The organism is Halalkalibaculum sp. DA3122, from assembly GCF_043951865.1.
Lineage (GTDB): Bacteria > Bacteroidota > Rhodothermia > Balneolales > Balneolaceae > JAMQKA01.
In genome coordinates this window covers 1-57,671 of the sequence record NZ_JBINJF010000014.1, presented here as the reverse complement: position 1 = coordinate 57,671, position 57,671 = coordinate 1, and the positions used below count along the sequence as shown (strand labels likewise).

The 57,671-nt window shown below is 51.7% G+C and carries 39 protein-coding genes (1 of these 39 running past the window's edge); 21 read left to right on the top strand and 18 right to left on the bottom strand.

Annotated elements, in window-relative coordinates:
* The 4 genes from ACG2F4_RS10895 to ACG2F4_RS10880 all read right to left on the bottom strand — a co-directional run.
* Positions 1-475: the beginning of an SLC13 family permease gene (locus ACG2F4_RS10895; RefSeq protein WP_395260656.1), read on the bottom strand. 1,343 nt of this gene lie to the left of the window's left edge; 475 of the gene's 1,818 nt are visible here — the first part of the coding sequence; the start codon lies at positions 473-475; its stop codon lies off the left edge, out of view.
* A gap of 45 nt (positions 476-520) precedes the next feature.
* Positions 521-751, bottom strand: coding sequence for a LapA family protein (locus tag ACG2F4_RS10890; RefSeq protein ID WP_395260655.1), 231 nt, complete (start codon positions 749-751; stop codon positions 521-523).
* A gap of 549 nt (positions 752-1,300) precedes the next feature.
* A complete protein-coding gene (locus ACG2F4_RS10885; protein WP_395260654.1) occupies positions 1,301-2,122 on the bottom strand; it encodes an arsenite methyltransferase in 822 nt (273 codons plus the stop codon).
* A gap of 4 nt (positions 2,123-2,126) precedes the next feature.
* Positions 2,127-2,462 (bottom strand): ArsR/SmtB family transcription factor, encoded by a 336-nt coding sequence (locus ACG2F4_RS10880; protein ID WP_395260652.1) that lies wholly within the window; start codon positions 2,460-2,462, stop codon positions 2,127-2,129.
* Between the two features lie 440 nt (positions 2,463-2,902).
* On the opposite strand from ACG2F4_RS10880, the gene ACG2F4_RS10875 reads away from it, so the two are divergent.
* The 10 genes from ACG2F4_RS10875 (at position 2,903) to ACG2F4_RS10830 (ending at position 19,527) form a co-directional block, all read left to right on the top strand.
* Positions 2,903-3,955: a porin gene (locus tag ACG2F4_RS10875; protein ID WP_395260651.1), complete on the top strand. Its 1,053-nt coding sequence runs from the start codon at positions 2,903-2,905 to the stop codon at positions 3,953-3,955.
* A 264-nt stretch (positions 3,956-4,219) separates the two neighbouring features.
* Complete coding sequence (locus ACG2F4_RS10870; RefSeq protein ID WP_395260650.1) at positions 4,220-5,206, top strand: 2-hydroxyacid dehydrogenase; 987 nt, start codon at positions 4,220-4,222, stop codon at positions 5,204-5,206.
* Positions 5,207-5,502: 296 nt separating this feature from the next.
* On the top strand, positions 5,503-6,549 hold the full coding sequence (locus ACG2F4_RS10865) for a LacI family DNA-binding transcriptional regulator (protein WP_395260648.1): 1,047 nt from the start codon (positions 5,503-5,505) through the stop codon (positions 6,547-6,549).
* Positions 6,550-7,023: 474 nt separating this feature from the next.
* A complete protein-coding gene (locus ACG2F4_RS10860) occupies positions 7,024-10,203 on the top strand; it encodes a SusC/RagA family TonB-linked outer membrane protein (protein ID WP_395260646.1) in 3,180 nt (1,059 codons plus the stop codon).
* Positions 10,204-10,245: 42 nt separating this feature from the next.
* A complete protein-coding gene (locus ACG2F4_RS10855; RefSeq protein WP_395260644.1) occupies positions 10,246-12,000 on the top strand; it encodes a RagB/SusD family nutrient uptake outer membrane protein in 1,755 nt (584 codons plus the stop codon).
* A gap of 392 nt (positions 12,001-12,392) precedes the next feature.
* Positions 12,393-14,075 (top strand): GH32 C-terminal domain-containing protein, encoded by a 1,683-nt coding sequence (locus ACG2F4_RS10850; RefSeq protein ID WP_395260643.1) that lies wholly within the window; start codon positions 12,393-12,395, stop codon positions 14,073-14,075.
* A 104-nt stretch (positions 14,076-14,179) separates the two neighbouring features.
* The gene (locus ACG2F4_RS10845) at positions 14,180-15,763 is read left to right on the top strand and encodes a glycoside hydrolase family 32 protein (RefSeq protein ID WP_395260641.1); all 1,584 of its coding nucleotides are present in this window, start codon (positions 14,180-14,182) and stop codon (positions 15,761-15,763) included.
* 27 nt (positions 15,764-15,790) lie between these two features.
* On the top strand, positions 15,791-17,146 hold the full coding sequence (locus tag ACG2F4_RS10840; protein WP_395260640.1) for a sugar porter family MFS transporter: 1,356 nt from the start codon (positions 15,791-15,793) through the stop codon (positions 17,144-17,146).
* Between the two features lie 21 nt (positions 17,147-17,167).
* Positions 17,168-18,523, top strand: coding sequence for a sugar porter family MFS transporter (locus ACG2F4_RS10835; protein WP_395260638.1), 1,356 nt, complete (start codon positions 17,168-17,170; stop codon positions 18,521-18,523).
* 104 nt (positions 18,524-18,627) lie between these two features.
* A complete protein-coding gene (locus ACG2F4_RS10830) occupies positions 18,628-19,527 on the top strand; it encodes a carbohydrate kinase (protein WP_395260636.1) in 900 nt (299 codons plus the stop codon).
* 60 nt (positions 19,528-19,587) lie between these two features.
* Here the strand turns inward: ACG2F4_RS10830 and argS are convergent, their stop codons facing one another.
* From argS to ACG2F4_RS10810, 4 genes are all read right to left on the bottom strand, one after another.
* Complete coding sequence (argS, locus tag ACG2F4_RS10825) at positions 19,588-21,225, bottom strand: arginine--tRNA ligase (RefSeq protein WP_395260634.1); 1,638 nt, start codon at positions 21,223-21,225, stop codon at positions 19,588-19,590.
* 88 nt (positions 21,226-21,313) lie between these two features.
* The gene (locus ACG2F4_RS10820; RefSeq protein WP_395260632.1) at positions 21,314-21,694 is read right to left on the bottom strand and encodes a four helix bundle protein; all 381 of its coding nucleotides are present in this window, start codon (positions 21,692-21,694) and stop codon (positions 21,314-21,316) included.
* 30 nt (positions 21,695-21,724) lie between these two features.
* Entirely contained in the window at positions 21,725-22,474 is a 750-nt protein-coding gene (gene radC / locus ACG2F4_RS10815; RefSeq protein WP_395260630.1) for a DNA repair protein RadC, read from the bottom strand.
* Positions 22,475-22,686: 212 nt separating this feature from the next.
* Positions 22,687-23,877, bottom strand: coding sequence for an AMP nucleosidase (locus ACG2F4_RS10810; protein ID WP_395260628.1), 1,191 nt, complete (start codon positions 23,875-23,877; stop codon positions 22,687-22,689).
* Between the two features lie 10 nt (positions 23,878-23,887).
* On the opposite strand from ACG2F4_RS10810, the gene ACG2F4_RS10805 reads away from it, so the two are divergent.
* The 4 genes from ACG2F4_RS10805 to ACG2F4_RS10790 all read left to right on the top strand — a co-directional run bounded on the left by ACG2F4_RS10805 (position 23,888) and on the right by ACG2F4_RS10790 (position 28,319).
* Entirely contained in the window at positions 23,888-24,472 is a 585-nt protein-coding gene (locus tag ACG2F4_RS10805) for an NUDIX hydrolase (protein ID WP_395260626.1), read from the top strand.
* A gap of 137 nt (positions 24,473-24,609) precedes the next feature.
* Positions 24,610-25,083: a peroxiredoxin gene (locus ACG2F4_RS10800; protein ID WP_395260624.1), complete on the top strand. Its 474-nt coding sequence runs from the start codon at positions 24,610-24,612 to the stop codon at positions 25,081-25,083.
* Positions 25,084-25,097: 14 nt separating this feature from the next.
* On the top strand, positions 25,098-27,641 hold the full coding sequence (gene topA, locus ACG2F4_RS10795; protein WP_395260622.1) for a type I DNA topoisomerase: 2,544 nt from the start codon (positions 25,098-25,100) through the stop codon (positions 27,639-27,641).
* A 105-nt stretch (positions 27,642-27,746) separates the two neighbouring features.
* The gene (locus tag ACG2F4_RS10790) at positions 27,747-28,319 is read left to right on the top strand and encodes a hypothetical protein (protein ID WP_395260618.1); all 573 of its coding nucleotides are present in this window, start codon (positions 27,747-27,749) and stop codon (positions 28,317-28,319) included.
* Positions 28,320-28,647: 328 nt separating this feature from the next.
* On the opposite strand, the gene ACG2F4_RS10785 is transcribed toward ACG2F4_RS10790, so the two are convergent.
* The 4 genes from ACG2F4_RS10785 to ACG2F4_RS10770 all read right to left on the bottom strand — a co-directional run bounded on the left by ACG2F4_RS10785 (position 28,648) and on the right by ACG2F4_RS10770 (position 36,310).
* Positions 28,648-29,292, bottom strand: coding sequence for a Pycsar system effector family protein (locus ACG2F4_RS10785; protein ID WP_395260617.1), 645 nt, complete (start codon positions 29,290-29,292; stop codon positions 28,648-28,650).
* A gap of 146 nt (positions 29,293-29,438) precedes the next feature.
* Complete coding sequence (locus tag ACG2F4_RS10780) at positions 29,439-31,406, bottom strand: tetratricopeptide repeat protein (RefSeq protein WP_395260614.1); 1,968 nt, start codon at positions 31,404-31,406, stop codon at positions 29,439-29,441.
* Positions 31,407-31,849: 443 nt separating this feature from the next.
* Positions 31,850-35,644, bottom strand: coding sequence for a metallophosphoesterase (locus ACG2F4_RS10775; protein ID WP_395260611.1), 3,795 nt, complete (start codon positions 35,642-35,644; stop codon positions 31,850-31,852).
* Between the two features lie 45 nt (positions 35,645-35,689).
* Complete coding sequence (locus ACG2F4_RS10770) at positions 35,690-36,310, bottom strand: TetR/AcrR family transcriptional regulator (RefSeq protein WP_395260609.1); 621 nt, start codon at positions 36,308-36,310, stop codon at positions 35,690-35,692.
* A 353-nt stretch (positions 36,311-36,663) separates the two neighbouring features.
* Between ACG2F4_RS10770 and ACG2F4_RS10765 the strand changes: the two genes are divergently transcribed.
* Both ACG2F4_RS10765 and ACG2F4_RS10760 read left to right on the top strand, forming a co-directional pair.
* Complete coding sequence (locus ACG2F4_RS10765; protein WP_395260607.1) at positions 36,664-37,983, top strand: nodulation protein NfeD; 1,320 nt, start codon at positions 36,664-36,666, stop codon at positions 37,981-37,983.
* A gap of 195 nt (positions 37,984-38,178) precedes the next feature.
* Entirely contained in the window at positions 38,179-39,036 is an 858-nt protein-coding gene (locus ACG2F4_RS10760) for an SPFH domain-containing protein (protein WP_395260604.1), read from the top strand.
* Positions 39,037-39,235: 199 nt separating this feature from the next.
* Here the strand turns inward: ACG2F4_RS10760 and ACG2F4_RS10755 are convergent, their stop codons facing one another.
* Positions 39,236-40,618 carry an alkaline phosphatase PhoX gene (locus ACG2F4_RS10755; RefSeq protein ID WP_395260602.1) on the bottom strand — a complete coding sequence of 461 codons (1,383 nt, stop codon included), beginning with the start codon at positions 40,616-40,618 and terminating at the stop codon, positions 39,236-39,238.
* A gap of 355 nt (positions 40,619-40,973) precedes the next feature.
* Here ACG2F4_RS10755 and ACG2F4_RS10750 point away from each other — a divergent pair, with 355 nt between their 5' ends.
* Positions 40,974-41,645, top strand: coding sequence for a hypothetical protein (locus ACG2F4_RS10750; RefSeq protein ID WP_395260600.1), 672 nt, complete (start codon positions 40,974-40,976; stop codon positions 41,643-41,645).
* 469 nt (positions 41,646-42,114) lie between these two features.
* Here the strand turns inward: ACG2F4_RS10750 and ACG2F4_RS10745 are convergent, their stop codons facing one another.
* Both ACG2F4_RS10745 and ACG2F4_RS10740 read right to left on the bottom strand, forming a co-directional pair.
* Positions 42,115-45,237, bottom strand: a complete 3,123-nt coding sequence (locus ACG2F4_RS10745) for an efflux RND transporter permease subunit (RefSeq protein ID WP_395260597.1) — start codon at positions 45,235-45,237, stop codon at positions 42,115-42,117.
* Between the two features lie 18 nt (positions 45,238-45,255).
* Complete coding sequence (locus ACG2F4_RS10740; RefSeq protein ID WP_395260595.1) at positions 45,256-46,584, bottom strand: efflux RND transporter periplasmic adaptor subunit; 1,329 nt, start codon at positions 46,582-46,584, stop codon at positions 45,256-45,258.
* A gap of 212 nt (positions 46,585-46,796) precedes the next feature.
* On the opposite strand from ACG2F4_RS10740, the gene ACG2F4_RS10735 reads away from it, so the two are divergent.
* A complete protein-coding gene (locus ACG2F4_RS10735) occupies positions 46,797-47,825 on the top strand; it encodes a metal-dependent hydrolase (protein WP_395260592.1) in 1,029 nt (342 codons plus the stop codon).
* 58 nt (positions 47,826-47,883) lie between these two features.
* On the opposite strand, the gene ACG2F4_RS10730 is transcribed toward ACG2F4_RS10735, so the two are convergent.
* Positions 47,884-48,594, bottom strand: coding sequence for an SIMPL domain-containing protein (locus tag ACG2F4_RS10730; protein ID WP_395260590.1), 711 nt, complete (start codon positions 48,592-48,594; stop codon positions 47,884-47,886).
* A gap of 296 nt (positions 48,595-48,890) precedes the next feature.
* Here ACG2F4_RS10730 and ACG2F4_RS10725 point away from each other — a divergent pair, with 296 nt between their 5' ends.
* Positions 48,891-50,327 carry an alkaline phosphatase gene (locus ACG2F4_RS10725; RefSeq protein WP_395260588.1) on the top strand — a complete coding sequence of 479 codons (1,437 nt, stop codon included), beginning with the start codon at positions 48,891-48,893 and terminating at the stop codon, positions 50,325-50,327.
* Between the two features lie 9 nt (positions 50,328-50,336).
* A complete protein-coding gene (locus ACG2F4_RS10720; protein ID WP_395260586.1) occupies positions 50,337-51,362 on the top strand; it encodes a medium chain dehydrogenase/reductase family protein in 1,026 nt (341 codons plus the stop codon).
* Positions 51,363-51,652: 290 nt separating this feature from the next.
* Here the strand turns inward: ACG2F4_RS10720 and ACG2F4_RS10715 are convergent, their stop codons facing one another.
* Positions 51,653-52,759: an alkene reductase gene (locus tag ACG2F4_RS10715; protein WP_395260584.1), complete on the bottom strand. Its 1,107-nt coding sequence runs from the start codon at positions 52,757-52,759 to the stop codon at positions 51,653-51,655.
* Positions 52,760-53,237: 478 nt separating this feature from the next.
* On the opposite strand from ACG2F4_RS10715, the gene ACG2F4_RS10710 reads away from it, so the two are divergent.
* Positions 53,238-55,463, top strand: coding sequence for an amino acid permease (locus ACG2F4_RS10710; protein ID WP_395260583.1), 2,226 nt, complete (start codon positions 53,238-53,240; stop codon positions 55,461-55,463).
* Positions 55,464-55,677: 214 nt separating this feature from the next.
* Here ACG2F4_RS10710 and ACG2F4_RS10705 read toward each other — a convergent pair whose 3' ends face one another.
* Positions 55,678-56,829, bottom strand: a complete 1,152-nt coding sequence (locus ACG2F4_RS10705) for a Fic family protein (protein ID WP_395260581.1) — start codon at positions 56,827-56,829, stop codon at positions 55,678-55,680.
* Positions 56,830-57,671 lie beyond the last annotated feature (842 nt).

Here is a 57,671-nt window from a genome sequence, read left to right as displayed (position 1 = left end):
GGTTGGTACTGGTCCCGATTAAGGTGCAGAGCCCTCCCAAAATTGCGGCAAAAGAAAGGGGCATAAGCAGCTTTGAGACGACAATGTTATTTTTCAGGGCCCATCGCCGGATAGCGGGAATACCCATCGCTACAACGGGAGTGTTATTTAAGAAGGCGGAATAGATGGATACACTGGGGCACAACCGCAGCAATATTCGCTGGATACTCCGGGTCTCCCGTCCCAGGATAAAGGAACTGGCACGGTCGAGCGCGCCGCTTTCCCGCATCGCCGCCGACACCACGTACAGGCTGCCCAACGCAATTAATGTTGTATTTGCGAATCCCTGGAACGCCTGCTCAAGGCTTAGAACCCCGCTGATTGTGAGGATAGCCAGGGCCGTCAACAGGATAGCATCCGGGCTCCACAGGTCAATCACCAACCCGATAAAAGCACCTACCAATACTCCAATAATTAGCAGCTGTTCGAATCCCATGTGGAGTAAGACAAGATTATAATTTCCAGATGAATAGCCCCTTTATCACGCTTCTCGCTGCTGGTCGGGGGCCCGGGAGCGCCTGCTCTTCAATAGAAAACCGAGCACCAATCCTGATACAAAGCCTATACCCCCGGTCAGGAATAGCAGAACGACCAGCGACATTTCTGCAGTAAAGCCCAGAAAGTGGGCCTGAACGGAAGCGGTATTTTGTACCACAAGCAACACCAGGACCAGGGTCAGAATCACGAAAATTGCCACTTTTGTTTTTTTCATAGTGTACTTCCCATTTTCAGTACCAGGATTAATCGACCGGCGTCCACTCAATCAAAGGTATAAATTAAATTACCCACCTGGTAAGTGAATTTTGCTGCACCGGAGCCTTAGTTTAATTCATTTAACAAGCCGAACCCGACAGGTGCATACATTTGCTATTCATAAGAATTGGTGCTTTGGGCCGTACCTCATCCCGCATTATTCCCGAAGAGTTCCTAAATAATTGGATGGCTCAAATTTTGGAATTTACCGTTAAATATTTTTAAGCCACCTTTACAGAATCTGCTGTTTTGTTGGGAGGTGGTTGTATCACCGACATTAACATACGGGAGAATAACGCCTGCAACGAAGGGTCGAGGAGATTGCAAAGGTCTCCATAACTTGATCCTGAAAAACCGATTTTTCCGCTAACATCTTTCCCATTGCTTTCCGCTACTACATGAAGCCCTAATATTCTGGCTTCATTTAATACACATCAACATCTCGCACCGGCTTTATATTTCTGAGAACCACCAGGGTTGGCCAACCCTGGTGGTTAAACATTTATTACTACGGTTTTTCGGCATACACCGTAATGCTGTAGATGCCTACCCCGGAAGCGTTGAATTCCCCGATTTCATCAGCGGACATGTACGGGCTTAAAATATCATCCGGGAGCTGAATCTCTTTCTGTTTTTGGAGGGTGATATTTTCGAAGCCGCTTTCCCTTATGACCGACAGATACGCATCAAGGTCGATTGCACCGGCAACACAGCCCGCGTACATTTCGGCGTCCTCTTTGAGAGATTCAGGCAGATCGCCCTTGGTGACGACGTCGGAGATGCTGAAATGCCCCCCGCTTTTAAGGATCCGATATGTCTCCGAAAAAGCCTTTTTCTTGTCGGGCACCAGGTTCAGCACGCAATTGCTGACTACCACATCGGCCAGTTCCTCTCCGAGCGGCATATCTTCAATATCTCCGACCACAAATTCCACATTTTCATATCCCAGTTTCGCGGCATTTTTCCTAGCTTTCTCCACCATCTCCTCGGTCATGTCCAACCCGATGACGCGCCCGGTTTCGCCTGCGACCTGACGGGCCACAAAGCAGTCGTTGCCCGCCCCGGAGCCGAGGTCAACCACCGTATCTCCCTCACTGATCTTTGCAAATTCGGTGGGCAAACCGCATCCCAACCCCAGGTCCGCCTCTTCATTGTACCCTTCAACCGTCGAATAATCTTCGGCAAATACCGCGTAATCCACGGTATCGCAGCAGCCGGTTGCTCCGCAGCAGGAACTCGCATTTTGGTCGCGTGACTGCTTGCTTATTTGGGCATATTTTTCTTTCACTGTAGCTTTTAAATCTTCAGATGTTTGGTTTTTGGTATTCATGGTGTTAGCAGCATTCGTTGTTAATGGATTTGAGTAGTTTTCCGGCAAGTTCGCCGAGCAGGGCGTGAAGTTCCGGGACGACCTCCTCGTCAAGGCAGTAGCAGGTGCGAACTCCGTCGATTTCGCCCTTAATGATACCCGCTTTTTTCAGAGCCTTCAGATGTTGTGAGACCGTGGACTGCGCCAGCGGCAACTCTTCCGTGATATCGCCACAGATGCATCCCGGGCGGTCTGCCAGAATCTGGAGAATCGCCACTCGCGCGGGATGCCCCATCGCCTTGGCCAGCGCCGCCGTTCGCTTCTGTTTTTCTTCGAAAAGACCTTCCTTGGTTATCGCCATAGCTAAACTTTTAATCGTTTATCGTAATAAAACGATATAATATATGCATCCTTGTATTCTCCTCCAAATAATCGCGGATTTTTTATCTGGTTTCCGAACTAGTGTCATGTCAGCCATAAACAGTCGGGGTTACGGGATACTGCAACGCAGATGACACTGATACCGAGGATTAGCCACAGAATAGGTTTTCAAACAGCCCCTTCAAATGATCAATTTCGTAGATTAGCCTGATCGGTAGTATTCGCATTTTGCCAGTCGGCCGGTAACAGTCTCTTGCAGCACGGCTATTACGACTAGCCGGAAACAACAACCGGACGTTTCCTGTATAACCTCACGATTCCGGCCCTAAAACCTAACCGGGAAACCTGCGGTGAACGATGAATGGCCGGAATCAATTACAACATCACAGATTAAACAAAATTAAACAAAACTATTATTGTATGATGGCAAGCTACACGACAAAACTTAAATCTTTTTTCCTCTCTTTCTCAATTATTTTGCTCTGTTCTGCCGTAGCCGTTGCCCAGTCGGCCGACAGCCAGGAGCCCGACTTTAACGCATTTCAGCAGCAGTTAAAAAAGGATTATTTTTCGGTAGGCGCCCTGTTACAAACCATCGGGGACTACCAGCACGAACGCTCCGCGGGATACAACGGATTTTTGGTCGGCAATGCCCGTTTGCAGGTGTACGGCGAATTTGACCAGGGATTTGGCTATCAGCTGCAAACAAATTTTACCAGTTCAGCCGCCCTGCTGGATGCCGCGGCCTACTACCGGTTTTCGGATGGTTTCCAGGTCAAAACAGGGGTTTTTAAATCACCCTTCAGCTACGAGTACCTGACCGGGGCCGCCGCCATTGATTTTGTAAATCGATCAACCGCCGTCAGTCAACTGGCTCCAAAGCGCCAGATCGGGGTTCAGCTCTCCGGACAAACCACCGACGGTATCCTCCATTACAGCGTTGGCGCGTTCAATGGCAATGGATTTGGAATAAACCGAAATAACGACTCCCACCTACTCTATGTCGGACGACTGGAAGCCCGGTTTGACACCGACCGGCAACATTCCGACGACCAGATTACGTTCGGGGTCAACGCCTCCCGGGAAACCAAACGGCGCAGCGGGTTTATCGGCGGTATACGGGGAGACCAGACGCTGCTGGGCACGGATGTCCGAATCACTCAGAGCAACCTTTTCCTGGCCGGCGAATTTATCTATTCCTGGCTTGATGCGGATTCCCAGGCCGATCAATACAACCCGTTTGGATACCACGCTACCGCCGGCTACCATGTCACTCCAAAAACACAGCTGCTGGCCCGGTGGGACTATTTCACCAGTGATGAGTTGCCCGGGAGCGTCAATACCGAATCGATTCTGGCCGGGATCAACATCTTTCCCACCAGCGTCTCTGAAATTCAACTCAACTATATCATTCCGACCAAACAATCTATTGAATACTCCCAGGTGCTGGTTAACTTCCAAATAAGCATCTGATTCCGCTTTGGACCTGTAATACACTCCCGCGGGAATACGGCATTGCCGATCTAAACAGTCCGTTCACGGGTACTGTTTGAATATCATTCCGCGGTGATCTGCAGCATCGGTTTCATCTGCATTCCGGTAAACCTGACGATTCATAGTTGAGATGGCACCGGTCGTCCTTTTTATAATTTAAAAATAGGATTGAGCTTTCGATCCGAAACGAAGAAATTGGACCAACAGTTTAGCAGGAACAGTAACCCAACACTACCATCTATCATGCAACGCACGCAGCAAAAACCCGTGGTACTGATTGTGGATTCGGTCTACAACCGCGCACCGCAGCTTTTTTCATCCATATCAGATTTACATATTCTTGAAGCCCCGACAGGGGAGGAAGCCCTCGCACGCATGGTCAAGGAAAAACAGGCCGCAGCGGTGGTGCTCAATGTTGACTCCTACCGTGGACCTCTCTACCAATCTTTTGGCAACAAGGGTCTGCTCGCCCGGTTCGGAGTGGGTTGCGATGGCGTGGATTTTGACAAAGCTTCAAAACACGGGCTGGTCGTCACCAACACACCGGGCGTCCTTGATTCCACGGTCGCGGAATTCACGGTCTTTCTGGCGGGCGAAGTGCTGCGGATGGCGGGCCGCTGCAGCAACGAGATCAAGCAGGGCCGTTGGAACCCGGTTATGGGAAGAGAACTGCATGGAAAAACCTTTGCTATTCTTGGACTTGGCAACATCGGGAAGCGGGTCAGCCAAATTTTGTCATTTGGATTTGGGGTGGATGTACTGGCGCTAAAAAAACATGCAGGCGACCCGGATCGGCTGAAGGAAAAATACGGGGTTAATAAAATTTCGACAGAATTTTCTGAAATTGCTCCCCACGCGGATATTGTATCGCTGCATCTGCCCGCCAACAGCGAGACTCATCATTTTTTGGACCGGGACCGCCTGCATCAGCTGAAGAGGGGAGCTGTACTCATCAATACCGGACGCGGTGCACTTGTCGATGAAATTGCTCTTTACGAAGCCCTGAAAAGCGGTCAACTAGCCGGAGCCGGACTTGACGTGTTCGCCCGCGAACCCTACAAGCCCGCTGACCCGGATGCCGACCTGCGCACCCTCTCCAACGTGATTCTCACTCCTCATATCGGCAGCAGCACGAAGGAGTGCTCCCGAAGAATGGCCAAACGGGTGTTGCAAAATATTCGCTATTTTCTGGATAAAGAATATGACCAGATGGATGTCGTTACCAGGTAGCCCAATACCAGGAATGGTTGCAACGGAAATCTTGGGAAAATTTAAACTGACTGGTTGGCTGACACATCCCGGCCACGTTAACAAGTAAACAGGTTACACTCCTTTTGTGGCACCTGCTTATTTCTCTTCAGGGGAGGTTGTAATATTGGCACATGAAATAGTCATTTTTCGGGGATATCACGTTGACACTATGCAGGGGTGATCAAATTTTCGAAATAATTGGCAAAATTCGTATTGTAAATTCCTGCCATTGGATAACAATGTAAACCAGAGCAGATGGTATTTTTACTACATACATGAAAAAAAAGAACAGTTATACCGTTGAAGATGTTGCAGAAGAAGCGAATGTATCAACCGCGACGGTTTCCCGGGTCTTCAGCGGGTCGGCAAAAGTAAATACCAAAACCACTGAGCGGGTGATCAAGGCCGCCAAAAAACTGAATTACCGGCCGAGCCGGGTTGCCCGCCGCCTGCGGGTTAAGAGTACCCAGTCGATGGTGATCGGCCTGATCGTAACCGATCTGCAAAATCCCTTTTTTTCCGAAATTGCGCGCGGCGTGGAAGATGTGGCTTATGAAAACAAGAACGGTGTAATTGTCTGTAATTCTGACGAAAACCTGAAAAAAGAACACTTCTATCTCGACACGCTGCTGGATGAACAGGTCGCCGGACTGATCATGGCCCCGACAAGCGGTAACCACGAATATATTCAGGAAATTGTTGATCAAAACGTCCCCGTGGTGTTCGTGGACCGCCATATCCCTTCCCTGAATGTGGATACGGTGACCGTCGACAACGAGAACGGGGCCTACAAAGCGGTCAAGCGATTGATCGGGCTGGGACACCGGCGAATCGGTATTATTACCGGCATCAAAGGCATTTATACCACGGACCAGCGTTACAACGGGTATGTAAAAGCCCTGGATGAGCACAACATCCCGGTTGACGAGGAGCTGGTTGCCTATGGAAACTCCAAGGAACAGGGGGGCATTGAAGGCACCCGCAAGCTGTTATCTCTTGACACCCCGCCTACGGCTATCTTTTCGACGAACAACCTTATGACCCTCGGCTGTTTTGAGGAAATGTATCGGCAAAATGTGAACGTACCTGATGATATTTCAATTGTAGGCTTCGACGATATGTCCTGGGCCTCGGCTCTCAATCCCCCGCTTACCGCGGTTCGGCAGCCGGGATATGAGCTGGGTACTACGGCGGCGGAACTGCTGCTTAAAAGACTCAGGGATCCAGCCCGCACCATCTCCAACATTGAGCTGCACTCTGAGCTCATTATTCGAAAATCCTGTGGTACAAGCGTCGCACGATCAGCGGCCGACACGGTATAAAACCATCTTCCCTTCGCAACATCTATCCCTGCAACCAGACTTATGCAACGAGCAATTTGGTTATAGGCCAAGCCCAGGTGAAGCTGCTTCATAAACATTCAGCTGCATTTCGAATGGACAGTTTCAACTTTATCCCCGCCCAACCAAATTTTAAAAGTATTACGCCACAAACTCTCAGCAATCCATCCTAATTTGTAAAAAAATGTAAACAATATTGCCATTAATTATGTAAACGATTTCATTTAATAATCCACTCATTAGTAAAAATAAAAGGGTAAATCCTTATTTTTTTTATGTAAAATGTAAACGATTACATAAAAAGGGGATCGTTTTACATGTCAGTCGGGTGGAAATAAAAGGGAATATCAATAAAAGTCAGAAAGGAACAGGGATGGATATGATTCTACCATTGATGTAATTCGTGCATTTCCGGATCACCATATACAATACCAACTTCTAACTTTGGGATAAGTTATGAAAACGTTCAAAATACTACTTTTTCTGTGCCTGGCAGCATTAGCAGTCAACTCCCAGGCAATCGCAGCAGTGACCCTCCAGGACGCGCAGTCCAGCTCACAAACCGTAAGCGGAACGGTAACGGATCAAGCCGACGGCAGCACCCTGCCCGGTGTCAATATCCTTGTAAAAGGAACAACCATCGGCACCTCGACAGATAGTGAGGGCCAGTATGAATTAACGGTACCCTCTCTGCAGGATACACTGGTATTTTCCTTTATAGGGTATCAAACCCAGGAGGTGCCCATACAGGGAAGAGCACTCATAGATATTGCACTCGCACCTCAAACACTGATTGGGGAGGAGCTGGTCGTTACCGGCTATGGAGTTCAGCGCCGGGGGGAGCTGACGGGCTCCGTAACGAGTGTTGACCCGGAAGATGTGGCAGAAGTAGCCACGCATAATCCGCTGCAGGGCCTGCAGGGACGCGTGGCAGGCTTGCAGATCAACCGGGACGGAACGCCCGGCGGCGGCACCCAGCAGGTTCTTATACGGGGCATTAGTACGCTCGGGGATAACGAACCGCTCTATATCATTGATGATCAGCCGGTGGAACGAAGGCGCTTCGACCTGTTGTCTCCCAATGAAATTGAGTCTATCCAGGTGCTGAAAGATGCTTCCGCCGCCTCGATTTATGGATCGAGAGCTTCCAATGGAGTTATCATTGTCACTACCAAAAAGGGCCAGCCCGGTGAGTTGCGGCTGGAATTCAACTCCAGAACGACGTTTGAAAGCCAGTACCCCACGGTAGATGTCATGAATACCGAGCAGCGCGGAAGGGCGGCCTGGCGGGCATCCGTAAACAGCGGGGCGGACCCAAATGATCAGGTCCATTACGATTATGACTGGTCCATGCAGGATGGCCGGCCGGTGCTGAACAGTATCGAAACCGTTGAGTGGCTTGACCAAAATGTGCAGGGAGGTATCCGGGCTGCCGATACCGACTGGTTCGATGTTATTACCAGAAACGGGCTGAGTACGGAAAACAACCTCTCGCTCTCAAGTGGAGGCGACAATTACAGCCTGCTGGCATCTGTCGGTCACAATTTTCAGGAGGGAGTTGTCAAGTTTAATGACTTTGAGCGGTTTACGTTCCGGCTGAACTCCTCCATGGATCTGCTTGACGGCAGATTGACCATTGGGGAAAATATGCAGCTTGCCAGAAGCGAGCAAACGCCCTTTTCAGATTACGTGTTCGGCGGGAACCCGTTAAGTACAGCTACATTGCTGCATCCCATCATTCCCGTATACGCTGAAGATGGCAGCTTTGCCGGCCCGATCGGAGGTGGACTCTCCGACCGGCTGAATCCACTGGCTACATCCACATTTCAACGAGACGACAACAACGAGGTACGGTCGGTATATGGAAATTTCTATATGGATTTAAGCATCATGGAGAACCTGGAATTCAGCTCCAATTTTGCAATCGATTATGACCAGGAGGTCCAGTCCGTGACCCTGGAGGAGTTTAACATTGGATTTCTTTCCCGCGAGCCCAACAGGCTGGTTGAAGATAACCGCACTACCTCCAACTGGACATGGTATAACACGCTGAATTACTCCTTTGATCTTGGAGAGCACAGCACCGAAATACTGGCCGGAGTGGAAGCAACCCGCAGTAATACGGAATTTTTGTCGGCCGAACGGCAGGATTTTCTGCTGGAGACCGACGACTTCTGGCAATTTGACGCCGGAACCGGCCCGATGACCGTCTCCGGCACCGCCACCGGCTTCCGGCTGTTTTCATACTTTTCCAAAATAAATTATGACTATGCCAACCGGTACCTGGCTACCGCCACGTTCCGGTATGACGGCTCCTCCCGGTTTGGCGAAGACAAGCGCTTTGGGTTTTTCCCCGCGTTCTCTGCGGGATGGAGAATCTCAGGTGAAGAGTTCTTCCGAAACAGTGAAAGCCTTGATTTTATATCCGATCTCAAGATACGAGCCGGCGTTGGCAGAATGGGGAATCAACGCATCGACAACGAGGCCCCGTTTGCCTTTTTCACCCCGGCCTACGGCACCGCCGAATTCTTGTGCTGTGGGGCATTCGGCCGACCCACCGGCACCGCCTATGCCCTTTCAGGCCAGCAAACCGGGGAACTCCCCTCGGGTGTGAAACAAGTGCAGCGTGCCAATCCCAACCTGAACTGGGAAGAGACGGATGAACTCAATATGGGGTTGGATATCGGGCTGTTTGACCAGCGATTGACCGGATCATTTGATTATTTCTTCCGGGAAACCCGCGATATCCTGGTATTGCCTCCCCGGCTGGCGATACTTGGAGAAGGAGCCGACCGGTGGGAAAACGGGGCCACCATGGAAAACCGGGGCTGGGAAGTCGCCCTGGGCTATAACAACAGCTCGGGAGATATCGGCTACGGATTTAATGCCTCCTTTTCCTCATCCAGTAACAAGGTAACATTTGTGCCCGAATCCGTAGTCCGCGATTTTCCTGGCAATGTGGAAAAAACGATCATCGGTCAGTCGATTACCTCCAACTTCGGATATGTGGCCGACGGCATTTTCCAAAACCAGCAGGAGGTCGATAACCACGCCGATCAACCCGGTAAAGGAGTGGGACGGCTGCGCTTTAAAGACCTAAACGGGGATGGAGTGGTCAATACGCTGGACCAGGATTGGCTTGGCAATGAATCCCCCGACCTTGAATACGGATTCCAGGGCAATGTCAGCTACCGGCAATTCACCCTTTCATTCTACCTACAGGGCGTGTATGGGGTGGATCGGTTTAATCCCGTGAAATCCAGGGTATTCTACGGGGCCGGCACCCATTCGGGAGAAAACCTGCTCACCATGGCGCTCGATGCCTGGACCCCGCAAAACACCGACTCGGATATTCCAGCCCTCTCTCTGGATGATGCCAACAATGAGTCCAGGATGTCCACCTTTATGATTGAGGATATGTCGTATCTAAAACTCCGAAATATCCGGCTGGAATACACCCTGCCTGTGGAACTGCAAGACAGGATCGGCTTGAAAAATGCACGGGTCCACGTAACCGGGGGCGAGCTGTTTACGATCTCATCCAGTGATTTTTCCACCGGTGGAGACCCTGAGAACCCGGGGGCGTTCTATCCCCTGCCCCGCACATTCACATTCGGCTTCAACGTGGCGATATAACCAAGGAATTCGAGATTTTTAACGTAAAACGAGGTAACTAATATGTTTTCATTCAAATTTAGATCATATCTGCTGGTAGTGGCGGCCCCTGTATTGGCGATCATGCTTGCGGGCTGCGAAGGCTTTCTGGATTACAAGCCCAAAGGGGTCGTAAACGAAGAGGACATCAGCGGCGCAGACGGTATTGAGCGATTGACAACCGCGGCCTATGCATCGCTGGGTAACTCCGACTGGCTCTATTCCTACGAGTCGAACTGGCTATACGGCAGCGTCCGCTCGGATGATGCCTATAAAGGAGGCGGAGCACTGAGCGATCAGGGTGAAATGGACTGGTACGAGCGCTTTGTCTTTATCCGGGCAGACCAGGGATATCAACACCGCGCCTGGCAGGCTCTCTTCCAGGGAATTGAGCGGGCCAATTTGGCGCTGCGGAAAATCGGCGAGCTGGAGGTACAGGACCAGTCGTATCCCCTGCAGGAACGGGTGGCAGAAATGCGCTTCCTCAGAGCTCATTTTTATTTCCGCCTGGTCATCCTTTTCAAACAGGTCCCCTGGATTGATGAGACCGTCAGCTCTGAAGAAATGGCGGAAATTTCCAACGCAGAGTTTACGCGAGACCAGCTGCTGGATAAAATTGCGGCTGAATTTCAGTTTGCCAAAGATAACCTTCCCGACGAACAGCAGGAGGTCGGCAGGGCCAGTGCCGTAGCGGCCGCCGCCTACCTGGCCCGAACCCGGCTTTACCAGGCGTATGAGCAGGATGAAGATCACAATGTGGTCAACATCAACCAGGAACGGTTAAACCAGGTCGTGGTGGAAGCCGATTATGTGATCAATTCCGGCAAACATCAGCTGTTTGATGATTTCGGCAAAAATTTCATTACCGAATACGATAACGGTCCCGAGTCGGTGTTTGCGGTGCAGCATTCCTTTGACGACGGTACGTCCCAGGGAGGGCGGATGAATTATGAGCACGGGCTGAATTATAACATGGCCCCGGAATACGGCTGTTGCTGGTTCCATATACCAAGCCATAATTTGGTAAACGCGTTCAAGACGGATGAAAACACCGGCTTGCCGTTGTTTGACACCTTCAATGACCAGATGGTGAGCGACACCGACCCGAACGCCTACCTGCAACAGTCGTTTGATCCGCGCCTGAGCCACACCGTGGCCATTCCGGGTCACCCCTTCAAGTATGATTCAGACTGGCTGTACCAGGCAGGCTGGGCACGGCAACCGGAGCTCTATGGGCACCATTCAACCATGAAGGAAGTACAACATCCCGACCAGCAGGGAACCCAGTCCTGGGGTCCGTTCTGGGGAAGCGCCAAAAATGTGGACATAATCCGTTATGATGATGTGCTATTGATGAAAGCCGAAGCCCTTATCGAGTTGGGCCGCGAAGACGAGGCGCTGCCGCTGATCAACATGCTCAGAAACAGGGCCGCCAACAGTACCGACATGGTCCGGTATTCCGATGGCTCCGCCCCGGCCAACTACAATATCGAACCGTACCGGGATGGGGACAACATCAACTGGACACAGGAAAACGCCAGGGAGGCCCTGCGCTGGGAACGGCGACTGGAATTTGCCATGGAAAGCTGGCGCTTTTTCGATCTGGTCCGCTGGGGTATAGTGGAAGAGGTGCTTAACAATTACTTCGAAGTAGAACAGACGAGAAAAGGATACCTCAGGGAGGCTCACTTTGAAGCCAATAAAAACGAGTACCTTCCCATTCCGGAACAGGAAATTGTGTTGAGCGAAGGGCTCTACGAACAAAACCCGGGCTACTAGATCAATATCGAATAAGGAACAGGGAATAAAGAATATCGGAGGATATTGCTTCCAAAATATTCTGGGAGCGCCTTCGGTATTCAGCATTCCTTGTTCGCGATATTCGTAATGCAATTCCAGCAATTCTGCCTGAAGCCTGGCCACCTAAAATGTCTGGTTTACCCGGCTAATATAATGAAATTCACATTGCAGCAATTTCATTGCGCTCCCGGGGACAGCAGAGCCGGCTTCCCTCTTTTGATGCATGACAGATGAGACACCCTGGGATATAACGCTTGACGAATGGTATGATAAACCGGTCTGGCAATAATATAGATAAAGGCATTAACCAGTAAAGTAATTACCGTATGGACGTAGCATACTATGTCCCAACAGTTAAAATCATTAAAATTATGAAAACACTAATCACCAGTATTTTTCTCATATTTGCAACCATCTCGTCCATCGCCCAAACGCTCTCCCGGGAGATCAAGGTGGAAAACCAGGACCGATACCTGAACTTCCCAGTTGCGGGGTGGAGCAGCGATTTCGAGGGTGAGCAACAGATGATGCGTATCATCCACGACGGAACCGTGCTCGATGAGTTTTCCATCAGCCTGGCCGCCGGTGATGCCGACTGGTGGGCTTTTTTCCCGGTACAGCGCTACCAGGGTGAAACGCTCACGGTTGAATTGGATAATCCGGCGGGCGAAGAAGGACTAAACAACGTATTTGCGGACCAAATCTTCCCCGGACAGGAAAACCTTTATAATGAACGATACCGCCAGCAGGTACACTTTTCCTCGCGCCGCGGGTGGAACAACGATCCGAACGGGCTCATCTGGTACGACGGCGAATGGCACCTGTTCTACCAGCACAATCCCTATGGATGGGCGTGGGGAAATATGCACTGGGGTCACGCAGTAAGCACCGACCTGGTGCACTGGCGGGAACTCCCCGATGCGCTCTATTCTCCCGATCACGATCACATGGCCTTTTCCGGGGGGGCGGTGGTGGATCCCGAAAATACCGCTGGTTTCCGAAGAGATGGGGTGGATCCGCTTATCGCCACCTATACGCGAACGGGCTCCGGCGAACACCTGGCGCTGAGCTACGACAACGGCCGCACCTTTGAGGAATACGAAGGAAACCCGGTGGTAGAGCATCGCGGGCGCGATCCAAAAGTGTTCTGGTATGAGCCCGGCAACCACTGGGTGATGATTGTATATAGCGAATCGCATACGCGGGAACTGGCATCGGGAGAGGACGTCCGGCTGTACCAGCACTCCATTTATACGTCCCCCGACTTAAAAGAGTGGACCTACCGGTCGGGCGTGACTGATTTTTTTGAGTGCCCGGAGCTGTTTGAGCTACCGGTTCAGGGAGAGCCCGGCACCAGTAAGTGGGTGATGTACGACGCCGACGGCAAATACGTGATCGGGACGTTTGACGGTAAAAAATTCAATGTAGAACAGGGACTGCGGCAATTTGACTACGGCGGAGATTTCTACGCCTCCCAAACCTTTGCCAACGTACCTGAAGAGGATGGACGAAGAATCCAGATCGGCTGGTTCCAGACCGAAACTCCCTACATGCCCTTCAACCAGAGCATGACGTTTCCAACCGAACTGAATCTCAGGAAAACAGACGATGGGTACCTGCTGTATCCCAGGCCGATCCGGGAAATTGAAAAACTTCACGCCCGCAGTTACCGGCTGGAAAACAGGGTGATCAGTGATACCACAATTTCATCCCCCATACGGGGAGATCAACTGCATGTTATTGCGGAGTTTGACAAGGGGGAATCAACGCAGTTCGGCCTGAATGTGAATGGCTATGAGCTGACCTACAACCTGCTGCGGAGCACCCTGAACGATACCTTTTACCCGATCGAGGAAACCCTGAAGCTGGAGCTGATTGTAGACCGGATGGGCATCGAGGTGTTTGTCAATGATGGTGAATTGTATTATGTAGAGGAATATAATTCTGTGGATGCCGAGCACCTCGTGGAGATATTTTCCCGGGGCAGAAGCTCCTCCACACTCCAGATCAAGTCGTTCGAGGTACATGAACTTTCCTCCATATGGAATAAGTGAATTTTTTCCACATATTCTGCCAAAAGCATTCTTTTTTTCAGAAAGAGAGAAAAAATCGCAATCGGGATAACTTCAACCTTTATTATCACACAAAAACCAACGCTATGGATATTCTAACAAAATTTAGAACCCTCATATTTCTTGTACTGCCGGGAATTCTGCTCATCTCCTGTCAAAATGGGGACCCGCAACAGGAGGTGACTGAATTGGAAACACAAACGGCAAGCTATGACGAGCCCTATCGCCCCCAGTTCCACTTCACACCGGCTGAGAACTGGATGAACGATCCGAACGGACTGGTGTATCATGACGGGGAATACCACCTATTCTACCAGCACAATCCGTTTGGAGATACCTGGGGACATATGAGCTGGGGACACGCCGTGAGTCCCGACCTGGTGCACTGGGAACATCTTCCCGTCGCCCTGCCAGAGGAAAACAACATCATGATCTTCTCGGGGAGCGCGGTAGTGGACCACAACAATACGTCTGGTTTTGGGTCAGACGAAAATCCGCCGATGGTAGCGATCTATACCGGTCACCATACCGATCAAGACCGGCAGGACCAGCGCATCGCCTACAGTACCGACAACGGGCGCAGCTGGACCAAATATGAGGGCAACCCCGTCATCGACGAGGAGATGGAAAACTTCCGGGATCCCAAAGTAATATGGCACGAGGATACGGATCAATGGATTATGGTCGTGGCCCTGCCTACTGAGTACAAAGTTCGGTTTTATAGCTCCGATAACCTGAAAGACTGGAGCCTGCTCAGCGAATTTGGTCCCTCCGGCGCTACCGGCGGTATCTGGGAATGCCCGGACCTGTTTGAGCTCCCGGTAGACGGAGATAGCGACCGCACGAAATGGGTGCTGCAGGTGGACCTGAATCCCGGTGGACCTTTCGGCGGTTCGGGAGCACAGTATTTCGTGGGCCATTTTGACGGCGAAACATTTGTCCAGGACCCGGAGACCGAGGGACAAACCCGCTGGGTGGATTACGGCAAGGATTTTTACGCGGTGCAGTCCTATACCAATATTCCCCGGGACGACGGCCGCAGAATATGGCTGGCATGGATGAACAACTGGCAGTATGCCCAGGAGATTCCCACCAGCCCCTGGCGAAGCGCCATGACCATTCCGCGATCGCTGAGCCTGCAAACATTTGATGATGGCATCCACCTGATGCAGCAGCCGGCGGATGAGCTGACCCAACTGAGAGGCGAGCATCACCATTTTGAACAGCAGCAAATTGACGGCGATTCGAACCTGCTCAGCGAGGCGGGCATCAGGGGCAACCTGCTGGAAATCAAAGCCCGTTTCAATGTCGGTGAGGCCTCTGTAGTGGGATTCAGAGCGGCACAAGGCAACGGGGAAGAAACGCTGGCCGCTTATAATAACGATACGGGTCAACTGTTTGTAGACCGTACCAATTCCGGCAATACGGCCTTTAACGAGGAGTTTCCCGGCATTCACGAGGCTCCCCTAAAAACAGTTGAAGGTGAAGTTACGCTGCATATATTTATAGACCGTTCTTCAATCGAGTTGTTTGGCAACGGGGGGCGTGCTGTCATCACAGACCGCATCTTTCCATCGGAAGGGAGCGACGGGATATCGCTTTACACGGAAGGAGGCACAGCACAGCTCATCAGCATGGATGTATGGCAGCTTGAATCGGCCTGGAACTAACCACTTAATCAACAAGGATTACAGGGAATGATAAAAACAAAATCGATTCTTCTATCGGCTATTGTCGCCTCGCTGGCGGGTTTTCTTTTCGGATTTGATACAATCGTCATCTCCGGGGCGGAACAGCCCATTCAAAAATTGTGGAATACCAGCGACCTGTTTCACGGCACCTTTATCACCTCCATGGCCCTGTGGGGGACCGTCATCGGGGCCCTGTTTGGTGGCATTCCCTGCGATCGCATCGGGCGGCGCAGAACGCTGTTCTGGATCGGCATCTTTTACCTGCTCTCGGCACTGGGGTCGGCTTTTGCCCCCGGGCCCTATATTTTTTCCTTCTCCCGCTTTATCGGCGGACTCGGCGTCGGGGCCTCTTCGGTGGCCGCCCCGATCTATATCTCCGAGATCACCCCGGCCGGCGACCGCGGCCGGCTGGTGGCCTCCTACCAGTTCAATATCGTATTCGGTATCCTGGTCGCCTACCTATCCAATTACCTGATCGGGGAATATTTCGGCGTCAACGCATGGCGCTGGATGCTCGGAGTCGAGGCGATCCCTGCCGCCATCTACGCCCTGTTTGTGCTCGGCGTGCCCGAAAGTCCACGCTGGCTGGCGCTCCGAAAAGATGACCAGGCCGGCGCTCGAAAAATTTTGGAGCATCTCAATCCCACCGAAAATATCGACCTGCTGCTCGAAGAGATCACCAGCTCGGTAAAAAAAGCCTCCAGGTCGGTATTCTTTTCCAAAAAGTACAGCTTTCCCATCATGCTGGCGTTTCTGATCGCCTTTTTCAACCAGCTTTCCGGCATCAACTTCGTGCTGTATTACGCGCCCCGCATTTTTGAGCAGGCGGGACTGGCCGCATCGGAAGTGCTCGGGGCCTCGGTGCCGATAGGAATTGTCAACCTGCTGTTTACCCTGACGGGCATGGCCCTGATAGACCGGATGGGGCGTACAAAACTGATGTATATCGGCTCATTCGGATATATACTCTCACTGGCCGGGGTCTCCTGGGCGTTCTTCACGGGGGCGGAGGGCAGTCTCGTTGTCCTGTTTGTCAGCGCCTTTATCGCCTCGCATGCCATCGGGCAGGGAGCTGTAATCTGGGTGTTTATTTCTGAAATATTCCCAAATTCGGTTCGCGACTACGGGATGTCGCTGGGGGCCGGCACCCACTGGGTTTTTGCAGCCCTCATCACCCTGTTGACGCCCACGGTACTCAGTACATTTTCGGGCGGCACCATATTTGCCTTTTTTGCCTTTATGATGGTTCTGCAACTGCTGTTCGTCTGGAAACTGATGCCCGAAACCAAGAACAAGAGCCTCGAAGAGCTGGAAAAAGAGCTGCTGCCGGAGGATGCCGAGTTTGATGAAGAGCTGGGGTAATTAACAGAAAAGACAAACAAGATGATAAAAACAAAATCAGTTTTACTGTCTGTTATTGTCGCCTCGCTGGCGGGATTTCTCTTCGGGTTTGACACCATTGTCATCTCCGGGGCCGACCGCCCCATTCAACTGTTGTGGGACACCAGCGACCTGTTCCACGGCACTTTTATCATGTCGATAGCCCTTTGGGGAACGGTTATCGGGGCCCTGTTCGGCGGTATTCCCTCTGATAAATTTGGGCGACGGAAAACCCTTTTTGGCATCGGTATCCTGTACCTGCTGTCTGCGCTGGGCTCCGCGCTGGCGCCCGATCCATACATATTTTCCTTCTCCAGGTTTATCGGCGGACTCGGCGTGGGTGCCTCTGCCGTGGCTGCCCCGATCTATATCTCCGAGATCACCCCGGCCGGCGATCGCGGGCGCCTGGTGGCCACCTACCAGTTTAATATCGTATTCGGTATCCTGGTCGCCTACCTCTCCAATTACATGATCGGGGAATATTTCGGCGTCAACGCCTGGCGATGGATGCTCGGGGTGGAGGCGATACCCGCCGCGATTTACGCCCTGTTCGTGCTCGGCGTGCCCGAAAGTCCACGCTGGCTGGCGCTGCGAAAAAATGATGAAAAAACAGCCCGCGAAATATTGACACAGCTTAACCCTACAGAAAACATTGAGCGCCTGCTACAGGAGATAACAAAATCGGTTTCCACCGTTTCCCGCTCCGAGTTCTTCACAAAAAAATACAGCTTCCTGATACTCCTGGCCTTCCTGGTTGCTTTCTTCAATCAATTTTCCGGCATCAACTTCGTGTTGTATTACGCGCCCCGCATTTTTGAACAGGCTGGACTGGCGGAATCGGAAGTACTCGGGGCGTCGGTTCCCATAGGGATTGCGATGGTCGTCTTCACGATGGTGGGGATGTACCTGATCGACAAGCTGGGCCGAAAAAAATTGCTGTATTACGGGTCCATCGGATACATCCTGTCCCTGTCAGGCGTTTCCTGGGCCTTTTTTTCTGGTGCAGACGGCAGCCTGCTGGTACTGTTCATCGTGGCTTTTATTGCCGCTCACGGCATCGGGCAGGGGACCGTTATCTGGGTCTATATTTCTGAAATATTTCCAAATTCCGTTCGCGACTACGGGATGTCGCTGGGAGCCGGCACCCACTGGGTGTGCGCTGCTGTCATCACCCTGATTACCCCCACGGTATTGAATACCTTTTCGGGCGGCACCATATTCGCCTTTTTTGCCTTTATGATGGTTCTGCAACTGCTTTTTGTGATCTACATCATGCCGGAAACCAAAAATCGCTCGCTGGAGGAACTGGAACGAGAACTGCTCCCGGAAGAGGTGGAACTGCAGGGGGAATGGAAATAGGTTTTCCAGAGAATGCAACAATAATTCTCAGAGCATGAACGGTCGATTAGTTCAGACTAATACTGATCTGCTGGAATTCAAATGCTTCAATTTTAAAAGAAGTGATGAGTACGAAAACAGGAATACTTTGTATCGGTGAAATTTTATGGGATGCCCTCCCTTCGGCACTGTACCTGGGAGGCGCCCCGCTGAATGTATGTTACCATCTAAATCGCTTTGGGATAAACGCCTCCATTGCCAGCCGCGTGGGCCGGGATCGCCTCGGCAGCGAAGCGATCAACCGGATCAGGCGAAAAGGAATTCCGGTCGACCAGATCCAGGAAGACAATGACTACGAAACCGGGTTTGTATGTGTGGAGTTGAGCACAAGTGGAGATCCAACCTACAATATTATTGAACCGGTCGCGTGGGACTATATCCGGCTTACCCAGTCCCTCAAAAATAAGGCGCAACAGTGCTGGGGATTGGTTTTCGGATCACTTGCACAGCGCAATGATGTAAGCCGGCACACTATTCAACAACTCTGGGAGTTTGATATCAAGAAAATCCTGGATATGAATCTTCGAACGCCCTTTGTCGACAAATCCATTATTTATGATTCCCTTTCGGTCTCGGATATCGTCAAGATGAATGAGGACGAGCTCAACCAGCTTTCAGACTGGTACGGGTTTTCCGCTGACACGCCAAAAGCGGTGGAGCAGGTGGCCCGCAAGTTTGACTGCCGGCTGGTATGCGTTACCCGGGGAGCCGACGGGGCCATGCTATACCGGGAAGGGGAATGGTACGAGCACAAGGGATTCCCGGTTAAAGCCAAAGATGCAGTGGGAGCCGGAGATGCATTCCTCGCCGCCCTGCTTCACGGGATCAAAAACAACAAAAAAAGCAGCGAACTGCTCCCCTTTGCCAACGCCACAGGCGCCCTGGTAGCCCAAAAAGATGGAGCGACCCCGGCGTATTCTATACAGGATATTCTCGTTGAGCTGGAAGAAACCGGCAGGGAATAAGAGGACGTTACAGGGCTGTACGCCCATTTTGAGGTTTCACATATGCCCTGTATAACAATATCACATCTGGTCGGGCGCCGATATCCCCAGGATCCCCAATCCATTGGCCAGCACCTGCGCGGTGGCCCTGGCAAGTTCGGATCGTGCCAACACCAGTTCCTCGGCCTCTCCCAGGATACGGCAATCGTGATAAAAGCGGGTGAAATCCGACGCCAGGTCATTCAGGTAGTTGATCAGCCGGTGTGGTTCACGCGCTTCGGCCGCGCTCCGAATCACCTGCGGGAAACGGATCATCGTCTTGATGAGCTGAATCTCGGAGTCATGCGTCAGCACCTCCAGGTTGGAGTCCATTTCAAAGTCGTACTCCTCATCCACTTTGCGCAGGATGCTTTTGATCCTCGCATGCGCATATTGCAGGTAGAAGACCGGGTTCTTCTCTCCCGCCTCCTTTGCCTCGGCGATGTCAAACTCAAGGTGCGTATTGGGATCGCGCATCAGGAAGAAAAAGCGGGTCACATCCGATCCGACCTCGTCCATCAGTTCGTCAAGCGTCACGAAGTTGGCCTTGCGCGTACTCATTTTGAACGGTTTGCCCTCTTTAACAAGCGTGACAAACTGGTACACCACCACATCCACTTTCGAGGAATCGTATCCGAGTGCTTCGATGCCGGACATCACATCCGGGTAGGTGGCGATGTGATCGGCCCCGAAGATATCGATACACTGGTCATATCCCCGCTCCAGCTTGTTGGCGTGATAGGCGATGTCGGGCAGGCGATAGGTTGGCTCTCCCGTGCTTTTAACGAGCACGGTGTCTTTGTCTTTCCCGAACTTGGTGGTTCTGAACCAGGTGGCCCCGTCTTTGTCGTATGCAAGTTCCTTTTTTCGGAACGCCTCCACGGTCTGGTCTATTGAGCCATCCTCATAGAGCGTGTGCTCATTGAAAAAGGAGTCCATGTGAATATTCATACGGTCCAGGGTCTGCTGGATATCTTCAAAGATGAGCTCCTCGGCCTTTTCCTTGAAGGGAGTGACATCTTCAGCGTCGACCAGCGCCTCGCCGTGTTCATCAATCAGGGCCTGCGCAATCTTTTTGATATACTCTCCCTGGTACCCGTCTTCGGGAAATTCCACATCCCGGCCAAGTTCCTGCAGGTAGCGTGCCCGCACGCTTTCCCCGAGCACGCGCATCTGGCGGCCGGCGTCATTAAAATAATATTCGCGGTCGACCTCCGCGCCGGTCCATTCCAGCAGCCGGGCAATAGTGTCGCCGAGCACTGCATTCCGGCCGTGTCCCACAGTCAGCGGACCCGTGGGATTGGCACTCACAAATTCGACCAAAATTTTTTGTCCTTTACCGACATCGGTTTTCCCAAAATCGGTAGTGGTCGAGAGTATATCGTCCAGCTCGTCATACAGGTAGGCGTCGGCATAGCGAAAATTGATAAAGCCGGGTCCGGCGATCTCGACCTCCTTTATTCGCCTGGAATCGTAATCAAGGTTTGCGACGATTTGCTCAGCAATCTTTCGCGGATTATTGCGCAGGGGCCGGGCCAGCATCATGGCGATATTGGTGGCGGCATCACCGTGTTCGGGCTGGTTCGGTTTTTCAATCTCAATTTCATCCGGAAGATCTTCGTCGGAGAGGTCAAACTGTTTCAGTGACTCGCTGATTACAGAGCGCAGGTATTCTTTCATTCAACAAACTTTTTTAGGGCTTAGCGTGAAACGCCAAATATAAGACTTTTGAATATCGAATATCGAACAAGGAATTATAAATCCTGAATTAGGTACTCTTTCTTAGATTTGATCTTGCTGTCGCTATACTAGTTACAAAAATGGATATTAACTCATTATTCTCTTTAAGAGTTGTGTTTATCAGTTTAGACTTGTCTATTAACGGCTTTCTTTGAATAATTTTTAAGCATACTTGTGTTTCCCTTAATTCTTTCAAGCTAATTTTCATTTTATGGATAAAATCCCTTCTCGATTCTGCACTCTGGGCCTCTGCATATTGCAAAGCAGGTGCTGTACCTGATCTTATTAATTGATTAGCAAAATGTCTACCAACTGAAGTCTTGGGTAATATTTCTACAATCGTTATAACGGATAATGAAAATTCTATCAACCGCTCCTCAAGATCGAATTTGCCCTTATACTTCTTCATTCCAAATTCCCTGTTCAATATTCTTCAGTTCTATCCAATCAAGCCTTTGGCGCGGAAGCTGGTGTAGCTGTCGCCCGCGATGATGATATGGTCATTGACCGGTATGCCGAGCAGCTTTCCCGACTCAACAATACGTTCCGTAAGCCGGATATCCGCCTTTGACTCGCTTTTATTGCCACTGGGATGATTGTGGACAAGTAAAATGCTTTGAGCCTCGTTGAGAATAGCCTGGCGCATGACCTCGGCGGGATCGACAATCGTGGCGGTGGAACCGCCCGAGCTGATCTTGTGATAGCCGGAAAGGTATTTTGCATTATTCAGGAAGGCCACGATAAAGGTTTCCTTCGTCAAATCGCGCAGCTTGGGAGCAAAATAGGCAACCGCCTGCTGCGGAGACGTAATCTGCAGCTGTTCGCCCAGTGAAGCCACCTGGATACGGCGTGACAGCTCAAACACCGCTTCCAGCGTCAGGGCTTTGACCTTGGCGATGCCCGGAATCACTTTCATATCCTGCCAGCTTTTGCGGGCCAGGTGGCGCAGCCCGTCAAAATGATCGAGCAGCGCCTGCGACATCTGGATGACATTCATCTCCCGGCTGCCGGTACGCAACAAAATAGCCAGCAACTCTGCATCGGAAAGACTTTCCCCGCCATATTTCATCAGCTTTTCGCGCGGCTGCTCATCAGGGCGCATCTCCTTGACGGTTCGATTGCGAAACCGCTCAGCTTCAAACGTTTCCTTTTCTCTCCCGGATTCGGTAGCATTCCCAGAATTTGACATATGTACCCCTCTCTTTTGACTGTTATCAGATCAACTTTCTATCTATATAGAGCGGTTTTGGGAGCAATCCTTACAGAAAAAGGCAGACCGCAAACGGCAGATGTGAGACGTGAGACGTTGATGAAATTTAAATCAATATATCTGTCTCCCATCTCACATCTGCCGTCTGCCGTTTACCGTTTCACGTCTGCCGTCTCACGTCTGACCTCGCGCTAATCATCATCCGGTCCGCCCATGAGAGGCTCATTCGGGGCGCGTATGCTGGCGTTGGGAAGTCCCTCCGGGTAGTTCTGCTTGCACATCTCCAGCGCCTCGATCACCATCTCCAGATGCATTTGCTTGGATTCCTCGTAAAAATGCTGGGCTTCATCGCTGAGTTTCGGCTTGCCGTGCAGCGGGCGGTCGCTCACGCAGAGCAGCGTGGCATTGGGTATGCGGTAGCGGTAGCCGTTCGTCGCCACGGTAGCCGACTCCATGTCGATGGCGATGCTCCGGCTCATGTGAATCTCCTCGACCGTACGCCGCTTGATAAACTCCCAGTTGCGGTTGGCGGTGGTATATACCGTTCCCATCCGGTGGTTGCGGTCGTAAGTATCGAGCACCTCCTTAAGGTACACATTCAACAGGTAGTTGGGCGTAATCGGGATATTCAGCGGCAGGATATCATCCAGCACGCCGTCGGCCCGGAGAAATCCCGTAGCAAGTACAAAATCCCCGATACTCTGGTGGTTCCGCAACCCGCCGCAGTGCCCCACCATCACCATGGCGTCCGGTCGCAGTACGGCTACGTGATCGGTAATGGTCTTGGCATTCGAGGGCCCCACCCCGATGTTGATAAGCGTCACCCCCTTGTTGTCGGGCAAAACATGGTGATAGGCCGGCATCTGCACTCCATCACGATCCGGTTTAATGCAGTCCGGGTATTTTTGATTGAAGACCTCCACATGCATATCGTAGTTCGTAAAAAGAATATAACGCTGAAAGTGCTCCGGGCTGGTTCCTGTGTAATGATGCAGACGATTCAGGGAAATGTCGATCCGCTCGGGACTAAACAGGAACAGCTTTTTCTGTGTGATATCCCACTCGTCCTCATCGGTATTATCGAGCAGCAGGGGATCGTCCATCGGCACAATATTGCGGGAGGGACTTATCTTGATATAGGCCCCCTTTTCGGCAAGCTTGGTGAGTTCCCGCAGCAGGTACCAGCGATACGCCCGGGGCCGGGCCATCTCCCCGTCGATCACCGGGTTGTGCCGAGACCACGACCGGCGGATCAATACTTTGGGATATTCTCCATGATCATAGATATCTTCCATCAGGTTGCAGGCCTGCACCATTTTATCATGAATGGTCTCCTGTTTTCCCAGATCCTCTTTATGAAATTCAAACTTCTTATCAGTCATTACCTCACCCATGAGTAAAAAACCGTTCTCTTTTAGTGTCGAACCGTGGTCTATTGAACAAGAAAATAAGGAATATGACACACCAATATTCAGTCTTTTGAAACGGCGGCTTTGCCTTCGGTCCGAACAACATCAAGGGACATTCTATGTGATTGATGCCCCCCACTGGGTCAACGTCATCGCGTTGACGGAAGAGCGGGCGGTTGTGCTCGTCGAACAGTTTCGTTTTGGGATAGACAAGCCCTCACTGGAAATACCCGGCGGCGTGTGCGATGAAGGGGAAACACCCCTCGAGACGGCCCGACGAGAACTGCAGGAAGAAACCGGCTACACTTCTGCTTCATGGACCTCGCTCGGCAAGGTGAGTGCCAATCCCGCCATCATGAACAACTACAATCACTTTTTCCTGGCGGAAAATTGCAAACGAGATGGTTCCATGAACCTGGATCAACACGAACGGATCAAGGTGCACACCCTTCCCTATGCACAATTCCTGGAACGTGTGCGTGACGGCACCATCGATCACTCCATCGTGGTGGCCGCGGTGGCTAAACTGGTGTTGAGGGAGACGTCAGACGTTTCCAACAAAAAGTAATTGCAGTATCAACAAGAGGGCGTTATTATATACGGTCTTTAAAATGTTGGCTGGTACGGAAACGATAGAAGGCCAAATACAATTTATTATCCTTCCAAGAAGAACCAGGAAACAATCAAACCAAAAAGAAGGAACAAATGATATCGACCGGAGATCAAATTGATACCGACTTTTCGCTCACTGTCGTCCAGAATGGGGAACAAAAAGAGGTTGCGTTCGGCGATCTTCTTGACCGGCCAACGATTGTATCGGTTTATATGAGGAATAACACCTCCGGTTGCGACAGGCAGAACAAGAGCCTCGCAGAACATTCCGAATGGTTTGATGAAGAGGGCTTTAACCTGGTGGCGATCAGTAAAGACGGATGCCGGTCGCACAAAAATTATGCGGAGAAGCTGGATATCAATTACACGCTGGCCTCCGATCCCGATTACAAATTTGCGGAAGCCACCGATTCGATCGTAGAGAAAAACATGTTTGGCAATACATATGAGGCTCCTTCCCGTTCCGCTTATGTGATCGATACCGACGGAACCGTTTTGGGAATTATTGAAAAAGTTAATACGAAAGCTCATGCCGAGGAGTTAAAAGAGCTGATCGAGAACCTGTAGTACCGGATTACATTATGAAATCGTTAGTAATAGTAGAGTCACCCACAAAAATTAAAACCCTCAAGCAATACCTACCCAAGGATTACGTCATCGATTCCTCGATGGGGCATATCCGCGATCTTCCGGCCTCCGCCAAGGAGATACCCGCGAAATTCAAGAAAGAGGAATGGGCCAACCTGGGGGTTAATACGGATGAAGATTTTGAACCGCTTTATGTTATTCCCCGGGGCAAAAAGAAGGTCGTCAAAAAACTAAAAAAACTGCTCAAGGATGCCGACGAGCTGGTCCTGGCTACCGATGAAGACCGTGAGGGAGAAGCGATCTCCTGGCACCTGGTGGAACTGCTGAATCCCGATGTGCCGGTCAAACGGATGGTATTCCGCGAGATTACCAAGGAGGCGATCCAGGATGCCCTCAAGAATTTCCGCGATATCGACATGAACCTGGTTAACGCCCAGGAGACCCGCCGCATCATCGACCGGCTGGCGGGCTATACGATCTCTCCCCTGCTGTGGAAAAAGATCGCGCCGGGCCTTTCTGCCGGGCGCGTGCAGTCGGTGGCCGTGCGATTTCTGGTGGAACGGGAACGCGAGCGCATGAAATTCCGCTCGGCACGTTACTGGGACTTGAAAGCCCAGCTCAGCAAGCTGGAAGACAACGATATTTTTGAGGCCGACCTGACGCACCTGGACGGCAAGCGGCTCGCATCCGGCAAAGATTTTGATGAAAATACCGGGAAGCTGAAAAAGCCGAAGTCGGTTGTCCTGCTTGATGACAAAAAAGCTTCCCAGCTGCGGGATGATCTGGCGGAAGCGGAGTGGAAGGTGTCGGAGGTCAAGAAAAACCGGCAGAAACGCAATCCGTCACCGGCGTTTATAACCTCTACCCTTCAGCAGGAGGCCAACCGGAAGTTTGGCTATTCCGCAAAACGCACCATGCAGATTGCCCAGAAACTGTACGAAAACGGGCTTATCACCTACATGCGTACCGACTCGGCACGCCTTTCGGGACAGGCGATCAACGCCGCCCGTAATGCGGTTGAGGAGGAATACGGGGAGGAATACCTGTTTAAGCGTGCGCGAAACTACGGCGGAGGCTCAAAAGGGGCCCAGGAAGCCCACGAGGCGATTCGACCGGCGGGCAGCTATTTCAAGAAACCGGAAAAAGCCGGCCTCAGCGGTCCCGATTTCAAACTGTACGACCTGATCTGGAAGCGCACAATTGCCACCCAGATGGCGGAGGCCGAACTTGAATTCACCAACGTAGTCATTGAAGCGACAGCCAACGGCACGAAAGCGGAGTTCAAAACCAGCGGAAAAAAAATTCTGTTCCCGGGCTTTTTCCGGGCCTACGTGGAGGGTAGTGATGATCCTGAAGCGGCGCTTGAAAACCAGGAAAATTATCTGCCCGAGCTGACTGAAGGCGAAAAGATTGAGGAACACGGCATAGAACCGATCTCCCATGAAACCAAACCGCCTGCCCGGTTTACGGAGGCCACGCTGGTCAAGGAGCTCGAAAAACGGGGCATCGGTCGACCGAGTACCTATGCCAATATTATTAGTACGGTGCAAGATCGCGGCTATGTGGAAACCGACGGGAAGACCCTGATCCCCACCTTTACCGCCTTTGCCGTTACCGAACTGCTGGAGCGCAACTTTCCCGAACTGGTGGACAGCGATTTTACTTCCGAAATGGAGAACAAACTTGACAAGATTGCCCAGGGCAAAGGAGATCCCAAGGAATATCTCAGCAACTATTACAAAGGAGACGATGGGCTGAAAGCCAAGGTGGAATCTCGTGAAGACAACATCGATCCCCAGGAAGCGCGCCAGCTGCACCTGCCGCTGAAGGACCTCGATAACATTGATGTGCTCGTAGGCCGGTACGGACCGTATATCAAATCGAAACGAAATGGCGACGAGGTGACAACGTCGATCCCGAACCAGTGGTACCCGAGTGATATAACGGTAGAAAAGCTGGAGGAGCTGGTCAAAGCGGAAGAAGAAGGCCCCAAATCGATCGGCAAACACCCCGAAACCGGCGAATCTGTCTATGTTCGCAACGGCCGCTACGGTCCCTACGTACAGGTCGGGGAAGTAACCGACGACAATAAAAAGCCTCCCCGCGCTTCTCTCCTGAAAGGGATGAAGCCGGAAGAAGTGGACCTGGACCTGGCGTTGCAGCTGCTGGACCTCCCGCGTCTGCTGGGCAAGCATCCGGATACCGGCAAGGAGGTGCGCGCCGGGGTTGGACGCTACGGGCCGTTTGTCGTACATGACGGGACGTTCGCTTCGCTGCGAAAGAATGACAATGTACTGGATGTGACTCTTGACCGCGCGCTGGAGCTGCTGGCCAAGAAGAAAAAACCGAAACGCAGCTCTGAGATCAAAGAGCTTGGCGAACATCCCACCAACGGGAAAAAGATCCGGGTGATGAACGGGCGGTATGGTCCTTATATTAAGTATGGAAAGAAAAATATCAGCCTCCCGGATAATGTGGAGCCGGAAAAAGTATCGATGAAGCAGGCTGTCAAGCTAATTGAAGAGAAAGGAAAGTAGACGTGGCCCGAAAAATACAGGCTAATATTTCCACTCGGCGACGTTTTATCGCCGAAGTCACAGCCTCAAAAACCAACCGGGCATTCTTATTAATTTGAAAGGGCTATGGAAAAAAAATCCGACTTTCATTTTAGTTATCCTCCCAACCTGCATGAGTTGGATCTGGCTACACTCGTTTCAATGTATCGCGAACGGGGAATGCCCAAAAAAGCGAAAGCCGGCGATTATTTTGCATGTACCGTTACCCACCGTATGGTGAAGGATGCCAAGTGGTGGTTCGGCCTCTACTACAGCCAGAAAGCCTGGGACAAACTGCTGACCAAAGGTTCCGAGGGCTATCCGCTGACTGAAACGGAGCTGAATATTCTGGGTTTGGTTCTTGACGCGGGGGACGAAACCGTGAGCCGGGACTACGTTGAACAAAATTCCGGTACGATCTCCAAACTTACCTTCATGATTATCAATGATCTCAAGGAATTCGGGTTCCTGACAATCGAAGAAAATGAACGCCTGTTGATTACCCCCCGCGGGGAAAAAGCACTCCAGGGGATCGCGCGGCGGATTTATGACAAAAAATTCCACCCCGACATGCTGCTGATCAACCGGGAACGAGGCCCCGCCCCCAAAATGGAGCGCGCACAAAAGAAAGATGATGACGAACAAGCCAGTCTTTTTTAACAGGTTTCAGACGTTAAATGTGAGACGTCAGACGTGAGATGTTGTTCCGTGACTAGGTTCTTTTTTGGAAACAGTTTCTTTAGAGCGAACGACAGGTGAAGAGCAACGCTGCTTTTTACGCAATACGTAATATGTAGTGACCTTTGCAGAACCCACTATTTTGTTGGAGGTGGTTGTACCACCGACCTTATTGACCTTTAAGCGGGAGTACAGCTTCCTCAGAACGAGAAATTGAGGGGGTTGAAAAGACTTAATGTATTAATTTACAAAATAGTATCAGCCTTCAATTCTGTTGGCACCTGTTTTAAAAGGATTAAGTGGCAAACCCTCAGGCAACGGTCAAAAAAACGGTGATGAACAGAACCACGGCCAGCACAATACCCGCCATAAAGATTGTGTAGGAGACCTTCAGAAGGTCGTATTTTTTGAATAGCACTTGTCCCAGCCCGTAAAGATCGCGCGCCATCGAGTCATACAGGCGTTGTTCATCCTGCATTAACTCCTCGATGCCCTCTACAAATTCACTGCGCTCCATATTGTTATAGTTGCCAAAGAACAGGATATTTGCACGATTTTCGCGCACATCCTCCAGCGTTACCGGATTCTTATTAACCCTGGGACGAGCGGCCAGGATGGCAAACACCAGTGACGCCAGACAAAAAATAAGCAGGGCCGCGGTAGGCCACAGCAGCCAGGGATTGGCATCAATTTTTGGAGATATGGATGCAATGACGATGGAAATGATAATCCCGTTGATGCTGATCATGATATTTGACTTGTTGTCGGCAATGGCACTCAGTTCCACATGCGTCCGGTAGGCCGTTCGGAACATATCTGACACGCCCCGTTTTCGTGAACCAAACTTTTTCTCCTCCTCGGCCTCCTTTTCCTGCTCTCCATTCTTCGGCTGCTCTTCCGGTTCCGACCCGGTGCGCTCTTCCTGTTCTTTTGTAGGTTCTGTTGATTGTTCCATAATGGTTTTCTAATTAGAAGGATTTTTCGCAAAACCGTTGATTCACCCGATCCCGGTTTTTTGCAGGATACTACTGTTTCCAGTGAATAATTACTGAAGCCGCCTCTTCCCCGATTTACCATACTAACCGGAGTACCGGTAATGAATCAACCTGCTACAAGGGTTTCCTTCTCCATCCCTATTCGCTCCAGCAATTTTTCATATCGCAGATCCGACTTCAGCGGATTCCACAGCGGGATCGACCGGATAAACAATACGCTGCCCAGATGTTCCTCAACTGCTTGGTTCAGGTAGTGAAAGACCTGGTCGATCTCACCTAATCCCAAACAGACCATCGCATAATCCATGGCCAGTGAAATATCCGGTTCTTGCTTTTCCTTTTTTCGCAACAGTTTTATACACTCGTTGGCTTTTTCCCTCTTGCCCATGATTCCATATACATAGCCCCGCTGGGCAATCTGTTTCAATTCTTCCTCCAACGTTCCCGGGTTTGTTTCAAACATCTCCAGGGCTTTTTCAAAGTCACCCATCGCCACATATGTCCATCCCTTTCCCTCCAGGGCCGGACGAAAAGTGGCATCCAGCTCCAGGGTTTTCTTAAACTGTTCCAGGGCTTTTTTCAATTGTCCGTCATTGATGTAGGTACGGCCGAGGTCTGCATTGATTGTCAACGAAAGCGGATCTTTTTGCAGGGCCTCTTTCAGCGCCCGTATTGCCGGCCGGTTTTTGCCCATTATCCGCAAGTACAGGGCATAACCCTGCTTTACAAAAGGGGAAGCGGGATCGATAGCCAGGGCTCGCCTCAAGCTTTTTTTCGCCCCCTTGAAATCCCAGTAATAAAACAGCCGTACAAAGGCGAGTGCTATATGGGAGTCTGCCCGCCGGTTGTCGAGTTGAATAGACTTTTCAGCTGCCTCTTCAGCCCTGGCATATATATTGTGATGGGTGGAGCAGCGCGTGCTGGTTCCCAGAAAGGTATAGCAGTTGGCAATGCCCGCATAGGCTTCGGCATATCCCTCGCAATATTCCAGGGCTTTTTTGTAGTGCTCTATCGCCTTCCTGGCATCTTCCGGCGACCATTTGTGCAGGTAAAAGTTTCCTCTCAAAAAATGATTGTATGCCTGAACACTTTTGGTTCTCGGTTTAACCAGCGACTTGATTCCCAGATCGGCATCGGAGAAATCCTCCTTGAGCTTGGCCGCAATCTTGCGGGAAATTTCGTCCTGTACCCTGAAGATATCCTCCAGATCGCGGTCAAACACTTCCGACCAGATATGAAATCCATCTTCCGTGTCGATAAGCTGAGCGGTAATGCGCACACGATTTCCCACCTTCCGAACACTGCCCTCCAGCAGGTAGCGCACCGATAATTCCTCTCCAATTTGCCGGGCATCCTTGCTCAATCCTTTAAAAGCAAACGCGGAAGTCCGTGATGTCACCTCCAGACCTTCTACCCGGGTCAGGGCGTTGATAATTTCTTCAGTGATACCATCACTGAAATACTCGTTATCCGGATCGGCACTCATATTCAAAAACGGCAGCACGGCCACACTTCGAACCAGACCGCCGGTCTTGTATTGTATATCGGCCCGGGATGGAACTTCCAATCCGCTGTTACTGATGGCATACACCGTCACCTCGCGGCTGATATTTTTCAGCTGGTGCGTTCCCAGGTTTTTTACCTTTATTTTAGGATGGTTTTTGAGTTCATCGTAGAGGCGGTCGCTTACCAGGATGCTCCCGGGAACCGCCAGTGCCTGGATGCGGGCGGCCATATTTACAGCATCTCCATAGGCGCCCTCATCGTCATAGACGATATCTCCCACATGCAGGCCAATGCGCAGGGGTATCTGCTCGTTGGACGAATTGAGTTTCTTTTGGATCTCGATGGCGCACTCCACCGAGCGTATGGCACTGCCAAAGATGCTGAGCGTACCGTCCCCGTAATACTGGATCACCCGCCCCTGGTTCTCCAGGATGCATTCTTCCAGTATCTCACGCTGGCGATCGCGCTTTTTCACAGCTTCCTCTTCGTCCTCCTGCATCATGGCGGTATATCCGACCATGTCCGCAAACATGATAGCAGCCAACAGACGAAAATGTTCAACAGCCATTTATTTACTCCTGCATTAATTGTCAAACCGTAAATACGAATACCCGGTGCCACGCCAAACCCTGAATTTCGGTCTTTCCCAAACAGTACGCAGATAACACCGATCGGTTGATCTGTGCAGACCGACCATGTTAAAGACTACTGTTCCTATTACTATTCCGTAGTAACCTGACCTGCAGCAAAGTCTCATCTCCGTTTCATTGAGCCTGAATCTTCCTAGTTCACTAAAGCACTGACGGTGTTTGAAAGCCCTACACCTCATTTGCAGTCAAGGATATTCCCCGTACGAGAAAACAATTCGTCGAACGAGTAATTCAATGGCTTCTGCCATGAAAGCAATATATATTACTTTCGAGTATTCGCATTATTAAATATTACGAAAAAATCCTCTCACAAGCGACGCGCTTCCCCCGTCTCTGTCATGCGGGGACTAACAGCAGAACCTCAAAAGAAAAAGCCGGCCCCAGCCAGTATATTCCACTCCCCTTCCGAGAAACCGATGCTGCCACGTACTATCGACATCCTGAACAGATTGACCCACAGTCCCCCGCCGTAGCCCCAATGCCAGGTATCCGACTGCTCCCCGTCGGTCCAGACCCGCCCGTGGTCCAGGAATCCCAAAAATCCCGCTTCGCCGCCCAGCACGTAGCTGCTGAAATCGAAGAGCTTGCCACGTAATTCCATATTATTATAGAAGTTGGTTCTCCCGTTGTAGCGGGTGCTGCGGAGTCCTCTCAAATTCCTGACGCCCCCCAGGCTGTTGGCTTTGTAAAACGGGAACGGGCCGATGTTGTGCTCAGATCCGACACGGGCGGCCAGCGTAAACTGTGGGTTCAGCGAGGGCGAAAAATAGAGTGCTAAAGAACTTCCAACAGTCCCATGAGTGGCGCTTGTATTTTTGACTCCCAGATTCAGGTCTCCCCAACCCTGCAGCCGAAACCCTTGCCGCGGATTCGTGCTGTTGTCAATATCCTGCAGCCTCAGCTCTCCGGCCAAACCGGTATACCACTGATCTTCGAATGTATTGGGAGAAACTCCGGCCTGCGGCTGACCGATAAACCGGCCGGCATCTTCGCGCACGTTGGTAACCTGGAAATAGGGGCCCACCGATATGTCGACGCCGGTGCCCAGGCTTCGACGCAGAGAAGGAGCCACTCCGAACTGCCAAAGGCGGGCCTTATAGTAGTCATCATCGTTGACAGACTCTTTTGTCTCGTTTCCAAATCCCAGAAAGTTGCGAATATTATTGGGAGTCAATGCCCGGATATCAAGCTCGCCATCCCATCTTCCCGCAACCTCTGTGAACCGGCTATTATACCGAATATTAAACGCCCCGGTTCGAGCCGCAACGTTTGCCCGAAGCGTGTGGGAGGCTGCAAAAGGATATTTTTTGAACCCGTGAAGCTGTACGGTACCTCCACCTCCCATAAAAATGCCATCATCCCTGTTATGCCCGAAAAAAAGGAGCGGTTCCCCGGTATTGTAGGAATATCCCCTGCTGTAATCATACGTGTTGATCCCGGAGCGGTTGGACCTTTTGATATCAAGTCCCGCTACCTCATTCCAGGTGTTCCCGGCGGTGGTGTCATACAGTTTGATATTCTCATCTCCCCCCGGACTCAACCCTTTTCCTGTAAACCGGTCGGCGCCACTGCCTCCCACAATTCTGACCAAAATGGAACTGCCGGCTGCGCCTTTTATCTCAAATTCATCATCGTCACCCATTCCATATATGCGAACCTCGCGGGTTTCACTGGGGTAAAACGTTCGCTGATAATAGGGTTTTCGATCCGGCTCCTCTTTTTCACTGCGTTTAAATACCCGTACCCGGGTTCGATCATTATCCAGCCGTTCGATCTCAAAGAACTCCTTTTTGTGGCTTCCGACCACATCCACAACTTTGCTGATCAGCTCATAATACCGCCCAGCGATCTCGGGAAGCTGATCACGCCGTACCCTCATTACATGCTCAATGCGGTCAGCCGCTGCCAGCTGCACTTCCTGCGGCAGCCGTCCCACCGCCTCTTTGATAATCTCGTTCGTAAGGGCATCTGTCACATCCCGGGCAATCGACATCCACTCGCGGCGAGTTAACTGGTTGGTAAACCGGCGGGTAAGGGCCAGGCTGTTCATCGTCAGGCCCTTAAGGTTTCCGTAGCTCTCGGTAAAATCCTGGTACAACCTGAACGAGGTTAATTTCCCGAGAGTGGGGAGCACCCCGTTCATCACCATAAAAGCGACATCCCGGTCGCGGGGAATCGGCTGGTATATTTTCCCTTCGGTTCGTTTTTCTCCACGGAGCGAAGAGTCAAGTTCAAACGGCTCAAAAGAGGCCCACCGCCACTGGTCTTCGTGGCGATCCCAGTCGCTTATCCAGATATCCAGCAACCGGTTCCGAAGCATCATCGGCTGGTCTACGCGGTGATCCAGGTCGCCCTCCACCTCGCTCAGCATAGCGCGCGTGCTTATCACTTCTCTGGATCCGCTCAAATGGGGAGCATGCGACATATCATCATCCGGGCGTTCTTCAAACAATGCGAGGCTCCCGCCGACCTGGTGGGCAAATTCTCCCAGCCTCGGGTCGTGCGGGATGTAATAGATCCTGGGATTGGTATGGTATATACCCACGGCCTCGGCCAGGGGAGGCACCATCAGCGCGCCGTAGGGATTCAGGATCGAAAACTGATCTTGTGCCAAATCCTCCGCCAGGGTATTTTTCAGGTGCTCGTCCCAGATTTTGCCCGCCACTTTATCGACTGAACGCAGCACAAATTCCCGCCCTTGCTCGTTTTCCAATCTCAGGGTGTTGGATTGCCCCTTCCCTCCCAGCTTTACGGCCTCCAGCCCCCCTTCCACCGTTGCTATGTCAAATACCGGAAATTCCACCGGGATCGCCCACAGGTCACGGTTGTGCGCCCCCAATACCGTCCGAAATATGGGTCCGGGCTTGTCGTAGGCGGAGTTGGCAGCGATGGTAATCGTGCTGTCCTTCAATTCCGCGCTATCCAGATTCGACATTTTAAACTCGGAACCGGTACCATAAAAAGGATCATCATCGGGGGCTGCCAGCTGCCGCCGGTACAGCAGGCGTCCCTGCCCGGAGGAACTGTTCCCGGGAGTCCAGGCCTCCAGCCAGCTCGAGCCGTCTTCATAATACCGGATCACCATAAAACCCGCTCCCCTGTAGGTAAAATCGGCGTTCCGGCCGGCAGCGACAAAGTCGGGGCGCGAACCGGCCCCACTCACCAGGTAATGCTGGTACATCCGTCGCCGGTCTATCCAGAAGTGCTGAAGGCTGTGATCATGGCCCGAAGCATAAATCAAATTGGAGACGCCGTCGAACGCCTCCAGCAGCGCATTTTTAAGCTCCTGGTAGCGGTAATGGGAGATATCCTGCCGGAATCCAAAAAACTTCCGATACCAGACGTAGAGTGATCCGAACACGGGAGGAAGCAGGTGATTCACGGGAGGGAAATATCCACCGTGGGTTCCGTTGGAATAGAGCGGATGGTGCCCCGCAACGATTACATGGTCGTTGGTCCGTTTCCGGATAATATCCCGCAGCTCCACCAGGAAATCGCCCGCGTCCTGCAGTTCATACTCCCCGGTATCGCCAAACGCCTTTTCGTGCTGGTACAGCCACCACTCAGTGTCCATCAATATGAGCCTGATATCCTTGTCAAACGGGGTATCGTCGTCATCCACCAGCTCGATATCCACCGGACCCGGGAAGCCATCGTCCGGCAAAAACGTATTGCCGCGCCCCAGGTATTGCTCTACAAACGCCTCCTGCCGCCCGACTGCCTCCAGTCCCCCGGGCTGCGAGTTATTCCAGTCATGGTTTCCCGGGATAAAGAAGACCCTCCCGGAATATTGCTTCACAATATCCAGCTGCGCGCGAATTCTGGCTTCTGCCTCTTCACGTCCCGGTTGTCCCGGCTCCGGCAGACCGTCCGGGTAGATGTTGTCTCCCAAAAAAACAACAGCGCTCTGTTCGCCCGCTTCGTTGGCCTTTCGCTTCAGCAACTTTCCCACCGGATCACCCTTGATTGGTGCCAGTGCCCCAGCGTCACCCACCAGAAAAACCGAATAAAGAGGCGACTCAACCGGAGGCTGCCGAGCCTGCTGATCTGTGGCTTCCTCCGAAATGTATATCCCGGAAGAACCGCATCCCGCCAGGATAAACAGTATTACTGCATATAAATAATATAAATATGAAGAGAAGAGGTTGTTATGCATGGATTCAATGGTGGCGGAAGGGTTTGGAATACCCCTCGTTGTTAGTCAGGCGGTAAGCCAGCTGATCGTCATATCGTAAATGATTCCTTTCCGTTCCTCCAGGAAGTTCCTGTACTCGCGCCCGTCCGATATATCAAGCATCACCGTGTAATACTTCTGGTTGATGACCGGTCCGAGACAAAGCGAAGTAATATTTGCCATCAGTTGCCGCGGGCTGATCCGGGCAATCTCATAACGATCAGCAGCTTCGTTCATTTGCCGCTCCAGCACGGAACGGTCAAAATCGATCGCTTCCACCAATATCTCTGTCAATACCCCGGGATGACGATTGAGCTCGTTCATGACAAAAGAAAACACGCGGGGCTCTTCTGCCAGTTTCCCGGTAAGTGCGGCGATATACTCCTCAATTTTTTCAAACAGGGACGTCTGCTCGTCCTCCATTGCTTCCAGCGTTTTCAACCCGCTTTCCCGGACCGCCTTCCGAAAGACCTCTTTGAACAGGTGTTCTTTGGAGTCGAAATAGTAGTAGAGCATCGCCTTGTTGACCTGGGCCCGGTCCGCAATCTGCTTGATTCCGGAGCCATCTATTCCATGTTGCAAAAAAACCTCATAAGCCGATTCAAGAATTTTGTCTTTCGTATCGATTGCGTTTTCCCGGTCTTTCATAGAGTAATTACCAACTGGTTAATTAATTTTTCAGGATACAATATATCAGTTTATCCGGAATCACCCAACCGGGTACACCCGGCGCAGGGCGGGCAATATGCGCTTTTCGACCCCTCCCCATTGATCGATCCCCGAACATTAAAAGACCAGTTAACAGCAGCGCCTCCAACTATTTTCGGACGTTTCTGTCTTCCTCCCTTTTACGAAAGCCTGCAAGTGCTGTCAAGCCCGTATTCAGGCACACTCTTTTACAGAAGTTTCTGCAGATGGAACTGTTTTGTTGATCAAAGTTCTTTATAATGAAAAAGGGTACCTGCTTGTTTGGGTCACACAATTTTTGACATTCACGGCTTATGATACGACTGTTCCTCATACTTTCTTTTTTCATGTTCGGCCAGGGAGATACGCCTGCTGATACCACCGCACTCGACAGCAGGGATTCAGTTTCCGTGAGCGTGATTCGCGTAGAGGGCGCCATCAGTCCCACGACCACCAACTACATTCGCCGGGGAATCGACAACGCCCGGGAGAACGGGTCTGTTTGCCTCATCATAGAAATGGATACGCCCGGCGGACTGCTTGAATCCACCAAAAACATCGTACAAACTTTCTTTGATTCCGATATTCCCATCGTTGTGTATGTATCACCGGATGGAGCACGGGCCGCCAGTGCCGGCACTTTTATTACCATGGCTGCTCATATTGCCGCGATGGCTCCCTCTACCACCATCGGGGCGGCGTCCCCGGTTTCAGGCAGCGGGGCACAGATGGACAGCGTAATGCAGAACAAGGTATTCAACTACTCCGAGAGTTTTATTGAGAGTATCGCCGAGCGCAGAGATCGCAACAAGGAGTGGGCAATTTCTGCTGTCCGAGAAGGAGAAGCCGTGACGGAATCGGAGGCGCTTGAACTGAATGTAATTGACCTGATTGCAGAAGATCGGGATGACCTCCTTCAACAGATCGACGGCCGAACTGTGGAAGGCGACACGCTGCGTACCACCGGCGCCACTATTACGGAGATTCCCCAAAACCTGGCGGAAAATCTTTTCGGGTTTATCATGCGACCTGAGGTCATGTTGATCCTGACCATGATTGCCATTTACGGAATTGTCGGGGAAGTGACGAATCCCGGCGCCATCGTTCCGGGGGTAGCCGGCGTTATCGCGCTGATCCTTCTGCTGTACGCCTCGGCGGCCATGCCGATCAACATTGCCGGCTTTGTGCTGATCGGGCTGGCGATCATCCTTTTTGTTGCGGAAGCGTTTACCCCCACATTCGGACTCCTTATTGCCGGGGGAGCGGTTTCGTTTTTCCTGGGTGCTCTGATGCTGTTCCAGGACCTTCCCGAATCGATGGAGCTCTCCTGGGCCTGGCTGGTACCGGCAACGGTACTTACCACCCTATTTTTCGTTTGGATTGTGACGGCCGGACTAAAAATACAATTTTCTGAAAACCGTACCGGGGTGGAAACGATGATCGGGCAGCATGCGGAAGTCGTTGACAAGGTAAACAGCAGCGGCGGGCGCGTCTTTATCAGCGGAGAGTACTGGAACGCGTACAGCGACGAAGAGATTGAAGAAGGAGCGTTAGCGGAAGTGGAAGAGGTCAAGGGGCTTAAAATGAAGGTCAAACCGGTTTCTGACATCACCTCATCTTCACGGCAATCATGAGAACAAGATGAATTCAAACAAACAGTTAGTCAATACCTGGGTACCGGATATTTTTCCAAGCTGATCATGATCTTCAAATCCGGCCAGGCCAGGTGTACGTGCCGTCCCACTGGTGACATTCAACCGATCCAGCAATTAATTAACACAACAAACAAATAACCAATAACAGCAAACTAATAAAAAACGGAGCAGATTATGGATTCTGGAATTATTGATTCTCTATCCTGGGTCATCACTATTGCCGTACTTGCGGCCATCCTGTTACCGCAGATGTTTAAAATCCTGCGGGAATATGAACGGGCGGTGGTATTCAGGCTGGGTAAATTTCAACATACCAAAGGTCCGGGACTGATCTTCCTTATTCCCTTTATCGATAAAATTGAGCGGGTGGATATGCGCGTGCTCACGATCAACGTGGAGCGGCAGGAAGTGATTACCAAGGACAACGTAACCGTTAACGTGGACGCCATCACCTTTTTCAGGGTGATAGACGCTGAACAGGCGATTATACAGGTGGAACGCTATATTGAGGCTACCACCTGGCTGGCACAAACGACTCTCCGAAGTATCGTGGGACAGGTAGAGCTGGATGAGCTGCTGGCCAATCGCGACAAAATCAACAAAAAGATTCAGGAGATCATTGACCGGCAGACAGATCCCTGGGGGATCAAGGTGGTGTCGGTAGAGGTGCGTGATGTGGTGCTGCCTGAAAACATGAAACGCGCCATGGCTCGACAGGCTGAAACCGAGCGGGATCGGCGTGCCAAGGTTATTAATGCCGAAGGGGAGTTCCAGGCTGCCGCCCGGCTGGTTGAAGCGGCCGAAATGATGCAAACAGCCCCCATAGCGCTGCAACTGCGCTACCTGCAAACCATGAGCGAAGTGGCAGAAGAAAATACCAGCTACGCCTTCTTCCCGCTGCCGATGGATTTCCTGGAGGCTTTTAAGTCGATGGCCAACGGAAAGGATATTGACCTGGATATTGATACCAGCGAGATTGACACCGGTCCCATAGACCCAACCCAGGGAGAGGATACCGAAGAAACCGATTAAATTGACATCAGGTTTAGCAAGGGATTGGAGGGCGGTCTGCTTTTCAATCCCTTTTTTATTTTTTTACCCTTTATCCAATAGAATTCAAAAGTGTGAAAAGTTATTATTTACACCGTTTCGGGCAAATCATTAGATCAAATGGCAGAGGGATCACGTTTGCCATAACAACCCAGGACAATCAAAAGGAAACCAGTCTTTTCTATCCCCACTTTTTTGCCTTGTTCCAGGGGCCGGTAATAGCGATCGTAAGACCTTCGTGCTGTATATTCATAAAGAGCGTAGAGCCGTCAGGAGAAAAGGTGGCCCCGGCCAGTTCCGAAGTACTGACCGCATTTCTACCGAACTTGTAGATCTCTCCCTCGGGCGTAATCCCGTTGAGATACTGCTCGGCATCGCCATCCTCACACACAAAGATATCGCCCCAGGGGGCTACTGTCAGGTTATCCGCATTTTCAATCATGGTCCCGTCGTTGGGTTCCACAAACAGTTCGAGCTTGTCATGCTCCTCCTGCGGGCCGGCGGGCATCAGCTTCCAGATCTGTCCCAGCTCTTCCCGCCCGCCATTGGTGCAGGCGAAATAGACAGCGTCATTACCATACCACATGCCTTCGCCACGGGCAAAGCGCGCCGCTCCATCCTCAAAACCGCGGTACCGAAGGTCGTCTTCCGGCGCATCCACATCTTCCAGGTCGATCCATTCCACATCCAATGTCTGTCCCACGGCCACCGCCTGCTGTTTCCAGTTGCGTGTATCCATACGGGGCTGATCGACAACAGCCAGGGCCTGAAGCGTACCCCCATCCAGCAGCCTGCCGGGAGTATTGGGAATATATCGATACAACAGGCCCTCCCCGTCATCCTCGGTCAGGTACACTATGCCACTCTCGGGATCAACAGCTACCGCCTCATGGTTAAACCGTCCCATCGCCTTAATCGGTATGGGGCGGGCAAGACCCGGCTCCACCGTGGCGGGCACCTCAAAGACATACCCGTGCGCCTTCGCGTAGGTGTCATCGGGCTGCATCACAATCTCTTCGCACGTAATCCAGCTGTTCCACGGAGTGGGTCCCCCCGCACAATTGCGCAGGGTTCCGGCCAGACTCAAAAACTGGCGTACCACCTGCTGATTCTCGGTATCATACACCACCGTCGTCGTGCCGCCCTGCCCTGGATTTCTATTGACGCCATAATCGTAAAAATCCTCCTCGCTCAGTTTTTCGGCAAGTGCAAAATCAGAACCAAACGCGCTCTCATCACCTCCGCGGGCTGCATTCACCTCGTGGTTCCGAATCAGGATGGTAGTGCCGCCCGGTCCTTCAAACGTTGCCATGCCATCGGGCCGGTGGGGTACGTAAAACCCATCGTCCATTTTATCGCGGAACCGGGACACGATTTTGTAAGAGAAACCTTCCGGCAGGTCCATAATGCCCTTGGGGTCAGACCTGAGCGGACCAAACGCTTCCGAAATTGCTTCGGGATTTATATTACGGGTAGCGGCACAACCGGAAAAGATATGGAGTCCCGAAAAACCCAGCGCTACTGCACCTGCGCATTGAATAAACTGCTTGCGTGATATTGACATAAATGCACTAATTTAACTTTCACTTAGGGTGATATTCTCAGTTCTATATAACAAATCTATTTTACTTCTGCATTACGTGTAGATTGTAAAACTGTAAATATATCGTTGGCAAGGTCATAAAGGCTGGTCTTACCTCAATAACGGTTTTGAAAAAAATTCCAGTCCCCTTGAGCTTGCGGGATTTTAAATTTCTATCCCGGGATGCAATGAATTTAATTACCTCCGTTAAAAAATATTTATGTAAATGCTAGTTATGCTCAGGCACCTTATATTTATTTTCAAATACAGGCATTAATTAGTGATCGGCAACATAAAAACATCAAGAGTTGAGTCTCTACTTAAGGAAATGCGTATTATGAAATCCATTCCGGTATGGCGCTGGCCAATATTGCTCCTGATACTCCTCATTTCGGCTGACCTTATGTTTATCGGGCTCGAAATTATCCACACCGTTGGATATGCAAGTGACTACAAGTTTTCTCTTGGCACAGAGCGGGGATATTCAGAGGTCTACCAATACGTCAAGTTCTTTTGGGTCGCCTTGCTCCTGGGATGGTTGACGATTAAAATGTATCAGCCGATATACGGCATTGGCTCCCTTCTTTTTCTGTATCTGCTTCTTGACGACTCCCTTGAGATCCACGAAACGGCGGGCGGAGAAATCGCTGACTGGGTTGGACTGGCACCGGCGCTGGGGCTTCGGGGAAAGGACTACGGAGAGCTGGCGGTGTATGCGCTTGTCGGCACGCTGTTTTTGGCCCTCGGATGGCTGGCATATCGAGCTAGTAATGCGCTTGCACGCCAAATCAGCTGGTACGTACTTGGAGGGGTAATTGTACTGGCAATATTTGGCGCCGGAGCAGATATGCTACACGCACTGCTGATGAATGGATTTCCCTGGTCAGATACCCCCATGCTGATACTGGAAGACGGGGGAGAGCTGATCGCCTTAAGCGGCATCACCTGGATTGTCTTTTCATTCGCCAACCAGGAGTTGAACACCGATCTCTCCTACGACAAACTGTAAGGGGGGTTAGCCGAAGCCGAAGCAGGATCCAGTACAGACGCGACACGGCGCGCCTCAACAAACTTACACGCCTGTTGCAGCTGGAGCGAATTGCCCCATTCTACGCCTTTTTGGATTACTTTTGGATCATGCCAAAAAGAATACCGCTGCCAAAGGAACAGAAAACCGTAACTTTTGGTGAAAATCATTTACTTATATGACCTCTTCCTACTTATAGCCTGAAACTATTTGAGAAGGCTTTCACAAATCAACAGTCATTGTAAATGGATTGGATCCACTTTCTCCAGGTCCTCTCTAAAATGGGGCGTTTGCAGAACCTGCTATTTTGTTGGGAGGTAGTTGTAATACCGACCTTTGTGACCTTAAAACAAGGAATAGAATGTTTTGCAAAGCCCTCTAAAATCAAGGGCAACAAAAAAGCCTGGTCCCCATATGAGCACCAGGCTTAAAACGACGAAGGTACCGACGGTTACGCCTTGGCCGTTTGTACCTGCTGGTCCGTTTTGTCGAACAGGTACCATTTTGAAGCACGAACTTTTTCAAGCACATTGTTCGCCGTAACATACACTACGGGGATAAATACGAGCGTGACGAGGGTAGAGGCAGTAAGTCCGCCAATTACCACACGTGCCAGCGAAGCCTGAATTTCAGCGCCTGCCCCGAGCCCGAAGGAGAGCGGCAGCAGTCCCAGAACAGTGGTCAGTGTCGTCATCAAGATGGGACGCAGGCGCAGCTTGCCCGAGACAATTACAGCCTCGCGGACGCTCATTCCGTGATCGCGGCGCATCAGGTTGATATAGTCGACCAGTACAATGGCGTTATTCACCACAATACCGATCAGCATAACCACGCCCATCAAGCTCTGCATGTTAAGCGTCGTTCCCGTAAGCAGCAGCGTCGGGACCACCCCGATGACAGCAAGCGGTACCGAAAACATGACGATTACCGGGTCCAGGAAACGCTCAAACTGGGCGGCCATCACCATGTAGATCAGGATCAGTGCCATGAGAATAGAGAGCTGAAAGTCAGCTGCCGCCTCCTGTTGTTCCTCGTATTCTCCACTGTATACAATAGAGAAGCCGGCCGGAAGCTCCAGGGTTGAGAGCTTTTCCTGAATTTTTTCCACGGCCTCACCCAGGGGCACGCCGCTCTGCAGGTTCGCCGATATGTATGATACCCGCTGGCTGTTCACCCTGTTGATATCGGTCGGTCCCCGTCCCATCTCCTTGGTAACCAGCGAAGACACCGGGATCACCTGCCCGTTGGGAGTGGTAATCGAGATATTATCAAGATCGGTCGTACTCAGGCGGTCTTCGGGCTGCAGGCGCACAATAATCGGGTATTCATCGCCGTCCTCGCGGAACACCCCGGCCCGGCTGCCGCCCACGTTGGTTTGGATGACGCGGGCTACTTCAGTAATCGAAAGGCCGAGATCAGCAATTTTTTCACGATTGAAAATAATTCGCTGTTCCGGTCGTCCTTCTCTGCGGTCGGTGCGTACGCCCTCCACCTCGGGAATCTCCTCCATCAGCAGCTTAATCTGGTTGGATATCTCCTGGGCCTGATCCAGGTTGTACCCCATAAGCTGTACTTCCACCTCGGTGCCCCCTCCCGAGCCAAACAATCGACGCAGCATCCAGAGTCCCGATTGCGCGCTAACCCTGATATCGGCTCCCGGAATCAGCCCCTGAACATTATCCCGAATTTGATCGGCAATTTTTGAGGTACTCATGGAACGCTCGTCAGCCGACACCATTGAAATTTCCACTTCGGCTCGTCCGTCGCTTACGTCGGTCGTAATATGCCGTACATCCTCCATCGGCAAGTTTGCCCGGACTACTGTCTCCAGCTCCTTCAGGTACTCATTCAAAACCGTGATGCTGGTCCCCTGCGCCATCTCGAGATCCACATCGATCTCGTCAGCATCGGTTTGCGGGGCGAGCTCCATCGGGAGCTGTGGAATCACCAGGAAGCAGCCGATGACCAGTACGGCAGTAGAACTGAACACTATTACCTTGCGATCCAGTACCTTGTCGATAATCTGGGAATATTTCTCTTCCATCATCACAAAGAAACGGCGAAAACGACCTTTCTTCTTGATCTCCTCCTTTTCAGAAGGTTTAATCGTGAGGAACTTGCTGCAGAGCATCGGTACCAGTGAAAGGGCCACAAACAGGGAGCACACCAATGCAAATACAACCACCAGCGCCAGCTCCTGGAAAATGATGCCGGTGATGGTATTCATGAATACCACCGGCAGGAAGATCACGGAGGTAGTGAGCGTAGAGGCGATAATGGCGCCGCCCACCTCTTTGGTACCGACCAGCGAGCTGGTTCGCAGATTCTCGCCTTTTTCCTCCCTTAGCCGTACGATATTCTCCAGCACCACGATAGCGTTGTCCACAATGAGGCCGACACCCAGGGCGAGCCCTCCAAAACTCATTTGGTTTAACGTAAGTCCGTTAAAATAGAGCAGTGCAAAAGTGGCGATGATCGAAATAGGAATAGAAAGGGCGATAATAAATGTTGAGGATCCGTTTCTCAGGAACAGGTACAGGATAAATACCGCCAGCAGTCCGCCCCACATGGCCGAAGACTGCACGTTGTCTATGGAATTCTGTATAAAATCACTCTGGTCAATGGTGACAAACAGTTCAAGATCCGAACGCTCGCTGTTGACGCGTTCAACCTCTGCACGGATCTCTTCAGCCACCGCTACCGTGTTGGCACCCGTCTGTTTGCGAATGCCGAATCGAACCATCGGTTCACCATTGATCGTAACCAGCCGGTCCAGATCCTCATAGTCCCACTTTACCTCGGCCACATCTTTTACGCGGATCGGTTTCCCGTCAACCACGGTAATGATGGTATTGGCGATCTCGTCGACCGTCTCGTACTCCCCTAGAGTCCGCACATAGAGCTGCTGCGTACCGGAGTTCACATTCCCGCCCGGCAGGTTCACGTTTTCGCTGGCGATCGCCTGCTGAACCTGCGCCGAGGAGAGTCCGCTTGCGATCAGTCGATCTCTCTTCAGGTCTACATGCACTTCTCGGTAGATACCGCCCCAGATATCGATAGAGCCGACCCCGTCTATCTGCTCAAAACGCTGCGTAATTTCCCGCTCCAGTATCTGGGTTAGGTCGGGAAGCGGGCGTTCGGAGTTGGCTCCCACAATAATAATGGGAAAATTATTGGGGTCGAATTTCCAGATGCGGGGCGATTCCACCTCGGGCGGCAGGTCATCCCGGATGCGATCCAGCGCGGCCCGCACATCATTGGCCGCCACATCCACATCCGTGGTCTGGGAAAACTCAAGCGTCACCCGGCTTCGGCCCTCCGAGGAGCTTGAGCGTACGCGCTCCACGCCCGGAACGCCGGCAATGGCATTTTCAACCGGCTTTGTAATAATTTTTTCCATCTCCTCAGGCCCGACATTGTTGTAATCGGTACTGACCGTAAGCTGGGGATACTCAATCGGGGGCAGCAGGTCTACCGGCAGATACCGGAACGAGATGACGCCCAGCACGATGACAATCAAAAACACCATCGTGGTGGCAATAGGTCGGTCTACAGCAGTTTTCGTTAGCGGCATGGTTAGATCCTTTTTACGTTACATGGTTGGTTGTTGAGGACTCTGTTGCTGGGTGTTGAGGACCTCCTGCAACAGGTCGTTACGCTGGTATCCCTGGAGCGTCAAAATGCGCTCCCAGGAGCTGGTGCGCACCCGGGCCTGCCGGCGGCCGCCCGTCAACAGGTGCTGCCCGACGGTAATGACCCAGTCACCCGGTTCCACCCCGGCCACTCCCAGTTCCATACGTCCTTCCGCAATAACATCAATCACCTTGAACTCGACATCAACAGGTTCAGTAAGCGGGGCCGGGTTCCCGGAATCATCCGGTGTACTTTCGACCGGTTCCACCTCCGATCCAAGCGTAGTGGCCACATAAACTCCCTCTTCACCGGTTTGAGGGTCGGTGTACAGCGCACTGGTGGGCAGCAGCGTAGCCTGCTCACTTTCTCCGTACAAAATGTCCACCGGAACAAACATGCCGGGTCTCAACAGACCCTTTTCATTCGATACATCAATTTCTGCTTCGGTACTGCGGGCCACAGGATTCAGAAAGGGAGAAATACGGGAGAGCTCCGCTTGTATAATTTCAGTCTGCCCATCTCTTGTCGGTGCCATAATTTCGGCCGTCTGTCCGATCTCAATCCTGTTCAGCATATCTTCGGTCAATACGACTTCCACCCGTAAATCTCCAAGATTCCCGATCGTAAACAGGTGGGTGCCGGTACCTACCTGCATACCCACCTCCGCATTGCGCTGCCCCACGGACCCCGTGATCGGGGCCCTGATCACGGTCCGTTGCAGCATCTCTTTTTGCTCTTCAAGCGTTGACTGCGCGCGCTCAAGCTCAGCTTCAGCCAGTTCAACATCCGCCTCGGCTGATGCCATCTGGGCCTCCAGCGTTTCCATCTCCAGCTCGCTGGAAAGATTACGGTCGGCCAGCGTTTTGGTTCGCTTGTACTCCGCCTCCAGCTGTCGCAACCGGGCCCGGGCCTGCTTTAGGCGGGCGTTACTGATCCGATAGCTTGCCTCCGCCTGCTGGACCTGTTCCCGGTACTGGGTGTCATCGAGACGGACCAGCGGGTCGCCTTCCTGAACTTCATCTCCATTGCTTACCAGCACCTCGGCAACGCGACCGCTTATCTCGGGGTAAAGCTCCACCTGGTTTTCGGCAATCACTGTACCGCTGAGCCGCTCGCTTAACGGCAGGGATCCGTAACGTGCCTCTACCGCTTCAACTGCTGGAATAACTGAATTAGTAGGGGAATCGCTGTTTCCCTGAGAGGCCTCATCTGAACAGGAAACCACAAAAAAAACCGCCACCAGGGCGACCGTGGTAGAACGGATATATGAACCGGCTGCAAATATCATTGGATAATTATTCAAAATTGTTGTTGTATTGTCTACGTCCGACTTTTTTTGTCTCAGTAACCAAAAAAAGTGAATGAAATATGAAATAGTTCAACACTAAATGTAAAAACTTGTCTAGTGTAAATAACGCACATGATTCTGAAGGAAAATTGAGAAATCGACCAGGTTTGGCCGCACAAACAAATCTTTAATTTTTTTTACAAATTTGCTGAATGGACACCATTACACAGATCACGCTGGGAGCCGCCGTCGGGGAGGCCGTACTCGGGCGCAGGATTGAAAATAAAGCTCCACTATGGGGCGCTGTACTCGGGGTGGTTCCCGACCTTGATATTCTGGCGAATCCCTTCCTGACAGAAGTTCAACAGATTGTTGCTCACCGCGGAATTACCCACTCCATACTTTTTTGCCTGCTGACCCCGCCCCTGTTTGGCTGGCTGCTGGCCCAACTCAAATGGAACCAAAAGGCCGGATGGAAGCAGTGGAGCGGGCTGGTGTTCTGGGTTTTTTCTACCCATATCTTTATCGACGTGTGTACCAGCTACGGTACGCAGGTATTCCAGCCTTTCAGCAATTATGCCGCCAGTTTTAACTCAATCTTTATTATCGACCCGTTTTATACGGTGCCTCTCCTCGGCGGCATCCTGGTTGCGCTCTTCCTCAACCGGAATCTGCACAAACGGCGGTGGGCCAACTACCTCGGGCTGGGAATCAGCTCCTTCTACCTGCTGATGGGCTTTGGAGTAAAATGGCATGTAAATACGGTCTTTGAGGATAACTCCCGGCAGCAGAATATGGCGGTGGACCGGTACATGACCACCCCCGCTCCCCTGACCATATTTCTCTGGACCGGCTACCTGGAAAGCGGCGACGATATCCATGTGGGACTCTACTCCATCTTTGACAACGATCAGGAGATCGATTTTATAACGCTGCCCAGGCAGTCTGACCTGATAGCCCCCTACCGGGATGACCTGCCCGTCCAGCGACTGCTCTGGTTCTCCAACGGCTATTATACCGTCGAGAAGCGCCCGGACGGACTCATCTTCTCCGATCTCCGTTTTGGGCGATCCGACCTCTGGTTATCGGGTGCCAACCCTTCTTCCGCCTACGTATGGAATTACAAGCTGGAATTTAACGGGGACAGCACACAGGTAACGGGAATCCGGCATTTCGAACCCTCCTTTGACACCCGAAAGGGGATGTTCGGCCAACTGTTTAACCGCATCCTGGGAGAATAGAATCGATGATTCCGCCGTTAACCTCACTGCCTCAATTTGAGACAGTCAGATCCAGAGACTAGTCTGACAGGTAATACTCGATCGTAGAAACCACGCGGATGTTTTTAATATACGGGGTATTGTTATCTCTTGGGGCAATGCTAAACTGTCCCTGCGAAGCCGTCTTGATCTTACCCAGCCTGCTGTTGGAATCTTCGGCGAATTTCTGTGCTACCTGCCGCGCCTCTTTTGTGGCCTGCTCAATCATCTCCGGCTTGATCTCATTTAGCCGCGTGAACAGGTATTCGGTTCGCACCTGGTACTCGTCGCCACTCAGCGTGATGCCCCGCTTCCCCAGCTCCACCAGCTCTCCCATCACCTCGCGCACCTTGTCGACCTCGCTCGAGTAGACCGTCACATTCTGGGTGGCCACATACCGGAATTCCACGTTCTCATTTCCACCATACCGCTGTGCCGACCTGTCAGTCATAACCGGCGTCGAAAACGAGATCGCCTCCTCACCGATACCGCGCTCCATAAGGAACGTTTTAACGATATTTGCGCTCTTCTCAACCGAGGTGTAGATCGCCTCGAGGTTATTACCCGCCTCGGTAAACTGGATCGGCCAGATTACGATATCCGCCGGGTGCTCCTGCTCGGCAAGGCCCTTGACGGTGACCGTGCGCTCGTACTCTTTAAAACGGATCGCCGTTTCCCTTATGAAATATCCCAGTACGGCCATTGCAAGAATAATTGCGATACTCAACAAAATATAGTGCTGTTTTTCCATCTCACTTTATGTAGATAACATTGGATTTCTGAGGACTCCGAAAAAAAGGGAGCTTTGCAAAGCCCTCTTGTGAATAGCGATACCGGATACTACGAATTTTATGTGAAAATAGGTATCAGTCCGTGTTATTTACCTACACATCCCGCACACCTTTTGAAAGGGTAATCGCGTCCTGGATTACGCGAATCAGTGCGCGTACACAATAAGGATAAAAACATTTAACAAGGAGTTAATCACACTTCTACCTGATATCACTTATCTTAACCAAAACCATTGTCAAGACAATCAGATCCTTTATGTCTTCATTTAGTCGGAAAGATTTTTTAAAAAGCAGCGCATTAGCATCTCTTGGAATCGGTTCCTCTGTTTTATCCGGAAAATCCAGTAGCCTGCTGGACAGGATTTCCCAGGCGAAGGGGGAAGCGAAGAACATCATATTTATGGTCAGTGACGGGATGAGCAGTGGCACCCTGACGCTGGGCGACCTTGTCAAACGGCGCCAGTATGGAGAGGCCACCAATTGGCTGGAGCTCTACGATTCCACCGAGCGCCCATACCACCGGGGGCTGATGGATATGGCCTCTCTCGATTCTCCGGTGACCGATTCCGCCGCAGCGGCTTCCTCCTGGGGAACCGGCCAGCGAATCAACAACGGGGCGATCAACATGTCGCCCGACGGGCGCCGCCACAAGCCGATCGCCGAAATATTCCGCGATGCCGGCAAAAAAACCGGCCTGGTTACAACCACGCGGCTTACCCACGCCACACCCGCCGGGTTTGCCGCCAACGTGCCCGACCGGGGCATGGAAGACACTATTGCTATGCAGTACCTGCAGCGGGAATTCGACCTGCTGATGGGTGGAGGAGCCCGTCATTTTGCTCCGGCGAACCGGGATGACGGCAAGGATCTCTTTGCGGGATTCCGCGCCAAGGGATACGACGTGATTCGCGAAAAGGCAAACCTGCCAAACGCCAGCCGGCATAAGCTGCTCGGTGTCTTTTCCGATTCGCACCTGCCCTACACCATCGACCGGCAAAACAACGCTGCCCTGGCGTCGACAGTGCCGACCCTTGCAGAGATGACCCAAACCGCTCTCAAACAGTTCAAGGGGGCTCAGAACGGGTTTCTGCTGCAGGTAGAAGGCGGACGTGTGGATCACGCGGCCCACGGCAACGATGCCGCCGGACTGATTTACGACCAGATTGAGTTTGACGAGGCGGTGGGTGTGGCCCTCGACTTTGCCTCCGGCAGAGAGGATACCCTGCTGATCATCACGACCGATCACGGGAACGCGAATCCCGCTGTCAACGGGACCGGAGACCGCTATACCGATTCCGGCAGCAACCTCGACAACATCCAGCAGTTCACCCACAGCAACGACTGGATCCTTTCCGGTCTGGACGCCAATAGTTCCGTTGAAGACATTCGGGACCGTGTGAAAACGGCAACTAACCTGGGCATTACCCGGCAGCAAGCCATCATGCTCCTTAAATCGCTGAATGGTGAACTCACCACCGTCTACGAGGCCAAAAACAGTCCCAAGGCGGCGCTCGGCTCCATATTGGCCAACTACCTTTCCATCAACTGGCTGGGCACCGTGCACACTTCCGACTACGTGGAGCTGGCGGTGCTTGGACCCGGCATTGAACAGATGGATAATTTTACCCGGAATACCGATCTTTTTGAGATGATGGTGGCCCTTGCCGGGGTGGAAAAATATGCAAGCAACTAACAGGGTATTATGCGAGAGATTGTAAACAGCGCCGACGGCAGTTACGACGTACTCACCATATCGGAAGCGGAAGACCCTGTGCCTGACGGGGAGGAGCTGCTGATTGACGTTCGGGCGGCGGGCATCAATTTTGCCGATATCCTGGCCCGCAAAGGCACCTACCAGGATGCCCCGCCCAAGCCGTGCGTCATGGGCTACGAAGTTTCAGGGATCGTGGAGGCAGCCGGGGCGCAGGCGGATCCGAAATGGAAAGGAAAAGAGGTCATTGCCACCACCCGTTTCGGGGGACAAGCCGAAAAAGTTTTGGTGAAGCCCCATCAACTATTTGAAAAGCCTGAAGCCCTCTCCTTCGAAGAGGCGGCTGCGCTGCCGGTAAATTACCTCACCGCCTGGGTGCTGATACGGGTCATGGGCTCGCTGCAGCCCGCGGAGTCGATCCTGATCCATAACGCTGGCGGGGGCGTGGGACTTGCCGCACTGCAGATCGCCCAGCACATCGGGGCTACCACCTACGGCACGGCCAGCCCCCGAAAACACGAATTCCTGGTAGCACGCGGGCTTGACCACCCGATCGACTACCGGAACAACGACTGGTACAAGCAGCTCATGAAAATGACGGACAACCGGGGGGTAGAGTTAATCATCGATCCGCTGGGCGGAAAGGAGTGGAAACGGAGCTATAAAGCCCTTCGGACAACCGGGCGACTCGGCATGTTTGGGGTCTCCAGTGCCAGCGAAGGGGTTTCTGGTGGATGGTGGGCCAAGCTCAAGCTGCTGGCAACTGTCGTTACCATGCCTTTTTTCCACCCTCTGCCGCTGCTCGACAAAAACCGGGGCGTCTTTGGAGTCAACCTGGGACACCTGTGGCATGAAAAGGAGAAGGCGCAACACTGGATGCGCCAACTCCTGGAGGGCGTCGGTGAAGGATGGGTATCCCCGCATGTAGACAAAACCTTCCCGTTCAGCGAGGTGGCCGACGCTCACCGCTACATTGAGGAGCGCCAGAATATCGGCAAAGTCATTCTGGTACCCTGACTTTTCAGCGTTGCTGGAAACCCACCTGTTCCGGCTGAATTCAGCAGACCCCGCTAACCTGCATTTCTCACGAGAATAATTTTGAATCATTGTAATACTATGAATTACAATGATTTAGATTGATTTTATTACTGAAAATACTATGACAGAGTGTAGCGGACTGCGAAATTGGTTCATCTGCTGTGCTGCGTTGAATGTGGGAATCGCTCGCTCAACGTACCAGCATACGTCTCGCTTGCGATTACCACTTCGCCTTGCATACAAACCAATTTCTTGGGGAAAAATGCAGGCTAACCCTTGATTTCCATTTCCTCCAGAAACGGGTAATCCGTATAGCCTTCCGCGTCGCCGCCGTAGAAGGTGTCGCGATCCGGTTCATTGAGGGGGGCGTTCTGCGCGAAGCGCTTCGGAAGGTCCGGGTTGGCCAGGAATTCGCGGGCGAAAGAAACCATATCTGCTTTCCCCTCTTCTACCACGTTGATGGCCGCTATACGGTCATAGTTGCCATTAGTCATCAGCACGCCGTCATAAAAAGGACCATAGTAGGCCAACACATTCTCTGCCAGTTGCGGGTGGTCCGACAGGTCGGCCAGCGGTTCCACCAGCTCAAGGAAAGCGAGCTCATACTCCTCATTCAGTTTGCGGATCACATACTCATACAGGGCTTTCGATTCAGAGTCATTTTCAGTAGCCATCAGATTACTGGGGGAGAGGCGCAGCGATGTTTTATCAGATCCCACCTCCTCAATCACCGCATCCAGCACCTCAAAGAGAAAACGGGCCCGATTTTTGACAGAGCCGCCATAGCGGTCCGTGCGGTCGTTGATGCTGTCATGGAGGAACTGCTCCACCAGGTAGCCGTTGGCGCCGTGGATCTGTACGCCGTCGAACCCGGCCTCGATGGCGTTGCGCGCGGCCTGCCGAAAATCCTGCACCACGGCTTCCACCTCTTCCGTAGAGAGGGCACGGGGCGTGGAGGTCGGCTGGAAGCCCTCGGGCGTGAATACCTGGGTGTTGGCATTTTTATTTGTGGAGGACACCGGCGGCTCCCCATCGTGGAACCAGGTGTGGGAAACCCGTCCCACGTGCCAGAGCTGGCTGTACATCACACCCTCGTTCTGGTGGACGGCCTCCAGCACCTTCTTCCATCCCTCGATCTGCTCCTGGCTGTGGATACCGGCAGTGTCGATATAGCCCATCCCCTGCCGGGATATCTGCGATCCCTCCGAGAGGATGAGTCCAGCTGAGGCGCGCTGGCTGTAATACTCGGCATGCAGCTCCGTGGGAGCATTGGCCTCGTTATGAGCCCGGTTGCGGGTCATCGGCGCCATCGCCAGCCGGTTTTTCAGGGTTTGGGTTCCCACGTCAATAGTGTCAAAAATCTTGGGGGTGGACATTTGTAATCCTCTTAGTTTAACATTGAACTATATTGACTGTTACAACCGCGAAGACTCCCCAACCATTCCACCCGGCTGTTAGAAATTATCGATCAGGAGTATAGGATTTGATTATATCTCGAAAGCGATACATAGTCCGTGAATTCCAATGCAGAACATTGTACCGAGAAACATCTGTTAAATGGGGACTTTGCAAAGCCGTTGTTTTGCCAATTTCAGTGATTAAACTTTCATCTGTTGAAGTGAGTGTATTTGGGAGTGCAATAACCATAAAAATTTCCCTCCAGGGCACACACCATTGGAAAGCCATACCTCTGTAGAAATACGGCGAAGTAAAAAGTCCGAGATCATTCACCGGACGACAACACCCGCCGTCCGACAAGCAGTTCGAAGATCTCCATAAACAAGTTTGTTCATTAAAAGTGATTTTATAGTTTGCTTGTCATATTGACCGGTAAACCCGTTACCATGAATCTCCATGAATAAACAACCCGCAGAAGAATCCACGCTGCAGGAACAAGTTGAGGAACATGCTTCCAAAAAAAAGCAGAAGTACGGCACTTTTGGCGGCGTGTTTGTTCCCACCCTGCTGACTATCCTGGGAGTCATCCTGTTTTTGCGACAGGGCTGGGTGATCGGGAATGCCGGACTGCTGGGCGGATGGCTGATCATCACCCTTGCCTTCCTGATCGTCACTTTTACGGCGCTGTCAATGTCGTGCATCACCACCAATATCCGCATTAAGGCCGGCGGGGCGTATTCCATTATCTCGCAGTCGCTGGGACTGGAAGTCGGCGGCAGTGTGGGCGTGCCGCTGTACCTGGCACAGACGTTTGCCATCACCATGTACATTTTCGGTTTTAGGGAAGGCTGGCTCTATATCTTCCCCGACCATTATGCCATTGCCGTCGATATGGTCGTATTCAGCCTGCTCTTCATCGTCGCCTATTTAAGCGCAAGGCTGGCTTTTCGTATCCAGTACATCATACTGGCGGTTATCATCGCGGCCCTGGTATCGGTGGGCGCCAGCGTGTTTACCGGGGCGATGGAACACAGCATCCAGTGGTGGGGAGAGTTCCCGGGTGCGCCGGAGGATAATTTCCAGGGTGTCAGCTTCTGGGTTGTCTTTGCCGTTCTTTTTCCCGCCGCCACCGGTATTATGGCCGGGGCCAACATGTCGGGAGAGCTTAAAAATCCCAAGAAGAGCATACCGCTGGGCACGCTGTCGGCCATCGGTATCAGCTACCTTATTTATATGTCCAGTGGATACTGGATGGCCAAAGTGGCCCCGGTAGATGAGCTGGTGAGCAACTACAACGTGATGATCGATTACGCGTTCTGGTCGCCGGCGGTGCTGGGCGGACTGCTGGGGGCGACCTTTTCATCGGCGCTGGCCTCTATCGTGGGGGCGCCCCGTATCCTGCAGGCACTGGGGGATCACAGGATATTTCCGGGCGGCGAGGTGTTCTCGAAGCTGGCGGACAACGGCGAACCGCGTAATGCCATCCTGCTGACCGGCGGCCTGGTGCTGGGCACCCTGCTGCTGCGGGATTTGAATACCATCGCCCCGCTGATCACCATGTTTTTCCTGATCACCTACATGATGATCAACATGGTGGTCTTTATTGAGCAGCAGATGGACATGATCAGCTTTCGGCCGACGTTTTCGATTCCCAAATTTGTGCCGTTCCTGGGCACGGTGGGCTGCCTGTTTACCATGTTTGTCATCAACTCCACCTTCGGGCTCATCGCCCTGGGCTTCGTCATAATCACGTACCTGTACCTGTCCAACCGAAAGCTTCAGGTCCCCTACGGCGATATGCGAAGCGGCCTGTTTGTGTCACTGGCCGAGTGGGCGGCCAAGCGGGTATCCCTATTGCCCGAAAATAACGAGCGGGCCTGGAAAGCCAATCTCTTGGTGCCGGTCCGGAGCTCCCGCGAGCTGCGCGGCAACTTCAGCCTTATCAGGAACCTGGTGTATCCCAAGGGATCGGTCAAGCTGGTGGGAGTCTCGGGGGAGGAAGATGAGGGAACGTTCAGGGATTCACTGATGGATTTTTCAATGTCATTTCAGCGAGAAAATATTTATGCCCGGTGGAGCGTCATCGATTCCAATAATTTTGAAGATGCCGTGCTCAATTCGCTGCAAACCCTGCAAGGCACATTTTTCAGGCCCAACATTTTGTTTTTGAGACTCCCCGCCCACAAGCAGTATGATGATGAAATTTTGTCGATCATCCGGCAGGCGCGCCTCAACAATATGGGCATTCAACTATATGTTGAGGATACGATTGCCCAGCTCGGACGCAGTGCGCTGGTAAATGTGTGGGTCCATGAGCAGAGCCCCGATTGGGATCTGAGCATGGAGCTCGGCAACGTAGACCTGGCGATGCTGACCGCGTACAAGCTGAAGGTCAACTGGGGTGCCGAGATGCGCATCATCACCGTGGTGGAGGAGCCGGAGGTGGAGAATGCGTATCAATATCTTGAAAATCTGCGGGATGTGGCCCGCCTGCCCGATGTGAAGCCCCATGTGGAGATCGGCGATTTTAAGACGGTGATGCGGGAGGCGCCCCAGGCAGATGTCGACCTGTTTGGCCTGCCGGAAGACCCGGACCTGGATGAGCTCCGCAGCTATGTAGAGCAGACCCAGTCTGCCTGCGTATTTGTAGCGGATTCGGGCAATGAGAATATTTTGGCGTAGGGTTTTAGAAATATTCGGATGAAGCTGGCCACGCCCCTTGCTACCGCCCAATCCTGCCAACTGATAACCAGTCAATCAATAACGCACTCCGCCTTCTTTGTGTTTGCCGGGAGCGGGAGACAAATTCATAGGCCGTGAGGAGAAAACCTAACTCGAATTTCTCACCAAGAAATTTGGTTGTGCGTCTTTTTAATATGATTGTGAATAATTCGGGTTAAAACGTCAGGATCTGTTCCAGTTCACGATTACGATAATAGTGACGCCCCTTGATCTCCCGTTTCTCCAGCACCCCCATCTCATCCAGCGTATTCAGGTAGCTGCGGGCCGTATTTTCCGCATACAGCCCCGCATCGGTCAGGTGACTCACCTTCGTAAACGGCTGGGTGAAAATGGCATCGATAAGCTGGCCCGGGCGCTGAAAATTCTGCTCACGTTCCACGGCCTCCAAAATGGCTTCTTTGGCCTCCAGGATATCATTGACCTTCCGGTAGGTCAGCCGTGCCGTAGAATCCACCGCCCGAAGCATATACAGTATCCAGGCCTCCCAGTCCCCGCGCTGCGACACCCCCGCCAGCGTATCGTAATACTCCTGCTTGTGATCGATGACATAGCGACTGAGATAAAGAATGGGCAGCTCCAAAAGTCCCGCCTTTGTCAGGTAATGAATATTCAGGATGCGTCCCACGCGTCCATTGCCATCGCGAAAGGGGTGGATCGCCTCAAATTGAAAGTGAGCAATCGCCATCTTTAGCAGCGGCTCGTGGGGCGGGATGGAATCGTCATTCAAAAACTCCGTCAGGTTCTCCAGCTTCTCCCGCAGCACCTCCTTTCCCTTGGGCGGCGTGTACACTCGTTTGCCGGCATTGGGTCCACTGCCCCCCTGGCGAATATAGGTCGTGGCAAAAGGCGGACGAATGGCATCGCGGGCTTCTTTGATCTCCTGGTACAAGTTCACAAAGTAATCCAGATCAAACGCACCGTGTTCTTGTAAATATTTATGTCCCTCCCATATCGCCTCCCGATAACGAAGCACCTCTTTCGTGGGGGCGGATACATTATCATCGAACCGGCTGTCGCTGAACGCCTGGTAGAGATCGTCGGTGGTGGTAAAGACGTTCTCGATGGCGCTCGAATCCTTCGCCTCCTGCAGGGTAATACTGTTGATCAGGAGCGCCTGGTTGGGGATGGCCACGCTGCGTCCGGCCAGCAGCCCCATCGCCTCCTTGGCCCGGCCCAGCTGTTCGTAGATCTCAACATTTTTATACAGTTCTTCATCGATCGGCAGCAGCGGCAGGTCATTCCAGGGTGTATTGCGATCGGGATTAACGCGGTATATCGGCTGTTGAGACATTAAAATACCTGTCATTTAAGGCATGAGTTTAATTCCGACCTCAACATAAGGGTTTTACAGGTACCATACATTAAAAATTACACTTTTTGATGTATGGATTGGGTTCCGGCCTTAATGGTCCTCAATGAACGAGGAAATAATCAACGCCTCTTTTCTTAAAAGTGATTCAAATCAGCCAACTGGTTTAAAATAAAAAGTAACACAAACAGAAACTTATAGCGGTTCTGTTTCTTACAACGAATTAATTAAAACAGATACACAACTGTACAATGCAAATGTAGCAGAAGACAACAGAAGTGTTATACATTCCCCTGTAAATCATGTATCACTTGCTTTAGAAACAGACGATAATAACCGTTATCAGCAAGTTCCTGAAAGTCTGAAAGACGTTGAAAGTTTTATAAATTCAGCACTTCCAACAGGTGTAAGTTATAGTAGGAGACTTTTCAAACGTCCTTTACGGATGGAATCTTAACATTTCAATCGAACGATATAACGGGGTTTTTGCCAAAAAACATAGTAGTTTCTGGATATGTTTAGCCCGTCTCGATCTTGTGGTATTAGATCAAAATCAGTTTATACGCATTCATTCATGACCAAAAAACAGAGGGATAAGTTTCTATTAACTTAGTTTTAAATCCTTCAACTTATCTATGAATAGGAAGGCAACCTCTTAAGGGGTTGCATTTTAAATTATTTCTCTTAAGAAAGGTTTTTATAGAAGATAGAAGAAACAAAAATATCTTTTCACGAAAATATTAATGGCTATTTCGGAGATCATTGTGCCACCCATTTCGGCCATGTTGTGCCATCCGTTTCGGAGGTCATTGTGCCAGTTTAGGTAGGTGATCGCCGGA

What these genes read in the sequence shown, in the direction of transcription:
- ACG2F4_RS10890 (WP_395260655.1), bottom strand. Translation starts at nt 751, where the DNA reads ATGAAAAAAACAAAAGTGGCAATTTTCGTGATTCTGACCCTGGTCCTG.
- ACG2F4_RS10885 (WP_395260654.1), bottom strand. Translation starts at nt 2,122, where the DNA reads ATGAATACCAAAAACCAAACATCTGAAGATTTAAAAGCTACAGTGAAA.
- ACG2F4_RS10880 (WP_395260652.1), bottom strand. Translation starts at nt 2,462, where the DNA reads ATGGCGATAACCAAGGAAGGTCTTTTCGAAGAAAAACAGAAGCGAACG.
- ACG2F4_RS10875 (WP_395260651.1), top strand. Translation starts at nt 2,903, where the DNA reads ATGATGGCAAGCTACACGACAAAACTTAAATCTTTTTTCCTCTCTTTC.
- ACG2F4_RS10870 (WP_395260650.1), top strand. Translation starts at nt 4,220, where the DNA reads ATGCAACGCACGCAGCAAAAACCCGTGGTACTGATTGTGGATTCGGTC.
- ACG2F4_RS10865 (WP_395260648.1), top strand. Translation starts at nt 5,503, where the DNA reads ATGAAAAAAAAGAACAGTTATACCGTTGAAGATGTTGCAGAAGAAGCG.
- ACG2F4_RS10860 (WP_395260646.1), top strand. Translation starts at nt 7,024, where the DNA reads ATGAAAACGTTCAAAATACTACTTTTTCTGTGCCTGGCAGCATTAGCA.
- ACG2F4_RS10855 (WP_395260644.1), top strand. Translation starts at nt 10,246, where the DNA reads ATGTTTTCATTCAAATTTAGATCATATCTGCTGGTAGTGGCGGCCCCT.
- ACG2F4_RS10850 (WP_395260643.1), top strand. Translation starts at nt 12,393, where the DNA reads ATGAAAACACTAATCACCAGTATTTTTCTCATATTTGCAACCATCTCG.
- ACG2F4_RS10845 (WP_395260641.1), top strand. Translation starts at nt 14,180, where the DNA reads ATGGATATTCTAACAAAATTTAGAACCCTCATATTTCTTGTACTGCCG.
- ACG2F4_RS10840 (WP_395260640.1), top strand. Translation starts at nt 15,791, where the DNA reads ATGATAAAAACAAAATCGATTCTTCTATCGGCTATTGTCGCCTCGCTG.
- ACG2F4_RS10835 (WP_395260638.1), top strand. Translation starts at nt 17,168, where the DNA reads ATGATAAAAACAAAATCAGTTTTACTGTCTGTTATTGTCGCCTCGCTG.
- ACG2F4_RS10830 (WP_395260636.1), top strand. Translation starts at nt 18,628, where the DNA reads ATGAGTACGAAAACAGGAATACTTTGTATCGGTGAAATTTTATGGGAT.
- argS (WP_395260634.1), bottom strand. Translation starts at nt 21,225, where the DNA reads ATGAAAGAATACCTGCGCTCTGTAATCAGCGAGTCACTGAAACAGTTT.
- ACG2F4_RS10820 (WP_395260632.1), bottom strand. Translation starts at nt 21,694, where the DNA reads ATGAAGAAGTATAAGGGCAAATTCGATCTTGAGGAGCGGTTGATAGAA.
- radC (WP_395260630.1), bottom strand. Translation starts at nt 22,474, where the DNA reads ATGTCAAATTCTGGGAATGCTACCGAATCCGGGAGAGAAAAGGAAACG.
- ACG2F4_RS10810 (WP_395260628.1), bottom strand. Translation starts at nt 23,877, where the DNA reads ATGACTGATAAGAAGTTTGAATTTCATAAAGAGGATCTGGGAAAACAG.
- ACG2F4_RS10805 (WP_395260626.1), top strand. Translation starts at nt 23,888, where the DNA reads ATGAGTAAAAAACCGTTCTCTTTTAGTGTCGAACCGTGGTCTATTGAA.
- ACG2F4_RS10800 (WP_395260624.1), top strand. Translation starts at nt 24,610, where the DNA reads ATGATATCGACCGGAGATCAAATTGATACCGACTTTTCGCTCACTGTC.
- topA (WP_395260622.1), top strand. Translation starts at nt 25,098, where the DNA reads ATGAAATCGTTAGTAATAGTAGAGTCACCCACAAAAATTAAAACCCTC.
- ACG2F4_RS10790 (WP_395260618.1), top strand. Translation starts at nt 27,747, where the DNA reads ATGGAAAAAAAATCCGACTTTCATTTTAGTTATCCTCCCAACCTGCAT.
- ACG2F4_RS10785 (WP_395260617.1), bottom strand. Translation starts at nt 29,292, where the DNA reads ATGGAACAATCAACAGAACCTACAAAAGAACAGGAAGAGCGCACCGGG.
- ACG2F4_RS10780 (WP_395260614.1), bottom strand. Translation starts at nt 31,406, where the DNA reads ATGGCTGTTGAACATTTTCGTCTGTTGGCTGCTATCATGTTTGCGGAC.
- ACG2F4_RS10775 (WP_395260611.1), bottom strand. Translation starts at nt 35,644, where the DNA reads ATGCATAACAACCTCTTCTCTTCATATTTATATTATTTATATGCAGTA.
- ACG2F4_RS10770 (WP_395260609.1), bottom strand. Translation starts at nt 36,310, where the DNA reads ATGAAAGACCGGGAAAACGCAATCGATACGAAAGACAAAATTCTTGAA.
- ACG2F4_RS10765 (WP_395260607.1), top strand. Translation starts at nt 36,664, where the DNA reads ATGATACGACTGTTCCTCATACTTTCTTTTTTCATGTTCGGCCAGGGA.
- ACG2F4_RS10760 (WP_395260604.1), top strand. Translation starts at nt 38,179, where the DNA reads ATGGATTCTGGAATTATTGATTCTCTATCCTGGGTCATCACTATTGCC.
- ACG2F4_RS10755 (WP_395260602.1), bottom strand. Translation starts at nt 40,618, where the DNA reads ATGTCAATATCACGCAAGCAGTTTATTCAATGCGCAGGTGCAGTAGCG.
- ACG2F4_RS10750 (WP_395260600.1), top strand. Translation starts at nt 40,974, where the DNA reads ATGAAATCCATTCCGGTATGGCGCTGGCCAATATTGCTCCTGATACTC.
- ACG2F4_RS10745 (WP_395260597.1), bottom strand. Translation starts at nt 45,237, where the DNA reads ATGCCGCTAACGAAAACTGCTGTAGACCGACCTATTGCCACCACGATG.
- ACG2F4_RS10740 (WP_395260595.1), bottom strand. Translation starts at nt 46,584, where the DNA reads ATGATATTTGCAGCCGGTTCATATATCCGTTCTACCACGGTCGCCCTG.
- ACG2F4_RS10735 (WP_395260592.1), top strand. Translation starts at nt 46,797, where the DNA reads ATGGACACCATTACACAGATCACGCTGGGAGCCGCCGTCGGGGAGGCC.
- ACG2F4_RS10730 (WP_395260590.1), bottom strand. Translation starts at nt 48,594, where the DNA reads ATGGAAAAACAGCACTATATTTTGTTGAGTATCGCAATTATTCTTGCA.
- ACG2F4_RS10725 (WP_395260588.1), top strand. Translation starts at nt 48,891, where the DNA reads ATGTCTTCATTTAGTCGGAAAGATTTTTTAAAAAGCAGCGCATTAGCA.
- ACG2F4_RS10720 (WP_395260586.1), top strand. Translation starts at nt 50,337, where the DNA reads ATGCGAGAGATTGTAAACAGCGCCGACGGCAGTTACGACGTACTCACC.
- ACG2F4_RS10715 (WP_395260584.1), bottom strand. Translation starts at nt 52,759, where the DNA reads ATGTCCACCCCCAAGATTTTTGACACTATTGACGTGGGAACCCAAACC.
- ACG2F4_RS10710 (WP_395260583.1), top strand. Translation starts at nt 53,238, where the DNA reads ATGAATAAACAACCCGCAGAAGAATCCACGCTGCAGGAACAAGTTGAG.
- ACG2F4_RS10705 (WP_395260581.1), bottom strand. Translation starts at nt 56,829, where the DNA reads ATGACAGGTATTTTAATGTCTCAACAGCCGATATACCGCGTTAATCCC.